This window comes from Aliiroseovarius sp., assembly GCF_030148435.1.
Lineage (GTDB): Bacteria > Pseudomonadota > Alphaproteobacteria > Rhodobacterales > Rhodobacteraceae > JASBTN01.
The window spans coordinates 1-51,940 of the sequence record NZ_JASBTN010000056.1 but is presented as its reverse complement, the minus strand read 5'-3'; the positions used below and the strand labels follow the sequence as shown (position 1 = coordinate 51,940).

Here is a 51,940-nt window from a genome sequence, read left to right as displayed (position 1 = left end):
GTGGGCACCCCGTCTTCCACCCTCTTTCGCGAGCTGAACTTTTCGCCCTGCGCCGATTACGGGTTGCTGGAAGCCGCCGTGGCCGCCGCGCGCACCCGTGACTGTGGCGTACACGTGGGCGGGATCTATTCCTCGGACACTTTCTATGACGAACGGTCCGACCTGACCGACCAGATGACCCGCCACGGCGTGCTGGGGGTCGAGATGGAGGCGGCCGAGCTATACACGCTCGCCGCGCGCCACGGCGCTCGTGCTCTGGGAATCATGACCGTGTCGGACCACCTGCAGACCGGCGAGGCGCTGCCTGCCGACCAGCGGGAACAGAGTTTCGGCGACATGGTCGAGATTGCCCTGGAAGCGGCCTTCGCATGAAGATGCGGCGGTTGGGGCGGGACGGCCCCGAGGTATCTGCCATCGCGCTGGGATGCATGAGTTTCGCGGGGTTCTACGGCAAGACCACCCGGGAAGAGAGCTTTGCCACACTGGATGCGGCGCGCGAGGCGGGGATTACCTTCCTCGACACCGCCGAGCTTTACGGAAAAGGGCTGTCCGAGCAGATTATCGGCGACTGGATGGCCGACCGCGGCCACCGGTTTCAGATCGCCACCAAGGGCGGCATCGTTCTGGGCGGCGCGCGGGGGGAAAACAACAACTCCGAACCGCACCTGCGCCGCGCTTTGGAAGGCTCGTTGACCCGGCTGGGCGTGGACCGGGTGGCGCTTTATTACGTACACCGCCGCGACTGGTCGATCCCGATCGAAGAGGTGACGGAGACCCTGGAGGGCTTTCGCGAAGAGGGGCTGATCGGCGGCTTCGGCTATTCCGAGATCGCACCCAACAGCCTGCGCCGCGCCGCCAGCGTGGCGCCGGTGATGGCAGTGCAGAATGAGTATTCGCTCTGGACGCGCCAGCCCGACCTGGGGCTGATCCGTGCCTGCAAGGAGCTTGGCACGACATTCGTGCCGTTTTCACCGCTGGGGCGTGGCATCTTTTCCGACACGCCCATGCCGAACGGCCGGGCCGAGGCCCTGCCCTTCCTGCATGCCAACCCGCGTTTCGTCGAGCCGAACCTCTCGGCCAATCAGGCGGTGATCCAGCGCTTCCGCCAGTTCTGCCGCGCAAGGGGCTGGTCCGTGCCCGCCGCCGCGCTTGCCTGGGTGCTGGACCAGGGCGACCACCTGGTGCCGATCCCGGCCACCCGCACGGCGGACCACCTGCGCGACTGGGCCGACGCGTCCGAGATCGCGTTTACCAACGACGACCGCGCCGAGATCGACCGGATCATGCCGCCCGGCTGGGCCCATGGCGACCGCTATTCGGACGCGCAGATCGTCGGGATCGAGCGTTACTGCTGATCGTGCGCCTCACCCCCGCCCGTGGCTGCGATCATAAAGGTTGCGCCCGGCCGGGGCCCAGCCTTCGGGCGCGCGGGCGGGTTTGAATACCTCGACCAGCAGCGGATGGCAGGCCGCGGTGTCGGAGCTGTGTTCTGACCCGCAATCCCCGCCCGGACAGGCGGACAGCCCGCCCAGCAGGTCAATCTCGGCGAAGAACTCAAGGTAGTCGCCGGGGCGCACCGGGCTTGCCTTCATGAAATACTGCCCGGTATCGCGGGTAAACCCGGTGCACATGAAAACATTCAACACGTCATGCACATGGGGTTCGGCCTCGCGCAGGCTCAGCCCGGTGTGATCGGCCAGCGCCCGGGTCAGGTTGGAATGACAGCAATGGTGATACTGCCCGCCCGCCAGAAGATTGTGCGTATAGGGGTCGCAGCGCGTGCCGATCACGTCATGGACCGAGCCGCCGAACGTGTCGAACCCATACCAGTCAAGCGTATCGGTGGTCACTGTCGCCATCGGACGCAGGGTCGGAAAGCTCGTCCACATGCGGTCCCCGGTGGACAGATGGGTGCCATGCAGCGCCCGGGTCTTACCGGAATAGAAACGTTCGGTCAGATCGGCGGCGTTCCACAGGTTCAGGTCGCCCACCTGCGGACCTTCGACCGAGGAGATGCGAAAGAAATGCCCGGCAGGCACCTCGAAGCAGCGCGCGTCACGGGCGGGGATCAGGGTCTCGCCAAGTTTCACGGCCCCTTCCCGTACGACAGCGTATGTGGCCAGATCCGGGACCGGGAGCGTTTCGGGCGGGTAACAGACCACCGGCTTGATCGCGCGGCGGGCCTCGGCGTCCTGGGGCGCGGCGTGGGCGGGGGTGTCGGGTTTCATGGGCTCTCCTCGGCGGACCGGATCAGGCCCTGACAGGAACACGATGGCGCGCCGTGAAGCAAGCCCTAGCGCATTACGAAAGGATCGGGAATCGGATCGTCCGAGGTGCGCAGCCAGACGGCCTTGACCCGGGTGTAGTCCAGCGCGGCCTCGATCCCGCCTTCGCGGCCATGCCCGGACAGCCCGTGCCCGCCGAAGGGCGCAATCGGGCTGACGGCGCGGTAGGTATTGACCCAGACGATACCCGCACGAATGGCGCGGATCATGCGGTGGGCGCGGGTCAGGTTTCGGGTGAACAGACCCGAGGCAAGGCCGAATTGCGTATTGTTGGCAATCTCGATGGCCTCGGCCTCGTCCTTGAAACTGACCACGGACAGGACCGGACCGAAGAACTCGTTCGACAGGCTGGCCGCGTCAGGCACACCGTCGCAATCCAGGATCGTGGGCGGGAAATAAAAGCCGTCGCGCTCCAGCCGTTTGCCGCCGGTGATCAACCGCGCGCCCTGCGCCACCGATTGGGCCACCAGCCGTTCGGCCGTGTCGCATTGGCGCGCGGTGCAGAGCGGGCCGACCTCGGTCGCCATGTCGCCGGGCGCGCCGATCACCACTGCCTCGGCCTTTTCGCTGAGCCGGGCGAGGAAGGCGTCCTTGATCCCCTCGTGCACCACAAGGCGCGAGCCCGCGACGCAGCTCTGCCCGCTGGCGGCGAAAATGCCCGACACCTGCGCGTTCACCGCGCTGTCCAGGTCAGCGTCGTCGAACACGATGAAGGGCGATTTACCGCCGAGTTCCAGCGAGGTGGAGGCCAGGTTCTCCGCCGAGTTGCGCAGGATATGGCGCGCGGTCTCCGGCCCGCCGGTAAAGGCGACATGGGCCACTTTCGGATGTGCGGTCAGGGTCGCGCCGACCTCCGGCCCCCCGGTGATCACGTTCAACACGCCGGGCGGGAAGCCGGCCTTGTCGAACAGGCGGGCGAACTCCAGCATCGGCGCGGGCCCGTCCTCGGACGCTTTCAGAACCACCGTGCAGCCCGCCGCCAGCGCCGGGCCGATCTTCACCGCCGACAGGAACAGCTGCGAGTTCCAGGGCACCACGGCGGCGACCACGCCGATCGGTTCGCGGCGCAGCCAGACCTCCACGTCGGGCTTGTCGATGGGCAGATGCGCGCCCTCGATCTTGTCGGCCAGACCGGCGTAGTAGCGGTAGTATTCGGCGACATAGGCGATCTGGGCGGAGGTTTCGCGAATGATCTTGCCGGTGTCACGGGTTTCGAGCTGGGCCAGGTGCTGCGCGTTTTCAGCGATCAGATCGGCAAGCCGCAGAAGCAGCTTGCCCCGCGCCGTGGCGGTCATCAGCGCCCAGTCGGGGGCGAAAAACGCACGTTCCGCCGCCGCGACCGCCCGGTCCACATCCGCCGGCGTGGCGGCCGGCATCTGCGCCCAGGCGGCACCGGTGGCGGGGTCGAGACTGTCGAACCCGTTCACCGCATCCGCAAAGCCGCCATCAATATAGTGCTGAAAACGCTGCATCTTTCCCTCCCCTGCCCGGTTTACGCAAAAGCGGGCATGACCTCGTTTATGAACCGCTCCAGCGAGGCCTTCTTGCGTTCGAAACTCATCGAACTGTCGATCCAGAACGAGTATTCATCATAGCCCAGCGCTTCGTAACCCTTCAGCCGTTCGATCACCGTGTCCGGCGTGCCGATGACCAGGTCACGCTCCATCGCCTCGGGCGAGTAGAAGGGATGCGCGGCGATCTCTTCCTCGGTCAGCGGTTCGATCAGCCCCTGGGTGATCTCGCGCTTGTTCATGAACCAGGCGCCGAAATAGCAGTAGAAGCGGTTCAGCTCCTCGGCCCCTCGTTTCACGTCCGCCGTATCCTCAGCCACGTAAGTGTGCTGAAGCAGCATGATCTTCGGGCGGGGCTGGTCCGGGAATTTGCCGCAGGCGGCGTTGAACTTGCCCATGAGGTCGGTGACTTCCTCGTCCCCCTTCCACAGCGGCGTGACCTGCACGTTGCAGCCCTGCGCGACGGCAAACTCGTGACTGTTGGGGTCGCGGGCGGCAACCCAGATCGGCGGGCCGCCATCCTGCACCGGTTGCGGCGCCGAGGTGGTCTTGGGGAACTGGTGGAATTCTCCCTCATGGGCGTAATCGCCCTGCCACAGGGCCTTCATGGCAGGCACAAGTTCACGCAGACGCTGGCCTGCTTCCCAGGCATCCATGCCTGGCATCAGCCGTTCATATTCGAACTCATAGGCCCCGCGCGCGATACCCAGTTCCAACCGGCCCTCGGTGATGATGTCGGTCATCGCCGCCTCACCTGCCAGGCGGATCGGGTGCCAAAACGGCGCAATCACCGTGCCCGTACCCAGACGTACGTTCTTTGTGTGGCGGGCCAGGTCCACGAGATTCAGCATCGGGTTCGGCGCGATGGTGAAATTCATCCCGTGGTGTTCGCCGGTCCAGACCGCGTGCATCCCGCCCCGGTCGGCGATCTTGCACAGCTCGACAAACTCGTCATAGAGCCGCTTCTGATCCTCGGCGGCGGAAATGCGCTCCATATGCGCAAAAAGCGAGAACTTCATGCCTCAACTCCCTGATGTCACGCGGGCGATCCTGCCGGTGACTTGATTGCCAAAATACACCCCGAAATTCCCCATCCGGCTTTCCGTCGCGAACCGTTCGAGCATGGTGCAGATTACGGGATCGGCGATGCCCATCAGGGTCGACTTGGTGAGCTCGGTGAACAGGCCCTCACTGGCGGCATCGCCACCGGCCTGGCACAGGAACGAGATGTGCTGCGTTTCGCGCGCGTCGTCTTCGTAGACGGAATAGATGAAGCCGGGTTCGGCGTCGGTGCCGCTTTCGGTGATCAGCCGGGCCAGCGCGGCAGAGGCGCCTTCCTTGCCGACATCGGTTTCCGGCAGGGTCAGGCGGCCTTCGCCGTCGTCCAGCAGCAGCACCTTGCCGCCATGTTCGATCAGGGCCGAGATGCGTAGATGGGTACTGCGGCTCAGCGCCTCGGCCTCGGCGGCCGGGGTGACATAGGCGCCGCGCGCATAGCCCAGACCGGGGTGGGTCGTGTTGTCGAAGGCTTCCACCTTGCCAATCAGGATCAGGTGGTCGCCTGCATCAACCGTGTTGAACATGGAACAGTCGAACCAGGCGGATACCCCGTCGAATACCGGCGATCCATGTGGGCCGGGGCGCCAGTCCACCGCGGCGAAACGGTCCTCGACAGGTCGGGCGAAGGTGTTTGAGACATCCTTCTGCGTTTCCGCCAGGATGTTGACCGCAAAGCCTTCGGCCTGGGATAGCGCCTGGTAGTTGCGCGAGCTGTTGGCCAGGCAGACCAGCACCAGCGGCGGGTCGAGCGAGACCGAGGTGAAGGAGTTGGCGGTGAAGCCCAGCGGATTGCCATCGGCGTCATGGGCCGTGACCACGGTCACGCCGGTCATGAAGGCCCCGAAGGCATCGCGCAAGGCGCGGGGATCGATCTGGGTCATGGGGTCGCTCCTTCCGTGTCGCAGGTCAGCCAGTCGCGCAGCGCCGCGTTGACTGCATCCGGGGCCGTCAGGTTCACCATATGGCGGTGGCCTGCAATCACCAAAGCCCGGCCTCGCGGGGCGGCTTCGGCGATGGCCCGGGCCATGCCGGGGGTGGAGTTCGGGTCGCCGTCGCCGGTGATGGTCCAGAACGGACAGGTGATCGCGCCGATCCGGCCGGCATAGGTCGCATCCCCGCGCGCGAAGGCCCCGTAGGCGGTGGCATAACCGTGTGGATTCACCTCCGCCAACCAGCGGGCTACATCCGCGCGGGCGGTCCGGTCGGCGGGGCTGTCGGAAAACCAGCGGCTCAGCGGTGTGTCGGGGTCGATCCCGCCCTGCCGGATTTCTCCGGCACGGGCAACCACCGCCGCGCGGGCCTCGGCGCTGCGCCGATAGACCGGGTTCAGAAGGGCCGCGCGGGTAACGCATTCCGGGTGTGTGGCCGCAAACCCCAGGGTGATCAGCGCACCCATGGAATGGCCTGCCAGGCTGACCTTCTCCAGCCCCAGCGCGACCAAGGCGCGGGCCAGCCAGGCGACGTATTCCGGCAGCTCCGCGCCCTCGGACAGGGGGCTTGACCCACCGTGACCCGGCATGTCCAGCGCAATGACGCGATGGGTTCCGGCCAACGCCTCGACTTGCGGCCCCCAGGCCGCCGACTGCAGCCCGACCCCGTGGATCAGCACCACCGGTGCGCCCCGCCCCGCCTCGCGAAAGGACAGGATGCCTCCGTCAGACAGAGGCAGGGTTGTCGAGGTCATGGCCCAGCTCCTTGAGGTCCTGGTAGCGGTCGCCGATCCGGTGATGCGGCCGCCCGCCGACCGAGGCGCCCAGCGCGATGACGATCTCATCCGGCCCCGGCGCGTCGGCCACGGACAGCTGGATCGTCAGGTAATGGCTGCGCCGCCCGCCGTCGTTCTTGTCCATCAGCGGAATCTGCAAAGGTGCGTTTGCGGGGCCGCGCGTATTGGTAAAGGCAAGGTAGGACTTCGCTCCCACCGCCTCGCGGTAGTGGTTGCCGAAGCGCAGGGTATGGATCAGTGCCGAGGCATGTTCGACCTCACCATTCACGCCGACAATGGCGGATTTGCCGTAACCCTCGACCGTATCCCCGCCCCCGGCTGCGTCCAGGACCATGCCGGTCAGCAGCTCTCCCAAATGGGGCGCGCAGTCGTGGATTTCGGGGCGCAGATCCTCGACGAAGCCCCGGCCCGCCCAGGGGTTTTTGATCACCGCGATGGCGGCAATCATCTTCAGCGGTGTTTCGGCCCGCTTGCCGCCCTCGATCAGGGTATCTTCGACATGAAGCAGCGTCTTGCGGATTTCGGCGGGCATGGCGGCACCTGTGTTGCGATTCTCTAATCGTAATATGGTATACCATCTTACGTTATGTCAATCCGCTTGCTCCTGACCTGCCCCGGTTGCTATCAACACCACATGACCGACGGTGCCCTATCGAAAATCGAACAGCCACCAACAACCCTGCGTGACATCGTGCAGGACCGCATGCGCAATGCGATCATCGAGGGGCATTTCAAGCCGGGTGAACGGCTTGTCGAACGGCCTCTGTGCGAACAGCTGGGGGTGAGCCGCACCGTGATACGAGAGACGATCCGCTACCTCGAGGCCGAAGGGCTGGTGGACATCCTGCCCGGTCACGGCCCGATCGTGGCTACGATGAGCTGGGACGACGCGCGACAGATCTACGCGATCCGCCGCATGCTGGAGACCGCCGCGGCCCGCACCTGTGCCGAACGGATCACCCCGGAACGCGCGGATCGGCTGCAACAGGCGCTGGACCGGCTGCAACAGGCGCTGACCATGGAATCGACCGGAGCACTGTTTCAGGCCACCTCGGGTTTCTATGCCGAGATTTTCGAGGGCGCCGGGCATAGGATCGCCTGGGAGATCGTGCAGCGCCTGAACGGACGCATCAGCCGCTTGCGACGCATGACCCTGTCGACCACCGACCGGGAACAACCCGGTGGGGCGCATATGCAGGCTATCTGCGATGCGATCCGGTCAGGCGACGCGGAGGCCGCCGAAGCCGCCGTGGCCCGCCATCTGGACGACGCCACGCAGATTGCCGAACGTCTGCTGGCAGGCGAGGAAACGCCCGCCTGATCCGGCGAACGGTGTAGATGGCGCACCAAAGCGTCGCGTCAGTTTCCCTCGGCTCCACCCTCCTCCACCAGCCCGCTGACATAGAGCGCGACCGCGTTGATTTCCAGCTCGGTCAGGTTCTTGGCGATCGAATGCATGATTGCGTTGTCATTGGTGCGGGAACGGTTCTCGAAGGCCATCAGCTGTTCGACGACGTAATGCCTGTGCTGTCCGGCCAGACGCGGCAGGTTCTCGTCCCCGGCGGCGAACTCGCCATGGCAGTCGGCGCAGGGTGGGATCTGCGTGTATTCGTTGCCCTCGTGGTAGATGTAGGAACCGACCGCCTCCAAGGCGCGTTTCGATGTCCGCACCCGGTGCTTTTCGGCCGGCTGGGCGCTGTAGAACTCCGCCAGCGCCACGATTTGAGCATCGGTCAGCGCCGCAGCCATGGCATTCATGATGTCGCTCACCCGGCTGCCGTCCCGGAAGTTGCGCAACTGCTTTTCCAGGTAGTCCCGGTTCTGGGCCGCCAGACGCGGATACATGCGGCTCGACGCATCCCCCGTGTCGCCGTGACAATGCGAACAGGTGTCCCGCATCAGCGCACTGAGGTCCACGCCGCCCTGCGCCCGGGCAGTTGTGGCTGAGATCAGAACCGCCAGCAGGATTGCCACCTTGTGCATATTTGAACTCCAGCCAGTTTGGAATGCGAGGAAATTTAGCAAAACCCATAGGGAAAGAGACCGTTCAAATTGCCGCACCGACGGAAGGCAACGGGACGAAACGCGTCTCATTGAAATCCAAAAGAGGGGACAAAGTTGAGACTCCATCCAACCCGGCGCACATTCAACCAACTGGGATAAAACGAGAGTTTCATGTTTAGTGGCGGAGACGAAGGGATTCGAACCCTCGAAACGCGTTAACGTTTACTCCCTTAGCAGGGGAGCGCCTTCGACCACTCGGCCACGTCTCCGTTGGCCGGTATATGTGCCACGGATCAGAGAAACAAGGCCGAAAATCAAGGCTTAGCGTAATTTTCACACTATGTGTCCAGACTTCCAAATCGGCCCGAACCGGACGTGACCGGGACTGCGCTCGGGCGAAAAACGGGCTTGTATTCCGCCTCTGCCTCCCGGGCGGCGCAGCGCGTTTACTGTTACTCCTGGAAGAGGGTTTGCGTGGCCCCGCGATCCTGTCGTCATTGTCCAGATACGGAAGCGTCGGGAGGAGAACGCACAAACGACGATTGGCGTCACCATGCGCTCCTTCATTCGGCTCCGACATCCTCCTCCTGTTGCGAGGAAGGTCCGACCTTTTCCACCCCGGCCGTGTCGCGAGGATTCCGTAACCTGCGTTTATCGGTTTCGATGTACCCCCGCGTCATCGGCACAGCGTCCAGCCGGTGCGCGAGCTGGATCTGGAACACAACGAGGCGGTTGTACCGGAAGCCCGCTTCGCAGGACGCAAGATAGAATTCCCACATCCGGCAAAAGCGTTCGTCATAGAGCGTCGCCGCCTCTGCCCGCCGCGCGAGGAACCGTTCGCGCCAGGCTCTCAGCGTTTCGGCATAGTGCAGGCGGAGCACTTCGAGATCCGTGACGATGAGCCCGGCCCGCTCGATCGCCGGCACAATTTCCGAAAGCGACGGTACGTAGCCGCCCGGAAAGATGTATTTCGTGATCCATGGATCAGGCGCACGCGGCCCCCGGCTACTGCCGATCGTGTGCAGCAGGGCCACGCCGTCATTTTCAAGCAGTTCCGCGAGTCTGGTGAAAAATTCGACGTAGTGCCCTGCGCCGACATGTTCGAACATGCCGACCGAGACGATCCGATCATAGCGGCCTTTCTGGTGCCGGTAATCGCGCAACTCGAACCGGGCGCGGTCGGCCAGGCCTTCGCGCGCGGCGCGCTCGGAGGCGTGGCGCTGCTGGTCCACGGAAAGGGTCACGCCCGTCACTTCGGCGCCCGAGGCGCGGGCCAGATACATCCCCAGCCCGCCCCAGCCCGACCCGATGTCGAGCACCCTGTGGCCGGGCTCCAGCCGCAGCTTGGCAGCGATATGGCGCATCTTCTGCACCTGAGCGGCCTCGAGGCTGTCACCGGGATCCTCAAAATAGGCGCAGGAATACTGACGTTCGCGATCAAGGAAGAGATCATAAAGCCCGTCGCCCAGATCGTAATGATGGGCCACGTTGCGACGCGCCCGGCCGACCGGGTTGTGCATCATGAAAGACCTGACCGCCATCCTCAGGCGATTGTTTGCCCACCACAACCAATGCTTCGGGGTGCCTTCGAAATTCTCCAGGCACAGGGCGAGAAATGAAAAGAGGTCGCCCCGCTCCATCCTGAGCGTGCCGTCCATCCAGGCCTCACCGACAGCGAGGTCGGGATTGGCCACGACCCGGCGCAAGGTCGGCCAGTCGCGGATGGCGATTGCGATCACGGGCGCCCCGTCGCCATACGTCCTGGCTTCGCCATCGGGCAGATGGATCTGAAGAGTCCCGCGTCGGATCAACTTGCGCAGAGCGTGGTCCAGAAGCCGGAGCGCAACAGGCGCGCGGTGGCCCGGCGACGTGAAGCGTCCTATTGTCAGCTGGGTCATGTTGTTCCTCCCAAGATGATTTTCCCCTCTTCCACGCCGTGATCGCCGTGATCGCCGTGGCGGCACCAGACACAATCGCAATCCGTATGGCTGCAACTCGGGTCGGCCAGCATTTTGCGGTAACGGCGGCGGGCGAGCGGCAGCATCAGCCGCCGGAAGGTCGTCAGGTCATAGGCGCGGCGGAGCACGTCGCCCGCGTCACCCCGTGCCAACCTGCGGCAGGCAAGCCGCATCCCGAACTCTCCGCCAAGGCCGAACATCCATCGGTTGACGATGCCCGCCTTGAGCGATGGGCCCAGCTCCGATTGCCACCGCGCGGTATAGTCGCCGCCGTCGAGCAGGCATTCCGCCGCCAGGACGCCCGACCGGATCGCATGGCGCATCCCGAACCCGGCAAGCGCGTCCTGAAACCCCGCGTGCTCGCCGATGACCGGGTGTCCGCCCTGGGTAGCACTGCGCGGCCACCGGTAGGCGCCGTACCCTCCGAAGGCGCGCGGGTTTCGCATCTCCAGTCCCGCTTGGGCGCGAAAGAAGCCCTCGGCCGACTCGACATGCCGCGCCTGATCGCGAAAGCCCGTGAACATGCAGCTTGCCACCGTACCGCGCCCGCCCTGCACCAAAAGATAGGCATAGCCGCCCGGCGCGACCTTGTGGCCAAGCGCCAGCCAGGCCCCGTCGCGCATGTCGGTGTCAAAGATATGTCCGGCGGCGATGACCCCGGCCTCGCGCGGCCCCGCGGCCAGGATGCCCGCGCCGTCGAAGGCGCGCACCCGGTCGCCAAAACGGACCTCGACGCCAGCGGCGAGGGCCTGGGCCAGAAGCGCGCGGTCGAGCGTGCCCTCGCCCGAACCCCGGCGCAGGAGGTAGAAGAGCGGCCTTCCTCCTCGAACGTCGTGCCGTCGCCCGGCAGGGTCAAAGACCGTGCCCCTGTCGATGGGATGGTGGTCGAAGTCGCTGGCGATCCCGGCCCTGGTCAATTCATCCAGAACGTCTGTTTCGGCGCTCCAGTTCTCCAGCCCCTGGAAATCGTCGTGGAACCGATGCCCCACACGATCCTTCCACTCGCGCACGACGACCCTGGCACCACTACGCGCCAGAACGATCGCGCAGGCCAGGCCGGCTGGCCCTGCGCCGACAATGGTTATCTGGCCGAAGTCTCGCATCGCAACCTCGTTCAGTTTGGCGGTCAAACCCGGACCTTCGGCGTCAGAACTGCCGCCGCCGGAGCGGCGAACCTGCGGGAACGCGAACAACTGCGCGTCCAACGCCTTTTTGCGCAGGGGACATTTCGAAGGCCACGGCGGCCAGCAAACCCGTGGCCGCAACTGCCAAGATGGTCAGAATACCGAACATTTCGTGTCTCCTTCCTGTTTTGAAGCTGTCTGAACACCCCTGATAGAAAGACGCTCGCCGCGCGCTTTCATTACAAGTTGCGCAGGGGTTCCGGCTCCGTCCGAGCCGGCCAAGGGGGATGTCCACGCGGGGATTGGCGATGGTTTCGCGGTCACGGCATGGCGTTGCCGCGTGAAAGGAAGACGCGGCCAGCGGCTGATCGTTGCCCGCCATCCATCAGGCGGCGCTCAGGAACAATCCTCGAAACCGTCGCGGCAGCAGGGTCCGCAATGCGTCAACAACGTATCCGCCAATGCCGCACGGGCGCGATGCAGCCGGACATTGAGCGTACCGGGTTTGATCCCCAGCTCCGCTGCCACAGTCGCACGGTCGGTCTCGTCGATGTCGATGCGTTGGATCAGGCTGGCATCGGACGGGCGCAATTCCGTGACCAGCCCTTTGACGCATTTGCAGATCAGGTCCATGCCGTCGATCGGATCTTCGGCGACCGCTGCCGACTTCGCTTCCAGCGAAACCGCATCCTTCAGGCGATTGTGCCTGCCCGCCTTCCGGTAGTGGTCATTGAGCGTCGAGCGCAACACCGCGTAGAGCCAGGCGTCCATCCGCCCGACCTCGCGCAACTGCTCCTTTCGCGCAAGAACCCGGATGCAGAACTCCTGCAGCACATCCTCCGCGTCAGACCGGTTCCCCAGCCGCTTGATCAGGAAGCCCAGAAACGCGCTCCGGTTCGTGGAAAGCGCCGTTTCGAGGCCGACATCTTCAGGGGCGTGGTCGTCACGCGCCCCGCTTTTGGACCCGCACATGATCGCCGTCCTTTCTTCGCATGGTTGCGAGCCTGCTCAGGCAAACAGGACCGGACATTCGCGCGCGCATTTGTTTCGCGCAATGATGTAAATCAAATGCAGGGTGCCAAGACCGGCCAGCAGGCAGAAGAACGAGATATAGGCATAGCGCAGGAACAGGATATCGACGACGACCACCGCGACGACGGTCAGCGCGAACCAGCGCATGTGATAATAGGTCGAGATCGCCGGTGGTGCGATGATCAGGAAAAGGTAGATCACGTAGGTCATCCAGCGCGGCATCAGATAGTCGAGGATCATCGTGCCCTCGTAGGCCAGCGAGTCCCGGTTGACAGTGACCTGAACCCAGTCGGGATTGACAAGATGCGGCACGTAAAGCGCCAGCCCGAAGGCCAGTCCCGCCACCGACATCGCCTCCATCCAGGGGCGGCGCCGGCTGTCTGGCGGCTCCAGTACCCAGGATGCCAGCGGAATCCAGAACGGCCACATGAACCAGGTAAAGAAGATGAACCCCAAAGCGCCGAAAAGCGTCGTGACCGGATCGCCGGTGTTCACACCCCACCAGACGTTGCCTTCCATGAACTGCTGAAGCCCGGCAAAGACCGGCATCAGCGCCACCGGCAGGTATCGACGGTTGATCGTCCACGCGCGCGTGACGGCATAGCCACCCCCGATGACCAGTAAGGTGCTGGCAGTAAAACTGACGGTTTGTGAAAGGCACATACAGAAAGGCCTCACGTTGGGTGTACATGTGGCAGCCCGCTGTTGTCAGCAGGCCGTCCGGCGATTGGCGATCGCCTCTTCGGGTTTGTTATCGGCTTTACCGACGGTAATGACAAAATGGGCGGCGAGTCAATTTCGAGGGGTTCTGAACCACCTGCCGACATCCAGTCGGCGGGCCAGTGGTTCGAACCCTTCAGAGGGTTGCCAGCTTTTCGTTAAATATCAACTCGGTACAGGACCGCTCGAAAGACGCATTGCTGGGGCTTGCCCTTTGTTTGTCAGCAATCCATGCCTGCAAGTCGCGGCGCGTGTAAAGCGCGCTGCGCGGGGTGAACGACGATCACCCGTCTTCGCCCATTGCAAGGTCCTCACCCGGAAGAGTGACGCTCAGCGCCGGGAACGGAATGTCGGCCCCCAGGCCAGTGGCCGCAGAACTGGTTGCCAACCCAACCAGCACACCCAGAGGGTTCACGAATTCGAAGTCGAGGTTTTGAACCTCCATCGTGACCGTGGGCACATAGGGGCCGCCCAGAAAGCCCAGGTTGTTGTCGTAGGTATAGATAAACCGCAGGTTGGCGGCGGTAGCGGAATTGGGGAATGTCCCCTGGACGATGGTCCAGATTTCGTTCGCGGTGGCGTTTGTCGTGCTGCCAGCGCAGCTGATGGTCCCGGGATTTGCGCAGATACCGGCCCCGGCGCTGCATTTCGTGCCGTAGCTGGCCGCGGGAACGACGGTTGACGTTCCCCGGTCGTTGGTGGTCGGAACGCCGGAACATGCCGGGGGGCGCACGGTTGCGACCCGGGCCGCAACCTGCATGCCCTTTTCCATGGACACGTAGTGGAAGGCCATACGGCCGAAATCGATTAGCCCCAGGAAGATTAACAGGTAGAGAGGGATGAGCAGGCCGAGTTCGACAAGCGTGGTACCGCTCTCGCACTGGCGCAGCTGCCTGACCAGGTTCCACAAACGGGTATGTGGCACGATCTGTTTCACAGGCCGTATACCCGGCTTTGATCGGAAATCGACGTTGTGACCGTGCCCAGCGCGCCCCCCGCGAAGGCAACGACACCTGCAAAGGGAAAGGTCACGGTCAGGCTTGCCGTGACCTGGGCCACCGGTGCCGGGGACACGCGGAACGTTCCGGCAACGCAAGTCAGCGAGGGCGTGACCGCGTTCACGGTGATACCCGACGGCAGGAAGGAGGCACCGTCGATCCGGTTGCGCACAATTGATTCCAGAGTGGGCTGATAGGCAGCAAGCGAGCCCCCCGAGCAGACGCTTTCGGGAGCAATTCGCGCGAGGTATCGCGACGCATCCCTGACGCCTGCGTTCACGCTCTGATAGGCCCACATCAACCGCCCCCCTTCGATCACGACCGCAAAGACCAGCAGAATCAGCGGCAACAGGATTGTGAACTCGACCAGGGCCGCCCCGCTGTCATTGCGGAACATTCGACGCAGGCTTGTGTAAATCCGTGCAAGACCCGACATCGGCGTCACCTGTAGAGCTGAATGTGTTCGGTCAGGAAACCCGCACCGCCGCCGGCAGCCCCGCTGCCAGCGCCGCCCAGCACCTCGACAAAGATGTCCTTGGACACGGAATCGGCCGGTTGCAGGATGAACACCCGGACCCACTCATCGACGCTGACCCCGGTTGCAGACCCTTTGATTTCGTTTGCCGCGCAGTCCACGCCGGCCGCAATAATGACCCGGCGTTCGGGATCGGGGGTACGGTTTGCGGCGTTGCAAATGGCCGCGCCCGTTTCCTGCTTGCCGGACATTTCGGCGATATCCCCATCCGTCGAGTTGGCAATCTCGTCATTGTAGATCTGCCAGCGGGTCGTCGGGTAGGGCGGGAACCATCCCGGCGCGGTGCCGTAGTTCGTGGCAACATAATCGGCGTAACCTGCCGCGAAATCCCCGGTTCCAAACCGGCCTCCCGGACAATCGTCCGTGGCAAAGCAATCGTCAGGCGGTAGCCCGATGGTATATTCCGGCTCCGTTGAAGCCGCTTGATCGATTTTGCACTGCGGAGTTTTCCCACCGCCCTGGGTGGAGACCTCGTAGCCGCTGATGGTGTTCGGAGCCGGGCCGAAGGCCGGGTGGTCCCGATAGCTGTTCAGCACGCCCTCATAGATATCAAACCGCGTGTTGATCGCTGCGGCCATCCGCCCAACCGCCTGCCCTGGGCGCGTATCCAGCCCTTCTTCGCGGAAGCACACGGTTCTGGGGGACTGGGCGGCGAGCACGCACCATTCCTGGGCGGAGGCGCTGAACCCGGCGCAGTTGCCATTCGGGTCGATAGCGGAGAGTCCGCCCGGTGGCTCCAGAAAGCCGAAATTGCCCGGGCCCCATTGGCCGCTGCCGCCTCCGGCGCGCAAACGGATCACGTTGCCGGCTTCGGCCGCCGGGTTGAAGCCGGGGGGTACGCAGAACATCATGCTGGAAATATCACAAGCAATGCGGGTGAACCCCGCGATCGCACTGGCCCCTACCTCGTCGATATCCGGGGGCGTCTCACCACTCAGGCTGAAGAACGCGGCTCCGAACACCCAGGGCACGGTTTGCTCGGTCACATCGACCCGAACATAGCCAGCCTGAAGGGGGTCCGCAGTAACTGCTGTTGTGGGATCGGCATCGCTGGCGGGCAGGGTCGACAGAAAGGTCAGCGTATAGTCCGTGACCCCGGCAAGCGTGTTGTCTCCTTCGCCAAAGGTTTGCCGATCTGAGATCATGCTGGCCGCTGCAGCAGTCGCGCGGGTGATGGAATCGGCCTTGCCGTCGAGTTCACCCGCCGCCGCCAGCGCGACATTGTCCGCATAGGACTGCAGTTCGGTCTGGGTGATGTTGATGCGCCCCATGTCGAAGGATATGGCGACCAGTCCCAGCAGGACGACCAGCGAAACCGCGAAGAACACCATGATCGCGCCGCTCTCGTCGCGTTTGAGCTTGGCGGCGGTTTGCTTAAGGATGGCAAGCCGTTTTACTGCGAAGCGAAGCATATGAACCTCCAGCCGATACATCCGCCCGCAGGCGCGCCAATTGATGAACGCGCCCGGGAAACTGGTCGTGGTATGGTCCAGAATGGGTCTTCGCGCGCCATGATGTCATCGCCGGAACCGGGAAGGATTGCGCGCGGTGGTTGAGGATTTCCCCGTGGCTACGGTGAAGTGCCGTTGGGAAACCTGTTGCCCCGCAAGTTGGCCGTCGCGGTTTGGCGTGGCGACCGGCCTTCGCTTGAAGTTCGCTACCATGCGTTGAACTGATGCCTGACTATCGGGCAGACCACTTCAGTGGGGGAGGACCAGGTGTGACACTTGAGCCTAAACCGGGCCTTTTACGCTGACGTCAACCATCAGCGCCGCTATTCCGTGGCTGGCGCACCGCCCTGGAAATCGTTCTCGTTCACATAGTCGCAGGGGGTGTCCTGCATTTCGAGGTGGAGCCCCTCGCCGGTAAAGGGATGGGCGCGGGCCAGATCCTCATCGACCTCGATGCCCAGGCCCGGCGTGGTGGGGGCGAGGATGAAGCCCTCCTCCCAGGTGATCGAATTCTTGATTAGCGCGAGGTGGAAATCGCCGCCCTTCTGGATGGTTTCGGCCATCAGCAGGTTCGGGATATTGGCGGCAAGCTGGATGTTGGCGGCCCATTCGATGGGGCCTGCGTAAAGGTGCGGCGCCATCTGGGCATTGTAGACTTCGGCCATGGCGGCGATCTTCTTTGTCTCGAGGATGCCGCCGGATCGTCCCAGCGCCGGTTGCAGGATCGTGGCGGCGCCCTGACGCAGCACCGGGGCGAATTCGGCCTTGGTGGTCAGCCGTTCGCCGGTGGCAACCGGGATCGAGGTGGCGCGGGCGACCTTGGCCATTTCCGCGATATTGTCGGGTGGGACGGGTTCCTCGAACCACAGAGGCGAATAGGGTTCCAGGGCTTTCGCCAAGCGGATTGCCCCGCCGGTGGAAAACTGGCCGTGGGTGCCGAACAGCAAGTCCGCGCGATCCCCAACCGCCGCGCGGATCACCTTGCAGAAGGCCGCCGAACGGGAAATGTCGCGCATCGCCGGCATGTGACCGCCGCGCGCGGTGTAGGGACCGGCGGGATCGAATTTCACCGCGGTGAAACCCTCGGCGACCATGGCCGCAGCGCAGTCTGCGGCGAGGTCCGGCGAGGTCCAGAAATCCGCCATCGACTGATGAGGCAGCGGATAGAGATAGGTATAGGAGCGGATGCGTTCATTCATCAGCCCGCCCATCAGCGCATAGACAGGCCGGTCATGCGCCTTGCCCAGGATGTCCCAGCAGGCGATCTCAAGCCCCGAAAAGGCGCCCATGACAGTCAGGTCGGGGCGCTGGGTAAAGCCGGAGCTGTAGGCGCGGCGGAACATACGCTCGATGTTTTCCGGGTTTTCGCCCTGCATGTGCCGTTCAAAGACGTCCGAAATGACCGCCCGCATGGCGTCGGGCCCGACCGAGGCGGCATAGACCTCGCCCCAGCCGGTGATCCCGCAGGCGGTCGTCACCTTGACGAAGATCCAGTACCGCCCACCCCATCCGGGGGCAGGCGGGGCGGTGACGATGATGTCGAGGTCTTGCAGTTTCATGTGCTAGGCTCCGGCTGGAAAGGCAGTTCATGAAAGACGAGATCAGCATACGGTCTCTTGCCGCGCAAGACCTTGAGGTGCTGCTGGCCGTCGGGCCGGGCGTTTTTGATCATGCGATCCGGCCCGAGCAGGCGCGCGCATTTCTGGCCGATCCCGGGCACGAGCTGGTTCTGGCCTTCGCGGGCAGCCGTGCCGTCGGCCTGTGCTCGGCGACGGTCCTGTTGCACCCGGACAAACCGCCGGCGTTGTTCATCAACGAGGTCGGCACGCACCGGGACTTCCGCCGCCGGGGTGTCGCCAGGCGGATGATATCGCAGATGATTTCGATTGCGCGGGCCCGCGGCTGTCACGGCGTCTGGTTGGGGGCTGGGAGCGACAACGCCGCCGCCCTGGCCCTGTATCGCGGCATGGCCGAGCAGAAGCTTCATGGCGTCTTTTTCGGCTGGGATGGTGCGCTGGATGAGGACATGGACGACGATTGAACGTGCCGGTCCACCATACGCTGCACCATGGGGGCGAAATGGGCGAAATCGGGTGTTTCCATGTCGGCGCGCTTGCCGGCCTCGTCCAGGTAACGCACGGCGATGATTTCCTTGAGGTTGGGGTTCTTCCGGAACTCCGCAACCTCGTTATCGCTCATCGGTCCGCCCTGCAGTTCCAGCGTATGCACGGAAGCGGGTGACAGGCGTTTGAAATACGCAGGCTTGGTTGCGCAGAGATACCGTTTCGCCGCCACGTGATATTTTACGCAATCGGTGATCACCGGCGGGAAGAACGGGGCCAGAACCGCCTCACCCGCGTCCTCGTGGTGGCGGTCCTCGGTGTCCTCCGGGTGGTAGGTGCCGAACTCCGAGGTAAAGTGGCCGATGTCATGCAGAAGCGCGCCGACGATGATCTCCTCGGACTGGCCGTTCTGTTCGGCGATCGTGGCGCCTTGCAGCATGTGCTCGGCCATGGTGACGGGTTCGCCCAGGTATTCCTCGCCACCGCGACGGGCGAAGATATCAGCGATGAAGGCAACGATATTGTCGGCGCTAAGCCGGGAGAAATCGGGTTTCATTGCGCGGCCTCCAGGGCGGCGAGGGTCGACAGCACCCCGTCCATGTCGGAATAGCATCCCTGCAACCAGCGTGAGCCCTCGCCCGAGTAGCCCTTGCGCGCGTGCAGCACACGGGTGTTGTCGAAGATGATCGCCTCACCCGGCTCCATCTTGAACGTCACCTCCATCGCCTCGTCGTCGATGATGTCCGACAGGCGGCGGAAGGCGCGGTAGTAGGTCTCCATCCGGTCGAAGGGCACGTCGGTCAGCGGCGCCCAGGATCGCGAGTTGAAACGGATCGCCTTCAGCATGCCTTCGGGCGAAAGCTCGATCATCGGGCGCTGCGAGCTGAGCGCCACGCCGGCGCTGCCACTATAGGCAAAGCGCGCGGAATGACCGGCCAGCGCGGCAAAGCCTTCCGGGTCTTCGGCCAGCAGGCGCCGGGCACAGGCGAACCCGTCGACCAGCATGTTCTCGCCCCCCTCGGCAGAGTTGTCGAGACAGGCAAGGACCTGCACGGAAGGCACCGGGTCGCGGTAGGGGTTGTCGGTATGGGCCTGCAGCCCCAGACCGGTAAAGGCGAGGTTGACCGGGTTCACCTCGGTGCGGACTTCGAAATGGCGGCCATAGTTGGTCTCGCGCACGTAGCCGAAAAGACTGACAATCTCGAACAGTTCCCCGGCCCTGGCCTGCATGCCGGTGACTTTGGCGAACCCGTATCTGCGGATGCCCGCGAGCCAGTCGCGCAGCCTGGTCTTGTCTGACTTCAACTCCGGCAAGGAACCTGTGGGGATGTCGCCGTTCAGGTCCGACCGCCAGGCGGTCGCCCCGGCGGGCAGGCGGCCAATTGCGCTATCCTGTGGGCGGTCATAGGCGTTGGCCGCAAGCCAGGCCAGGGGGAAGGTCACGGTCTTGCCTTCTGGGTCGAAGGTCACGTCGATCGTGTCGCCGTTGGCCCTGGCCGCCGAGATCGTCAGGTCCGTCGGGATGTCCGCCATGGTGATCAGGCGCTGGTTGTTGCCCGGATCGCGGGTGTCCGCGTCCAGCGCATTGTCGCGCAGCCAGATGGCGTGAAAACGGGTGGGGCCGGAGGGGCCGCACAGGGTGAGCACGTCGCCTGCGGGCGTGATGGAGACCTGGGTTTTCGAGGCGGTCATGTTCGCGTGTTTCCTTGGTGGAGCTGTTTGTCTCGACAGTGTGCCAAGCAGCGTCCATAAACTCCAATTAGGCTATCGCTACCTGAGAGGCAGCTTTCGTAATGCAAAACGCGGGCTTCGATCAACTGCCGTTGGAATGGATCCGCGCCTTTGAAACGGCGGCGCGGCTGGGGTCGTTCACTGCCGCGGCCACGGAAACGGGCCTGACCCAATCGGCCATCAGCCAGCGCATCGCGCATCTGGAAAACCGTCTGGGCGCCCGGCTTTTTGCCCGCGAGGCGCGGCGCATATCGCTGACCGCCGAGGGGGAAGCCTGGCTGCCCCATGTGCAGGCGGCGCTTGCGGGGCTGCGCGACAGTTCCGAGGCGCTGTTCGGCGTGGCCAAGAACCGCATGACCCTGTCGGCCAGCGCCTCGATCATCGAGCTCTGGCTGGTGCCGCGCCTGGCCCGCCTGACAGCCGAGATCGGTGTGCAGGTCAAGCTGCGCACGATGGTTGTGTCCAGCGACGAGGCCAAGGACGATACCGCGATCCGTGTGCGATACGGCAGCGGCGACTGGCCGGTGGCGTACAAACGCCCGCTCTATGACGAAGCCTTCGGATTGGTGGCCACGCCGGAGCTGCTGACGCAGGGGCCCCTCGCAACCCTGCCGCGTCTGGCGGTGGCAGGGCCGCGCCCCGGTTGGGGGCCGTGGTGCGAGCAGACCGGGATGCCCACCACGCCCCTGCCCGAGCTGCGCTTCGACACGTTTTCCCTTGGCCTGGCGGCGGCGCGGGCCGGGCTGGGTGTGCTGATCGCCTCGCTGCCCCTGGTCGGGGAGGATCTGGCGCGCGGCACTTTGGTGCGGGCTTCGCGCCACGTCTTGCCGCATCACGAGACCTACTGGCTGCTTGGCGCCCGCGAACGCATGTCGCGCAGACAGTGGGAGCGGCTGGGCGACTGCCTGACCGGTCCCGCCGGGATCAGTCGAACAGGATGACATTGCGCCGGGCCGAACCGGATTTGGTATCGGCAATCGCCTCGTTGATCTGGTCGAGTGTCCAGCGCCCCGACACCAGCTCGTCCAGCTTCAGACGTCCTTGCTCGTACAGGTCCACCATCCAGGGGATGTCGCGTGAAATCACCACATCGCCCATCTTGGACCCGACCATGCCCTGACCCATGGCGGCCAGGATGACCGGCTCGTAGCTCGACGTGTCCCCCGAATGCGGCATGCCCACCATGATGACCTTGCCGCCCGGCGCCAGGTATCGCGGCGCACTGTCATAGGCCGGGATCGCGCCCACTGTGACCAGCACAGCATCGGCCCCGCGCCCGGTGATCCGGTGCACCTCTTTCCAGGGGGATTTGCCGGTGGCCAGCACCCCGTCGGTGGCCCCGAATTCCCTTGCCGCCTCCAGCTTCTCTTCGCTCATGTCCACGGCGATGATGCGCCGGGCCCCGGCGATGCGCGCGCCCTGGATGGCGTTCAGGCCGACGCCGCCCGCGCCGATCACCACCACGTCCTGACCGGGCCGCAGACGGGCCGAGTTCACCACCGCGCCCACGCCGGTAATCACCCCGCAGGCCAGCAGCGCGGCCGCGTCCATCGGCATCTCGGGCGAGATCTTTACGACCTGGCTGGCCTCCACCACCACCTTTTGCGCGAAGGCCCCGCAGGCCATCGCCTGGTGCAGCGTGCCGCCTTCGGCCGTGGTGATCGGCCCCTTGTCGCCGTCATAGGGGGTCTCGCAGGTGACAGGGCTGCCCGAGGAACAGGACGCGCAGCTCTGGCAGGCACGGATCAGGGTGACGACAACCGTGTCGCCGACCCTGATGCCCTTCGCGTGGTCGCCTACCGCTGTCACCTTTCCTGCGGCCTCATGGCCATAGACAGCGGGCAACGCACCGCCCCAGGCCCCATCGGCGTAGGAGATGTCGCTGTGGCATATGGCGACGGCGTCCAGCGTCACCTCCACTTCGCTGCCCACGGGCGCGCGCAGGGTGATCTCCTTGATGACAAGAGGTTGGCCAAACTCGTGGCATACGGCGGCTTTGATTTTCTGCATGGTCGGTCCCTGTTGTTTCCGCCCACGATGCGAGCGCATTCAGCGCCCGGCAAGTGCGTTTTCGACAGGGATGTCGCTATCAGGCCAGTTCCGTTACGGCATCCGCCAGAGCCTCGGGGCAGGCGAAGAAGGGCGAATGGCCGCAATCGAGGTCACGGGTACTATCCCAGCCCGCGCTCATCGCCACCTGGTATTCCGGTGGGATCGTCGCGTCCCGGGTGCAGCGGACATAGCTGCGCGGAACCCTGTGGCTGCCCAGGATCGGCGTGTTGGCGGGTAGCGTCGGTTCGCGGCAGAGATGCTGGCGTGCATAGTCCACCGTGCCCGCCGGGCAGTCCTGGTAAAGCAGGTCAAGGGTGCGCTCGGGTTTGAAGGTGAACCAACTGCCATCCCCGGAAATGTCCAGCGCGCCCTCGAGCGGCTGATAGGGCCCGGCGCGGCGCATCTCGACCAGGGTCATGCCGGGTGCGGGTACATAGGCGCAGACATAGATCAGGCGGGCGATCCTTTCCGGTGCCAGGCAGGCGGCCTGGGTGATCGGGAATCCGCCCATCGAATGGCCGATCACCGTGACCGGCCCACCTCCCATGGTGTCGATGGCACCGAGGATGGCCTCCGCGTAGCGCATCAAGGTGGCCTCGGCGATGGGTGTTCCATCCGCCCCATGGGTGGGCAGGTCGATGGCGCGGGCGCCATGGCCACGGGCTTCCAGAGCCGGGATGAGGTCGCGCCAGCACCAGGCACCGTGGCATGATCCGTGCACCAGCAGGAACTCAGACATGGGCAATGTCCCGCAGGAATTCCGAGACCAGCGCGCCATAGGCCTTTGGCGCCTCGACCGGCGACATGTGGCCGGTGTTGCGGATCAGCTCGAACCGGGCGCCCCTGATCAGCCCCGCGGTCTCGCGCACGAGGTCGGCCGGGGTGGAACCGTCCTCGCTGCCCGCCGTGACAAGCGTGGGCAGGGTCAGCCGGGCGGTGCTTTCGTAGAGGTCGGTTTCGGACACGGCGGCACAGCAGCCCAGGTAGCCTTCGAGCGGCGTGGCACGCATCCGTGCGCGGGCCTCGTCCAGCAGCTCGGGCGCGTCGCGGCGGGTCCGGCGCGAGAACCAGCGCTCCATGTTGGGGTCCACCACGGCCTCGATCCCGCCCTTGCGGATGGCCGCCATGCGGTCCGCCCAGACGCCCGGCGTGGCGATCTTGGCGGCCGTCGACGACAGCACCATGCCGCGCACCAGGTCCAGCCGTTCGGCAGCCAGGCCCTGGGCGATCATGCCGCCGATGGACAGGCCGAGAAAGACGCAGTCCTTTACCCCCAACCGATCCAGGGCCCGGCCCGCATCCGCCACGAGATCGCCCATCGGGTAGGGCCCGTCCGGGCAGGGCGACAGGCCGTGGCCGCGCATGTCCAGCGTGATGATGCGCAAGTTTTCCGGCAACTGCGGCAGCAACCTGTCCCAGGCGCGGGAGTTCGACCCCAGCGCATGGGCCAGCACCAGCGCGGGGGCACCGTCGGGTCCGTGGCTTTCGACGTTCAAAGCAAGCGTGCCCAGATCGGGTGGGGCGTCGTGCATGTGGGTCTTTCTCACTCCCGCAACTGGAAATGCGCCATGATCTGGCCGTGGTCCGAGGCAAGCTTGTTGTAAGGCGCCTCGGGGTGGGAGCCATCGGTGATGTGATCGTTCAGCACCGAGAAATAGGTCATATCCGCCACGCGGCCTTCATTCTCCGGGTGGAAATGGCGGCTCAGCAGGATCTGGTCAATGCTCTCGTAGACCCCGCCGAAGCTGGAGGTATAGACCATGTCGCGCAGGGACTTGCGCACGAAGAGCTTTTCGGCAGACCGCAGGCGCACGGCCTCGACTGCCTCGGTGATGGCCTTGTTCTGATCCGCCGAATAGCGGTCGATCCGGGCCTCGGCGTCATGGCGCAGCATCCAGGCGTAGTTCTTGAAGGGCACCTCGCCGCAGATGATCTCCGAGCTCACCGCATGTTCGCCATCGTTGAAGTCGCCAAGGGCCACCACCGGGTTGCCCTTGCGGATCTCCTCGACGATCAGCTTGCGCAGTACCCAGGCCTCGGCCATGCGCCGGACGGCCGAGCGCAGGCTGCCAAGCGCCCGGCCCACCGGGTCATAGCGGGTCAGGTCCTCTTCCGGGGCAAACTCCGCGCCTTTCGGCGTGATGAACTCGCCCAGCTTGGACTTCAGGTGGCAGTTGAACAGCGTCACCACCTGGCCATCCACGGGGATGCGCACCTTGAGGATCGGGCGCGACAGGCGGGTCAGCGTGTAGGAGCCCGCCTCGCCTTCAAGTCCGCGCAAGGCCGGAAAGGGAATGGTTACGGGCTCGGCCAGATCCTGGACAACCTCCGGTTCCCCCACGAAGCCCAGGCGCGACAGCACGGCAAGGCCCGGGCGGCGTTCGCCCGGCCCGGCATCGGCCACGTTGGGGGCAAACGCCAGGGCGGCATTGTCCCAGGGATCAACCCCGAGTTTGCGGAAAATGACTTTGCGGTGATACCGCTTGCCCTCGTCCGGGATGGTCGCCTTGTTGTGGGCATGGGCCCGGCGGCTGGCCTCGGCCACCACATCCCTCAGCGCCTCTTCCTCGAAGATCTCCTGAAACCCCACCACATCGGCGTCCAGCGCCAGCAGTTGCTCGGCCATCCAGTCCTTCTTCCAGGCGTATTCCTCGGGCGTGTATTCCTGAAAGCGATAGTATTCCCTGTCGGGGCCGATCAGGTTCTTGACGTTGAAACTGGCAATCGTGAACTCGGTCATTTCGCGAACCTTTCAAGCGCATGGACAAAAACGTCGGCATCGACATTGCCGCCGGAGGCAATCACCGTCACCACATCGCCCTCGACCCGGTCGCGATGGAACAGGGCCGCGGCCAGGGCGACGGCGGCACCGGGTTCAATGACGATCTTGAGGCGGGTAAAGGCGAGCGCCATGGCCTTCAGGCATTCGTCTTCCGTAACCACCAGCCCGGGGCCGCAATGCAGGTCGATCACGGGCCATGTCAGATCGCCGGGCTGCGGGGTAATGATCGCATCGCAGAGCGAGCCGGACAGGCGGGCATTGCGCTGGACCTCGCCGACGGCCTGCGAACGGGCCACGTCGTCAAACCCTTCCGGTTCCACCGGACGCACGTGCATCCCCGGCGCCTCGGCGGCAAGGGCCAGCGCGACGCCGGAGATCAGCCCGCCCCCGCCACAGGGCACCAGCACGTCGCCGTCGGCATAACCTTGTTCAGCCGCCTGGGTGGCGATTTCCAGCCCGACGGTGCCCTGTCCCGCGATCACCAGCGGCTCGTCGAACGGTTTGACCAGCGTCAGTTCCCGTTCCGCCGCCAGCCGCGCGCCCAGGGCATCGCGGTCCTCGTTCGCGCGGTCATACAGAACCACCTCGGCGCCCAGGGCGCGGGTGTTGCCGATCTTCAGCCGGGGCGCGTCCGAGGGCATGACGATGACCGCCGCCACGCTGTGTTCGGCGGCGGCAAGCGCCACACCCTGGGCATGGTTGCCGGAGGAAAAGGCGATGACGCCGCGCGCACGGGTTTCGTCATCCAGCGCGGCGATGGCATTGCGCGCGCCGCGATATTTGAAGCTGCCGGTGTGCTGCAGGCCTTCGGGTTTGACGAAGAGCCGCCGCCCGGCGATCTCGTCCAGAAAGGGCGAGGACATCAGGGGCGTGACGCGGGCATGGCCGCGCAGCCGCTTCTGAGCGGCCCGGATCATGTCGATATTCATCGCATCTCCTCCAGCCAGGCCCGGATCACGGTCAGCGCCTCGGCTTCGTCCAGAAAGGGAACGTGGCCCCGGCCCGGCACACGGGCATAGCCCATGGCGGGGTGACGGCGGCGCATCTCGGCCACGGTGGCGTCGGACAACAGGTCCGAGTTGGCGCCATGCACCAGCGCGGTGGGCAGGCCCGCGAGCGCGTCGAACAGCGGCCAGAGGTCGGGCACCGGCTGCGCGCCCGCCTCGATCACCGCATCGCGCAGGGCGGGGTCATATCGGTTCTTCAGCCGGTCGCCTTCCTGTACAAACAGGTGGTGCACCTCGTCCAGCCAACGGCTCAACGGCACATTGTCGAACCCCTCCATGAGGGTGGCGCGCGCTTTGGCGGCGGCTTCGAAGCTCGTCACGTTGGGCTGGCGACCGAGGTAGCCCATGATCGTGTCCAACCCGTCGTTGTCGATCACCGGACCGATGTCATTCAGGCAGACGCCCAGCAGGCGCTCGGGCACGGTCGCGCCCAGGCCCATCGCTATCAGCCCGCCGCGCGAGGTGCCGAGGATGGCGGCCCGGTCCAGCCCCAGATGGTCCATCAGCTGCAGCACGTCCATCGCCTCGACCTGGATCGTGTAGGACTGGTGGGGCGCCCAGTCGCTGTGACCGCGTCCGCGATAGTCGGGCCGGATCAGGCGCACGCCTTCCAGATGGGGCGCGACGAAGTTGAAATCATCGCCGTTGCGGGTCAGCCCCGCCAGCGCGATGACCGGCAAGCCCTCGCCCTCGTCACGATAGGCGAGCGTCAGCCCGTCCGTGGATTGAAGCGTTTTCATTCGGTGCCCTTCGCAATGTCGGGAATGCCGGTGAGGTCGGTCAGGATATGGGCCGGGCGGTGGTCCATGCGGTCTACTGGCAGGCCCATACGGTTGACCCAGACGGTGGTAAAGCCGAAGCCGGAGGCCCCGGCCGCGTCCCAGCCGTTCGAGCTGACGAAAAGCACTTCGTCGCGGGTACAGCCGAAACGCTCCTCGACCAGCTGATAGACCACGTCGGCGGGCTTGTAGATGCCCACGCTTTCGACCGAGAGGCAGTCGTCCAGCAGGGCCTGAAGACCCGCCGAGTTCACCGCGCCTGCCAGCATGTCCGGCGAGCCGTTGGACAGGATCGCGGTGTTCAGCCCCGCGTGTTTGAGGGCGGTGAGCATGGCGGGGACTTCCGGATAGGCGGAGAGCTCCCAGTAGAGCTGCAGGAGGCGCTCGCGCAGGTCGGGATCGGTCAGCCCCTGCGCCTCCAGCGCCCAGTCGAGCCCGTTCTGCGTCACGCTCCAGAAATCCCTGTGCTCGCCGGTAATGGCGCGCAGCCAGGTGTATTCGAGCTGCTTTGCGCGCCAGTCGGCGGCGAGTTTCGGCCAGCTGTCGGCCAGGGCCTCGTTGCCGGGTTCCCGGGCGGCCTCGCGCGCGGCGGCGCTGACGTCGAACAGCGTACCATAGGCGTCGAAAATGCAGGTGGTAATGGTCATGCACGTCTCTCCCTTGTGGCGGAGGGTGGCACAGGTCGACCGGTTGGGAAAGGGGTAGAAATGCGCCCCGGTCAGCTGAACGGAATCAGATTGATCACCCACCAGCCGCCCAGGAAAAACGCCGCGAGGGATGCAAACCAGGCGGTTGCGGCAACACGCCATTGGCGGCGCGAAAGCGTGGGGCGCGGGGCGGGTTCGACGCGGTTGGCGATCAGGGCAAAGCCGCCCGCCAGCGCCAGCAAGGTCAACAGCACGGAATGCACGGTAACGGAAAATCCAAGCAGGGCCGCCGACATGGAGGCCGCCGCCAGGGATCCGAAACGCGGTGCCCGGGCCTGGATCAGCAGCCGCACACAACGCCCGCCGTCCAGCGGCCAGATCGGCAGCAGGTTCACGAAGTTCAGCGCCCCGATGGCCAGGGCGAATTGCAGGAAGAACTCGGAGACCAGCGGGCTGGTGGACGCCAGCGCCGGGGCCAGGGCGAAGCTCAAGACCATCGGGGCCAGCGACACGCCGGGGCCCATCAGGGCGATGAAGAAGGCGTCGGCATCGGTGGTGGGGGGCCGGTCCGAGATACGCGCGCCGTTCCAGAACGGGATCAGGCGAAAGCGGGCGTCATGGTGCCCGACCATGCGGTGCGCGACGACATGGCCGAATTCATGCAGCAGGAAGGCGAGCAACAGCGCGAAGCTGAACAGAGGGTCCATGACCACGGCCATCGCGACAAAACAGGCAAAGCCCAGCACCACGCCCGCGCCGTTGAATCCCTGCAGCACCAGCGGCGGACCGGAGACCAGCGCCGGGCGCACCATCAGCACGGTGGCCAGCATCAGCGTGCCTGCCAGGATCAGGAATGTCATGGCGCCTTTCCCCCATAGGTCCATCCGGACGGATCACCCGCGTGTCCGTCCGGGTTCTTCCGGCATGGCGCGGATCGGGGATTCGGGCAAGGGTTCGTTGGGAATAAGACTGTTGACGGTTGGGTGACGGGGCGTCCTCAACTGCGGGGCCATTTGGGGGCCAGCCCCCAAACCCCCGGGATACTTGTGGCAAGATAAAGAGGGGTGTCGGGTCTGCAGGGTCAGCGCGGAGGTGGCTCCGGAAGTGCCAAACCAGCACGTCTCCGTGCGATTGCGCGAAGAAACAAGCTGGCGGCGCAGAAGGGGGCGGACGGGCAGAGCATGTCGAGCAGGATGGCCGGGGCGCTCTGCCCGGGCCGGGTTACAGGTTCTCGGACTGCGGCATGCCCAGCACGTGGAAGCCACTGTCGACGGTGATGATCTCGCCCGAGGTGCAGGCGCCGTAGTCCGACGCCAGATAGACCGCGGTGCCACCGATCGCCTCCAAAGTGGCGTTGGCACGCAGCGGCGCGTTGGCCTCGGTATGGCGGAAGGTCTTGCGCGCCCCACCGATGGCCGCCCCGGCCAGCGTCTTCATCGGACCGGGAGAGATCGCGTTCACGCGAATCCCGTCGGGGCCGAGGTCATTGGCGAGGTAGCGCACGGAGCTTTCCAGCGCGGCCTTGGCCACGCCCATGACGTTGTAGTAGGGCGTCACCCGGTTCGAGCCACCATAGGTCATGGTCATGATCGTGCCGCCATCCGTCATCAGCGGTGCAATGCGGCGCGCGACCTCGATCAGTGAATAGCACGAGATGTCCAGCGAGTTCTTGAAGTTCTCGCGCGAGGTGTCGACGAAACGGCCGGTCAGCTCGTTCTTGTCGCTGTACGCAATCGCATGGACCAGGAAATCGACCCGGTCCCAGTGGCTGGCCAGATCGGCAAAGCCCGCGTCCAGGGCGGCGTCATCCGTCACGTCCATATCGACCAGAATGTCCGACCCAACGCTTTCGGCCAGCGGTTTCACCCGCTGCCCGAAGGCGTCGCCCTGATAGCTGAAGGCAAGCTCCGCGCCTTCGTTCGCCATGGCCTGGGCAATGCCCCATGCAATCGAACGTTGGTTCGCGACGCCCATGATCAGCCCGCGTTTGCCTTGCATCAATCCTGCCATGACGGATTACCCCTTGTACCTGCTCAGGATCATCGACCCATTGGTGCCGCCAAAGCCGAAGCTGTTGGTCATCACGCTGTCCAGTCCTGCATTTTCAACCAGTTCAGTCGCAATTTCTTCCGGCCTCAGGGCCGGGTCCAGTTCCTCGACATTGATCGAGGGGGTGATGAAATCGTCTTTCAGCATCAACAGGCAATAAACGGCCTCTTGTGCGCCGGTCGCGCCCTGGCTGTGGCCGGTCATGGATTTGGTCGAGCTGATCGGCGGCGTCTGGCCCTCGCCGAATACACGGCGCACGGCTTCGACTTCGCCGACATCACCGACCGGGGTCGAGGTGCCGTGGGCGTTGATATAGCCGACCTTGCGGCCTTCGGGCAGGGTGGACAGTGCCAGGCGCATGGCGCGTTCGCCGCCTTCGCCCGAGGGTGCAACCAGATCGGCGCCGTCCGAGGTGGCTCCATAGCCGGTCACTTCGGCATAGATGGTCGCGCCACGGGCCAGCGCGTGCTCCAGGTCTTCCAGCACCACGATGGCGCCGCCGCCGCCGATCACGAAACCGTCGCGGTTGGCGTCGAAGGCGCGCGAGGCTTTCTCGGGCGTGTCATTGTACTTGGACGACATCGCGCCCATGGCATCGAACAGGCAGGACAGCGTCCAGTCCAGCTCCTCGCCGCCACCGGCGAACATGATGTCCTGCTTGCCCATCATGATCTGCTCCGCCGCATTGCCAATGCAGTGCAGCGAGGTCGAACAGGCCGAGGTGATCGAATAGTTGATGCCCTTGATCTGATAGGCGGTGGCCAGGTTGGCCGAGATGGTCGAGCCCATGCATTTGGGCACCGCGAACGGGCCAATGCGTTTGGTCGCACCCGATTTCAGCGCGGTCTGGTGGGCGGCGAACATCGCGCTGGTCGACGGACCACCCGAGCCCGCCACCAGCCCGGTGCGCGGGTTGATCACCTGATCCTCGCTCAGCCCGGCGTCTTCGATGGCCTGACCCATCGCGATAAAGGCATAGGCCGCGCCCGGCCCCATGAAGCGCAACGTGCGCTTGTCGACATGCTGGGTGATGTCGATATCCGGCTTGCCCGCGATCTGGCTGCGGAACCCGTGTTCCACCATGTCCTCGTTCGCAGTGATCCCGGATTTCCCGGCCTTGAGCGAGGCCAGAACCTCGTCTGCATTATTGCCAATGGCCGAGACGATCCCCAGCCCGGTAACGACGACACGACGCATGCGCGGTCTCCTTCAGATTTGCTTGAACCTGTGTAGGACAGGCCGGGAGTGGGGGCAAGGCGGGGTGTCTATTTGACCGCCACCTTCTCCCTGTCGGGCTCCGCGTCAGCCGTTTGCCTGACCATTCGCGTTGCGCGCTCTTTGCTTGGCCTCGAACTGATCCCAAACGTGAATCCGGCCTTTTTGTCGGGCATCCGCCAGCCACATCTTCTTGCGCGCTTCAGTGACTTCGAGGTGGCTGTATTTGCCACCGGAGAACTTGGGCCAGTCGATGGCCAACCCCGCCTTGACCATTTCGGCGGACAGATCACGACCATCTTCCAGATAACACCTGGCAACGGTGCGGCCATGGTCATCCCTGTCGGTGATTTCGGCGCGCACGTTTTGTCCTTTGCACAGGGCGACCAACTCCCATTTCGCCTTTTTGCCGAAAGGGTGGTTCATTTCCGGTGCGTCGATACCGAACAGCCGAATTTGGGTTTTCCGGATTTTGATCGTGTCGCCATCCACGACATATGCACGCCCGATCAGATGGGGTTTCGTGAGCGTGGGATTGGAGCTTGCGGCATCAAAAGGTTGCGGCTGTCGATGAGGCGGCCCGGTCGGGGTGGGGCGACGAGCTGGGCGCTGTGGCGGCTTCTGAAGCTTGATCCCCTTGCGGAGGACCAAGGCAACAATCAGAACGCCAACCAGTAACTCAACAACCATCTACTCAGGTTCCGTCGCGCCCCGTTGTGCCCGCCTCAGCTCTCGCTAAGCGCCACTTTCATGTCCTTGACTTCGTAGATCACCTCGCCGTCCGCCTCGACGATGCCGTCGGCGACGCCCATGGTCAGGCGGCGGGTCTGGATCGCCTTGGTGAAGTCGATCTTGTAGGTCAGCATCTTGCGGTCGGGGCGCACCATGCCCTTCAGTTTCACTTCGCCGACACCCAGCGCATAGCCGCGCCCCTGCCAGCCGCGCCAGCCCAGGTTGAAGCCGGTCAGTTGCCACAGCCCATCCAGACCCAGGCAGCCGGGCATGATCGGGTTGCCGGGAAAGTGGCAGTCGAAGAACCACAGATCGGGGGTAATGTCGAATTCGGCCAGCACATGGCCCTTGCCGTGGGCACCGCCGTCGGCCGAAATGTCGGTGATGCGGTCCATCATCAGCATCGGCGGTTCCGGCAGCTGAGCATTGCCGGGCCCGAACAGTTCGCCACGTGCGCATTTCAGAAGATCGTCCCGGTCGAAGCTCGTCGGATAGTCCGCCATATTGGTACTGCCCCATATCTTGTGTTGTGTCCCTTGCCTCCCCTCTATCACCGGCGGGAATGCGGGTGCAAGGGGCGCGGGGCCAAGCAGGCAAGGGGGCGGCACGGGGCGGGGCGGGCCAATGTGGCGCGCCTCTCTTGCCTGATCGGGGCGAAATGCCCTATATAATGCGTCAGGCTAGCGAACGGGATTCATTATGATCAGCGATGCGATGACAATTGGGGCGGAATGGCTGTCGGGTGCGGGACTGCGGCCGACCCGTCAACGTCTTGCGCTGGCCGCGCTGCTGGTGGGGGATGGCAAGCACCGCCATGTCACCGCCGAAAGCCTCTATGACGCCACCCGCGACGTCGGCGAAAAGGTCTCGCTGGCCACGGTCTACAACACGTTGCGCTCGTTTTCGGACGCGGGGCTTCTGCGCGAGATCACGGTAAACGGCGCCAAGAGCTATTTCGACACCAACGTGACCAACCACCCGCATTTCTTCTGGGAAGACACCGAGGAACTGATGGACGCCCCGGCAGAGGATCTGAAGATCGCCGCCCTGCCCGAGGCGCCGGAAGGGGCTGAGGTGTCGAAGGTCGACGTGGTGATCCGGCTGCGCCGGGTCTGAGGTCCGAACAGTCCGGTTTGACGCGCCCGTGGGAGACCGCGGGCGTTTTTTGTTTGGGCCGGGCGCGTCGCCGCTATTTGTGTTGCGAGTTCGGAAGGCTGCTTATCCCCGGTGTGCGCCGTCGGCGAGGGATTTCACGAAAGCCAGCACCTCTGCCACCGGTTTGCCCGCCGCGATCTGGCTGACGATGGCCGAGCCCACCACGGTCCCATCTGCGACTCCGGCGATTGCCTCGGCCTTTTCGGGCGTGTTCACGCCGAAGCCCACGATGACGGGAATGTCGGTGGCCGCCTTGATGCGGGCGACTTCCGGGGCCACGTCGGCGGCGGAGGCCTCGGCCGCGCCGGTGATGCCCGTGATCGAGACGTAATAGACAAAACCCGAGGTGTTTTGCAGCACCTTGGGCAGGCGCTTGTCATCCGTCGTGGGCGTGGCCAGGCGAATGAAGTTCAGCCCGGCGGCCTGCGCGGGGATGCAGAGCTCTTCATCCTCCTCCGGCGGAAGGTCCACCACGATCAGCCCGTCGATACCGGCGGCCTTCGCGTCCTCCAGGAACCTGTCCACGCCGCGATTGTAGATCGGGTTGTAATAGCCCATCAGCACGATCGGTGTCGCATCGTCGAACTTGCGGAACTCGGTGGCCATATCCAGCGTTTTCTGCAGGGTCATGCCACCTTCCAGCGCGCGCTGACCGGCCAGCTGAATGGTCGGCCCGTCCGCCATCGGGTCGGTAAAGGGAATACCCAGTTCGATGATGTCCACGCCGGCGCCCGGCAGGCCCTTCATCACCTCCAGCGAGGTCGCCTCGTCCGTGTCGCCGGCCATGATATAGGCCACGAAGGCCTTCTTGCCGTCGGCTTTCAGAGCGGCGAACTTGTCGTCAATGCGGGTGGTCGGGCGGGTCATCGGGGCGTCCTTCTGAGTGTATCCGCCCCGATGTGCCCAAAGCGGGCGGGAAAATCAATCCCGGTTACGCGGTGGCCGGGTCGCTCATGTAGTCTTCGCCATAGACATTCACCATCCAGGGTACGCCGAAACGGTCGCGGCAGATGCCGAAACCGGGGGACCAGAAGGTTTCGGCGAAGGGCATGATGACCTCGCCACCCTCGCTGAGCCCGGCAAAGACCCGCGCGGCCTCGTCGAAATCTGTCCAGCCGGTTTGGATATGCACAGAGGCGGGCGGTACGAAATCCGGCCCCGCATTGTCCGAGCCCATGATCTTGCGATCGCCGATGCACAGTTCGCCATGCATGACCTTGGTCAGCATCTCGGGCGGCATATTCTCGCTGCCCGGCATCTCGGAAAACCGCTGGAGAACGGTCACTTCGCCGCCCAGCACCTTGGCGTAACGGGCAAAGGCCTCCTCAAGGTTGCCGTCGAAAGTCAGGTAGGGGTTCAAATCCATTGTCGTCACCTCCTTGGGGTCAAGTCACGCGGGCCCGGCATCGGTCATGATCATCCAGCGAATGCCGAACCTGTCGGTCAACATGCCGAACAGCGGCGCGAAGAACATTGGCGAGAGCGCCATGCCGACCTCGCCCCCCTCAGCCAGCGCCGCCCAGACGCGCCAGGTCTCGGCCTCGCCAGGCAGGGACAGGGTAATGCTGCAGCCCTTCATCGGCCCCATCTCGTCGAACGGGTCGTCAGCGCCATAAATCCAGCCTTCGTCAATCGCCAATGCTGCGTGCATGACCGCATCATCCGGTGCGCCCGGCATCCCGGCGCGATCCGCATCGGGCATGTCGGCGAAGGTCATGATCTCGGGCGTGGTGCCGAAGATCCCGCCGTAATACATCATTGCGGCACGACACTGGTCCTTGAAGAAGAGGTAGGCAATCGGTTGCATGGCTTGGTCCTCCCTCGGGAAAGCCTACCACGCTTGCGCAAGTCGCCCCAAACCCATATGCACGGCGCGACCAGAGTTTCAGGAGGCCGTCATGGGTTTCAAAATGGGTATCGTGGGTTTGCCGAATGTGGGCAAATCGACCCTCTTCAACGCGCTGACCAAGACGGCCGCCGCGCAGGCCGCGAACTTTCCCTTCTGCACGATCGAGCCCAACGTGGGCGAGGTCGCGGTGCCGGACGACCGGCTGGACAAGCTGGCGGCCATCGCCAAGTCGAAGGAAATCATCCCGACCCGCATGACCTTCGTCGATATCGCGGGCCTGGTGAAAGGCGCGTCCAAGGGCGAAGGGCTGGGCAACCAGTTCCTGGCCAATATCCGCGAGGTGGACGCCATCGCCCATGTGCTGCGCTGCTTTGAGGACGGTGACGTCACCCATGTCGAAGGCCGCGTGAACCCGGTCGAGGACGCCGAGGTGATCGAGACCGAGCTGATGCTGGCCGACCTCGAGTCGATCGAGAAACGCCGCCAGAACCTGGTGCGCAAGCTCAAGGGCAACGACAAGGAAGCCCAGCAGCAGGACCGCCTGCTGGCCGCCGCGCAGGAGGCTTTGGAAAACGGCCAACCCGCCCGCACCGTCGCGGTGGACGAGGAGGACAGGAAAGCCTGGAAACTGCTCCAGCTTCTGACCACCAAGAAGATACTCTATGTCTGCAACGTGAACGAAGAAGACGCGGCCAAGGGCAACGAATACTCCGCCGCGGTCGAGAAGATGGCGGCCGAACAGGGCGCGGCCTCGGTGGTGATCTCGGCCAAGATCGAGGAAGAGATCAGCCAGCTCGACGCCGATGACATGGAGATGTTCCTGGAGGAACTGGGTCTGGAAGAGGCCGGGCTCGATCGCCTGATCCGCGCGGGTTACGAGCTTCTGCACCTGGAAACCTACTTCACTGTCGGCCCCAAGGAAGCCCGTGCCTGGACCATCCGCGAGGGCACCCGTGCCCCGCAGGCCGCCGGTGTCATCCACGGCGATTTCGAACGCGGCTTCATCCGCGCCGAAACCATCGCCTATGACGACTACATCGCCTGCAATGGTGAAAGTGGTGCCAAGGAAGCAGGCAAGATGCGCGCCGAAGGCAAGAGCTATGAGGTCAAGGACGGGGATGTGCTGCACTTCCTGTTCAACGCCTGACCATGCCTGGGCGTTGACGTCAGACAGCTATTCGCGCCGCGTCCCTTCGACGTTCGCCCGTTTTTTCGTGCCCATATTTCGTCTCCTTTGGTGCAATAATGCTTTCAAAGGAGCGACATCAAACCACGACAGGTTCATGGATGGTTTTTTGAGACCGGCCTTGATGCGGCTCGGACTGCGCGACGAACGTTACCAAATGCCCAAGCCAATCTGCCGCGCGTATCAGCAAGAATGCACCCGGTCGCCGTTTGGAAGGGGCCCGGGTAAAACCAGACTTATTGACGAGAAATTAGCAGAAAAGCGGGCCGGTATGCGCGCTTATGCTCCATAGACACTGTCAAGAAATTGGCGCCCACGGGAGGACTCGAACCCCCAACAGCCCGATTAGAAGTCGGATATTCTATCCAGTTGAATTACGTGGGCGCACTTCTGCTTTGTGTCTTCGAGACGAATGATTGTCAATCAGACACCTACCTGGCAAGCTTACCAGGTATTTTTCATTTAGAATATAATTGCTTGCCTGAAATTGGTAAGTAGTCGGGCCATATTATTGCCCTACCCAGGTAAGCTAAGGGGTCGCTGCATGTGCAGGAAGACCCGCAGAGCGCGGCCCCCTTCAACCGTCAAATTACCCCGGGGTCAGCGGGGTTCAACTGATCGCCCTAGCCACCATCCAGGCCGCTGGCGCGCCGATAATGAATCCGATAAGTGCTGAGATAACAACAGGTTGCGTCGTATCGTAGCCTGTGGTCAGCGCCACGACCATGAGGATACCGGCCAGCGAGGTGCCGATCATTGCATAGAGAATCAGGGCCAAACGGAACATGTGGGCCTCCTTGTCCGAATTGTACGCAGACACATAAATATTACATGTTCCAGATATATCCTTGATCCAAATCAGTCACCGCCCATCATTCGCCGCGAAATGACCAGCGCGACGGGAAAGCCCAGCGCCAATCCGACGGCCGCGAGGCCAAGCAGCGGCCAGAGACCGGTGACGCCACCGACCAGGGCGACGACGACCACCACGCTGGCGAGGGTGGATCCGATGATGCCTTGGAACAGAAGGGCGAGGCGGATCATGGCGGGCTCCGTTCGGTGGGATTGCGGCTTCTTTAACGTCTTTAACGATGCTCGGGGGCGAATTTGCAACTCTTTAAAGGGTCGCAGCCCGTGACTTTAACAATCCCGAAGGCACCGCCATGGCTCTGATCATCCCCACATCCCACCTGCGCGCCCGTCTGACCGAGGCACTGGACACGGCCATCGCCGAACGCGATTTCGTGCTCGTCACCCGCCACGGCAGGAAGGTCGCAGCGATCGTGTCGATGGGGCAGGTCGACCGGATCTGGGAGGACGAAAACCTCGACCTCTTCGGCCCGCTCAACCCCGAGACAGGCCGCCCGATGGGCGCCGCCTGGGTGAAGAAAACGGGGTGGACCCGGGAACGGGAGGCAGCGGGGGGAAAGGTGTCAGGGAAGGCGGCGACGCAAAAGAAGGTGGAAAGGAAGCGCAGGTGGTGGTTCCTCGGACGGAGAGAAAACCCTTAGGCACGCGCCGGTTCCCCCGGGGTCCGGGTGCGGGGACGTTTTCGGCGCGAATTGCGTCCTGCGCCCGGAAAGGGGCCGAAAAACCCGCCACAGCCCCCACCACAATCCGCCCCGTCCGCTCTATTGCCTTGACTTTGGCGGCCAAGGCGGGTGTATCGGCGCGTGACTTCTTTTACCCCCAATCGGGAGCCGACCATGCACGCCTTTCGCAGCCATACCTGCGCCGATCTGAACAAATCCAACGTGGGTGAAACCGTTCGCCTGTCGGGCTGGGTCCACCGTGTCCGCGACCATGGCGGCATCCTGTTCATCGACCTGCGCGACCATTACGGCATTACCCAGGTGCTCTGCGACCCGGACAGCCCGGTTTTTGCCGAGATGGAAAAGGTGCGGTCGGAATGGTGCATTCGCATCGACGGCAACGTGAAGGCGCGCGACCCCGAGCTGGTCAACGACAAGCTGCCCACCGGTGAAGTCGAGGTCTTCGTGCGTGACCTGGAAGTGCTGGGTGCTGCCGACGAACTGCCGCTGATGGTCTTTGGCGACCAGGAATACCCGGAAGAAACCCGCCTGAAATACCGTTTCCTCGACCTGCGTCGCGAGGTCATGCAGGAGAACATGAAGCTGCGCTCGGACGTGGTCATGTCGATGCGCAAACGCATGTGGGATCAGGGTTTTCGCGAATACCAGACGCCGATCATCACCGCCTCCAGCCCTGAAGGTGCGCGTGACTTCCTGGTGCCCTCGCGCCTGCATCCGGGCAAGTTCTACGCCCTGCCCCAGGCGCCGCAGCAGTTCAAGCAGCTGATGATGGTCGCGGGGTTCGACAAGTATTTCCAGATCGCCCCCTGCTTCCGCGACGAAGACCCGCGCGCGGACCGCTCGCCCACCGATTTCTACCAGCTCGACATGGAGATGAGCTTTGTCACCCAGCAGGACGTGTTCGACACGATCCAGCCGGTGCTGCGCGGCGTCTTTGAAGAGTTCGGCGGCGGCCGCAAAGTGGATCAGGACTGGGAGCAGATCTCCTATGCCGACGCGGCGCTGTGGTATGGCACCGACAAGCCGGACCTGCGCAACCCGATCAAGATGCAGGTGGTCAGCGAGCACTTCCGCGGCTCGGGTTTTGCCATTTTCGCCAAGCTGCTGGAGCAGGAGGGCACCGAAGTGCGCGCCATCCCCGCCCCCGGTGGCGGCGGGCGCAAGTTCTGCGACCGGATGAACAAATTCGCCCAGGGCGAAGGCCTGCCGGGCATGGGCTATATCTTCTGGCGCGAAAAGACCGCCGATGCGGTGGCGCAGGAGCTTGGCATCCCGGTCAAGGAAGCCCAGGCCAAGCTGAAATCCGGCGAGGTCGAAGGCGGCATGGAAGCCGCCGGGCCGCTGGCCAAGAACATCGGCCCCGAACGCACCGAGGCGATCCGCCAGCAACTGGGCCTGGGCCTGGGCGACGCGGCCTTCTTCCTGGGCGGCAAGCCCAAGGCGTTCGAAGGCGTTGCCGGCCGTGCCCGGACCGTCATCGGCAACGAGCTGGGCCTGACCGAACAGGACCGTTTCGCCTTTGCCTGGATCGTCGATTTCCCGATCTTCCAGAAGGACGAGGAAACCGGCGAGGTCGATTTCGACCACAACCCGTTCTCGATGCCCAAGGGTGGGATGGATATCCTGGAAAGCGATCCGATGTCGGCCACCGGGTATCAGTACGACCTGGCCTGCAACGGCTATGAGCTGGTCTCCGGCGCGATCCGGAACCACAAGCCGGAGATCATGTTCAAGGCCTTCGAAATCGCGGGTTACGGCGAGGACGAGGTGCGCAAGCGTTTCGGCGGCATGGTCAACGCCTTCCAGTATGGCGCGCCGCCGCACGGGGGCTGCGCCGCCGGTGTCGACCGCATCGTCATGCTGCTGGCCGATCAGGAGAACATTCGCGAAGTCATGATGTTCCCGATGAACCAGCGCGCCGAAGACCTGATGATGGCCGCGCCCTCGGAGCCCGCGAACGAACAGCTGCGCGAACTGCACCTGCGCGTCATTCCTCAGGAATAAAGCGTTTCGAGATCAAGTCGGCTCACGGCTTGATCCCAAGACGCCCACACTAGCAAGAAGATCCGGGCGTTGCGCCCCTGTCGCCGCAGCCGGTTGGCGCGGGACCGGGCCTGCGGCCGGGCGCGGGAATGGGTGGGCCGGTTTCACGGGCGCGGGCAGCAGTGCACCGCCCCTGTCGCTGCGGGGTCGGGATCACGCCGCGCCGGTCGGATAACCCTCCGCGGTGATTGCCGGACCGCTCCTGTCGTCCGCGACGCTCTCACCACGGTCGATGACCGTCAGCGCGACCGCGGTGGTCATCAACAGGGCACCCGTCAAAAGCACCGCCCAATCGATCACCACATTGCCATCCTGATCCGCCAGGAGACGCTTGCGCATGGAGTTCGAAATCATCGGGTTGCTCCTTCTGTTACCGATGCCACAGTGGACAGTGCCAGTCTTGACAGGAATTGGGGCGGAAATACGGAGAGCGATGGGAATTCCGGTGCCGCATCACCCCGGCCAGGCGGGCCGCCCGCCTCCCTTCAGGGTTCAGATCGAGCGGCGACGCTCCAGCCGTTCCTGCACGATGCCTGCGACCCGGGCAATATCCGTGCCGGTGCCCCGCCCCTTGGCGCGGGACCGGGCAAGGCGTATCGCGGCGGCCTCCAACCTGTCGTCATGGGCACACATGGCCACGCCGGACAGGAACTGCGCGATATAGTCCAGGGTGTGTCCGTCGGGGGCTTCGCGGATCACCTCGGCTATGTGGCTCAGGTCGTCCTGATAGGCGAACATATCCGGGTGCACGACCTCACGTGGCAGTTTGCGCGGACCGGTCGGCCCTTCGCCCGGCGGCAGGTGCATCAGCACGGCCTGTTGAAATTGCGCCAGACTTTCCAGGGGCTTGGGCAGGAAGCCGTCGGCCCCCGCGTCCATCGCCAGCGCCTCGCCGTCCATGTCACCGCTGATCCCCAAGAGCACCGGCACGCGGGGCTGGGCGCCGGACAGTTCATGGATCAGATCGGCGCCGGACCCGTCCGGCAGACCCATGTCCACAATGACGATCGACGGGCGGTAGACCGCCAGGTGGCGGTGTGCGGCGAGCAGGCTGTCAGCCCGTCGAATGCGCGCCCCGGAGCGCAGGCACAGAAGGCGAATCGCCTCGCTTGCAAACCGGCTGTCTTCGACCACCAGCACGGTCATGCCCTGAAGCGGCCGGTCGGCGGTACGCGGGCGGTTCAGGACATAGCGTTCAAGATCATCGCTCATGTCGTGTCTCCTTTCTGTCAAAGGAGTGAACATGCATTTACCTAATACCGCGTTAACATCGCCCACCGCCCCTTCAACGCACCGTCACGGCTTGCCCGGGGGGCCGCCACGCGGCATAAGCGGGCCAACCGAAGGAAGAGGAGACAGAGATGATCGGACGTCTGAACCACGTGGCCATTGCCGTGCCGGACCTGGAAGCCGCGTCGGCCCAATATGCCAATACCCTGGGGGCCGAGGTCGGCGCACCGCAGGACGAGCCCGATCACGGCGTCACGGTCGTCTTTATCACCCTGCCCAACACCAAGATCGAGCTGCTCTACCCGCTGGGTGAGAACTCGCCGATTGCCGGCTTTCTGGACAAGAACCCCTCGGGCGGGATTCACCACATCTGCTACGAGGTCGAGGACATCCTGGCCGCACGTGACAAGCTGAAGGCGGAAGGCGCCCGCGTGCTGGGCACCGGCGAGCCCAAGATCGGCGCCCATGGCAAGCCGGTGCTGTTCCTGCACCCGAAGGACTTCAACGGCACCCTGGTCGAGCTGGAACAGGTCTGATCCGATGTCAATCACAGCCGCGATGGTTCTCTATGCCGTAATCTGGTTCATGACCATGTTCGTGACCCTGCCGGTGCGCCTGCGCACCCAGGGCGACGAGGGCGAGGTGGTGCCGGGAACCCATGCCGGCGCCCCGGCCAATTTCAGGGTGAAGCGCACGATGCTGATCGTCACCGGGATCACGACGGTCCTGTGGGTGATCATCGCGGGCATCATCCTGTCGGGCTGGATCACGGTCGAGGATCTGGACTGGTTCGACCGCTACGAAGCCCCGGCGGAGCCGCTGTAAGGCGGCGACCGGGGGGGCGGACAGGGCGACAGGCCCGGCAGGTTGGCCCTTTTGTCCTGCCGGTCGGAGGTGCCGCGCTTTGGGCGCGGCGTCGCGGCGCTCCAGGGGCTTTGCCCCTCGGCCGTGCGGCCTCACCCCAGGATATTTTCGGGAAAGGTGAAAGGGGTGGCCACACCCAAAGCGTCAACGGTGCGCGGGCGCGCCCTGTCTGTTTTCGCCATTCAGACGGTGGAACAGGTGGGTAAAGGTGGCCGCTCCGATGACCGGGACCAGCAGGTTCACGAGCGGCACGGACAGGGGCACGGCCATCAGCGTGCCGGCGATCCAGATCTGGCCCGAATGGCGCGCCCGCAACCGGTTGGCGCCTTCGCGCCCGAGGCGGCGGATGGCGGCCATCTGGAAGTATTCGCGGCCCAGCAGGTAGCCATTGACCACCCAGAACAGAACCGGCGCCAGGGGGCCGACGAAGAAGAAAAGCACCAGGGCCACGAGGTTCACCCCGACCACAACGCCGAAAAAGCCGATGCTGTCGCGGATCGTCTCGCTCAGGGGGACCGACCCGATGGGCGCAAGGTGGGGGTAGTGCATGTCCTCGACCGCGGCGGCGACGTCATCGAGGAAGATGCCGGTAAAGGCGGCGGCCACGGGGACCATCAGCACCACGGAGAGGACCAGCATCAGGACGACCATCAGCCAGCTGGCCACGGTATCGATCCCGCCGACCTCGCCGACCCAGGGGAGTGCGAACGTGTCGGGCACCAGCCAGCCCGCAAGCCAGAACAGGGCCACGGTCACGGCGGCCAGAAGCCCCAGGGTCAGGCCCAGGCCCGTGAGCAGCACCCGGCGGAAACGCGGGTCGCCCATCTGGCCCAGCGCGGTGAAGAAATCGCCCAGCATCAGTCGGAAACCCAGCTGACCTTCGCCGCCAGGTCCGGGCGCGGGCGTTCGGGCGGGGCGACGGTTTCAGTGCCGATATGGATGAACCCCGCGATGCTTTCATGGTCGGCGAGATCCAGCGCTTCGGTGACGAAGCTCCGGTCGTGGCTGGGCCAGCCCGACAGCCAGTTCGCCCCCCAGCCGGCCGCCAGTGCGGCGTTCAGAAGGGCAAGGCAGGCCGCCCCGGCGGAATAGACCTGTTCGATCCGGGGCACTTTCGCGCTGTCGACCGGGGCGGAGATCACAGCAACGGCAAGGTCCGCATCGGCAAATTGCGCATGCGCCTTGGCGAGTTTGTCTTCGGGAATGCCCAGCGCCTCGGCGCGCGGCCCGACCAGGGCAGCCATCCTGGTCAGCGCGGCTTTCTCCAGCACGATGAAGCGCCAGGGCTCCAGCTTGCCGTGATCCGGCGTGCGCGCGGCAGCTTCGAGGAGCGGCATCAGCTGATCGCGCGTCGGCGCGGGGGCGGTCAGGGTCTTGGCAGGGCGCGAGCGGCGGGTCAGCAGGAAATCGAGCGCGGCTTGATTGGGTGCGGGCATTTGGTCCTCCGAAAGTCCGCTCACATGTCGGACCTGCGGCCGCCTGCGTCAACCGGGGAGGCCGAAAAACTCCACCAGCTCGCCGAGATAGCCGGAATACACAGCCAGCATGCGCGCCGAGGGCTGACGGGCGGCAAAGGTCGCGGCCAGCGGATCGGGGGCGGTGATGGCCGATCCCGCCATTTCCTCAAGCACCGCATGGCCGCAGAAGGGCACGCAGAGCTCGCTGTAGCCGCCCTCGTGGGCCATCATCACCCGGCCGCCGCAGACCTCGGCGGCAAGGTCAAGCACCATGCGGGTCATCTGGCGGAAGGTGGCGGCGGTGGCCAGCATGCGCGAGAGCGGGTCCAGCGCCACCGCGTCATAGCCACAGGCCACCACGATCACCTCGGGCTCAAACCCGCGCACGGCGGGGAGAACCAGCCGCTCCATCGCTTCGATATAGGTCGCATGGCCCGCGCCGGGGGGCAGCGGGATGTTCATGTTGGCTCCCTCGCCCGCGCCCTCGCCGCGCATTTCGGCATCACCCGTGTCGAGCGGGTAGTTGCGGTCCTGGTGCAGCGAGATGGTCAGCACGTCGGGGTCGGAGACAAAGACGGCCTCGGTGCCGTTGCCGTGGTGCACGTCCCAGTCGATGACGGCGACACGGTGCACCAGGCCCTCGGCCCGGGCAGCGCGGATGGCGATGGCGAGGTTGGCAAGCAGGCAGAAGCCGTTCGGAAAGTCGGGCAGGCAATGGTGGCCGGGCGGGCGTGACAGGGCGTAGGCGTTGCTCAGCTCGCCGCGCAGCACGCCGTCCAACGCGGCCACCGACAGCCCGGCAGAGAGAGCGGCGATTTCATAGCCGCCCTGGCCGAAGGGGGTGCGCAGGCCCAGTTCGCCGCCGCCATTGTCGGAGGCGGACTTGAAGTCGCTGAGGTAGGTCGCCGGATGCACCAGCGCGAGGGTTTCCAGCCGGGCGGCGGGGGCCGAGCGCAGGGCGAGTTCGGCCGACAGGCCGGTCACGTCGATGAGGTTCTTCAACCGCCGCTTGGTCTCGGGGTTTTCCGGCAGACCGCCCGCCGCCAGCGGCTGCACCAGACCGCCCACCGGCACGGTCCCCGCGTAGTTGCCGCCGGAATGCCAGAAGCATTTCTCGTCCCAGAAGAACCCTGTGGTCATATGCGCCTCCCTTCTGGCAGGCAGAGTGTCGCGCTGCCCTTGCCCTGTAAAGCGCAATTGCCCAGGGTGGCGGCCATGAAGAAAGGATCGCTGTCCCATCTGGCCCGCCCGGGCGCCGAGATCGCCCTGCGCGTCACCCCGAAAGCCGCGCGCAACCTGGTCGAGGAAACGCCCGCGGGGCTGCGCGTGCTGACCACCTCCGTGCCCGAGGGCGGCAAGGCCAACCAGGCGGTGACAAAACTGCTGGCCCAGGCGCTGGGGGTGGCGAAATCACGGTTGGTGCTGGTGCGGGGGGCGAGCAGCCGGGACAAGGTGTTCCGGCTGGATTGAAAGGCCCGGGCCATGCGCGACCGCCCATCGGCCGGCGGCGAGAAGCTCCGCAAACGGCCCGTTGGTTTTCCGCCTGCGGGTTCAGCCGTCCTGCCCTTCTTCGCCGATCTCGCCGGGCCGGGCGCGCTGATAGATGCCCTCGGGCAGGTCCAGGGCGACGGCAAGATCCTTGAGTTGGCTGATCGACAGGGTGATCTTGTGCACGCGATCCTCCTGCGGCTCCCATTGTTCAATAGTCACGCAGTCGTCGAAAGCGTTGATTACCACGTCTTCGCGCAGGTAGGCGCGGCGCTCGTCGACGAGGGTGATCACTGTGGCGTCAAAGTCGTGTTCTATGGTAAACATATCGCCAGCCTAGCGCGCAGCCCGGACTCTGGAAACCCCGCGGCTTCGCGCCTATGGTCGGGTCATCGTCAACCGGAGGCTTCATGCACCGCTTTGCTGTCATCCTGTTCGGCCTGATCCTGGCCGCCTGTACCCCCGAAGACCCCGGCGGCCAGCTGGCGCCGACAGAAACCCGGTTCAGCCCGGACGTGGCCATGCGCCTGTTCCCGAATGACCGGGGCATCGCCCGGTACGCCGACATTGTCGCACGCATGGAGCCGGTGATCGAACGCGAATGCCGCGCCCGCGCCCCGCGCAGCAAGTGCGACTACCGGATCTCGGTCGAAACCCATCCCGACGCACCCTCGAACGCCTTTCAGGGCGAGAACCGGCGCGGCCAGCCGACCATCTCCTTTACCCGAAAGCTGCTGGCCGAATTGCGCAACGACCACGAGATCGCCTTTATCCTGGCCCACGAGGCGGCCCATCACATCCGCGGCCACCTGCCGGTCAAGGTCGAGGCCATGCGCATCGGTTGGCTGGCCGGCGAAGTGGCCGCAACCGTGGCCGGGGCAAGCGAGGAGCAACGGCGTCAGGCGGCCACCCTGGGTGGGATGATCGCGATCAGCGGGTTCTCGAAGGAGTTCGAGCTGGAGGCGGATGCCCTGGGCGCGGTGATCACGGAAATCTCCGGCTATGATGCCTTGACGGGCGCGCAGTATTTCCGCCGGATGCGCGATCCGGGGCACAGATACCTTGGCACCCATCCGCCCAATGCACAGCGCCTTCAGACCGTGCGGCGCACGGTGGCGGGCATGTAGCGAGGCACCGCCAACCGGGCCGCAACTTGATCGGGATCAAGGCAAACCCGCTCGATTCGCCGTTTTCTTGGGAAAGCCAGAGGGGACAGCCGCCATGCCAATGAATTTCGGATACGACCATCACGCCAATCTTGTCGACCGCATGGCCGAAACCCTTGGCCTGGACCTGCGTCGCGAGGTGGAGAGGGCGCAGATCACCTATCAGCAGGTCGAAGGCGCGGTGACACGCTGCATGGACTGCCCCGACCCCGAGGGGTGCGAGCTGTGGATGGAAGGCCGCGCGAATGGCGCCACCCATGCGCCGGGCATCTGCCGCAACAAGGCGCTCTTGGAAAACCTGCGCGAATATGGATAAGTCCTCCGAACCGGAGGGCCAATGCAGCAGTTCGAAAACTTCCTGACCGACCGCGGGTCGAAATACGCGGTGTCCGGCGGGCCGGTCTCTTCGCGCGCCGAGATCAAGACCTTCCTGAAACAGCTCTGCCGCGACAAGCGCTATGCCAAGGCGACCCACAACACCTGGGCCGCGATCCTGCCCGATGACGGACCCGCGAAGGGCGATGATGGCGAGGCCGGCGCGGGTATGGTGATCCTGCGCATGCTGGAACGCGAAGGGCTGACCGGCCATGTGGTCGTCGTCAGCCGATGGTTCGGCGGCACCAAGCTGGGCGGGGACCGGTTTCGGCGCGTACAGGACGCGGTGGATCACTACATGGCGAATGCGGAGGGGCTGGATGGGGCTGCGTGACACCTTCCACCGCGAGTGGACCCGGTTCAAATGGCGCGCGATCTGGTCCTGGCGCGGCTGGCTGGACTGCTGGCGCAACGAGAAGTCGCTGATGCAGTGGGTCTGGGCCAACATCGCGTCGGCCGCGCTGGCAATGGTGCTGGACCTGACCGGCGGGGAACGCGCCCTGATCCTGGCGCTTGGTATCCTGATCCTGGCGGCCGAGCTGATGAACACGGCGGTGGAACGCACGGTAGATTATATCTCGACCGAAGAACACGATCTGGCCCGGCGGGCCAAGGACCTGGCCTCGGGCGCGGTGGCGATCACCGCGATCGCGGCGGGCGTGGCTTGGGTGGCGATCCTGATCGGGTAGAGGCCCCGGCGCCTCTCAGGTTTTCCGGGCCGGCCGGTCCCGTCAGGTTCCGTTGGCCTCTTCTTCCAGATGCAGCTTCATGTCCAGCAACACATGCTGCAACGCCAGGGTTTCACGCAGCAGGCGCTTGGCCTCGTTGATTGTGATCACCCCGTCCTCGATCGACTGCTGGTATTCGCCCATCAGCATCGCGAACCGCTGCGAAAGCGCGATCACGTCGGCGTTCACCCCGCCCTCGGGCGCATTTCGCTTTTCGCTGTCATAGGAGATCGTGATGCCGCGCAGCTCGGCCAGGGCCGAGGTCACATGCGGATAGCGCGCGACCTCTTCCAGCGCCGCCACCGCATTGACCGGCATGAAGCGATCGCCATGTTCCTCGGCTTCCGAATAATACCGGCCCAGGGTGGCCTTGGACTTGCCCGTCAGCGTGCAGGCGGCCTCAAGCCCGACATCCTTGACCAACGCTTCCGTATGTTTCTTCAGGTAACTCCCGACACTTGTCATTACTGTCCCCATTGTCCCCACAAGCCCCCTCAAATCGCCTTGAGGGGAATTCCACACCCCTTTTCCCATTAATCTCCTTGCAAGGGAATGGCTTTATGCAAGTGTCCCGGGCCACCGGGAAAAATGTCACGAATGACCGACGCCGCTGCGTCGGTTGTGGTGGGGGCCCGCAGTGCGTTTTGGCTGCGGGGCATGTCCGGGCAACCGACATGTGCAGGTGGATCGCCGCGTAAACGGTGTGAGGTCAGTTCCATCCCCAGGGCGCCTGGCGCCCACGGCCTCGAATTGCTTTCAGCCGCTCCCCTCCCCCCACCATCCCGTTGCATCGGCGCAGGAAATCCTGCCGGACCGCAACCGCCGCAACGTTCCACGAACCTGCGACCGGTTTGCCCGTTGCCCCGATCGCGCGCCCGCGCTAACTGAGGGCCATGGCCAAGCTCTACTTTCACTACTCGACCATGAACGCGGGGAAATCGACCCTGCTCCTGCAGGCGTCCTACAATTACCGCGAACGCGGCATGGATACCTACCTGATCACTGCCAAGCTGGACGATCGCGTCGGCAAAGGCCGGATCGGCAGTCGCATCGGCATCGGCGCGGAGGCCGATACGTTCCGGGCGGGGGATGACCTTTTCGCGCGGCTGGAAGCGCGCCTTGCCGAAGGGCCGTTGGCCTGTGTCTTCATCGACGAGGCGCAGTTCCTGACACCCGACCAGGTCTGGCAACTGGCCCGGGCGGTGGATGACCTGAGCGTGCCGGTCATGTGCTACGGGCTCAGGGTGGATTTCCAGGGCAAGCTGTTTCCGGGTTCCGCCACGCTCCTGGCGCTGGCCGACGAGATGCGCGAGGCGCGCACGATCTGCCATTGCGGGAAGAAGGCGACGATGGTGGCGCGCCAGGATGACCAGGGCCGCGTGCTGGTGGATGGCGCGCAGGTGCAGATCGGAGGCAACGAGAGCTATGTATCGCTCTGCCGCAGACATTGGCGCGAAGCGGTGGGAGACCTGCCCGCAAATTGAGCGCCTTCGGCGCACTTGTTCTCTCGGTGTCGGCTGCGCCGCCCCCTCGGATGGCCTCCGGCGGGGATATTTCCGGAAAGATGAAAAGAGTGTGGCCATTCATCTTTCCCGAAATATCCCGGGGGAGGCGCGCAAGCGCCGTGGGGGCAGCGCCCCCTATCACCGAAGAGGAGGCCGCCAGGCCGACGACGAGACATCAGGCGCGCCGCAGGCGCACCATTGGGTCACACCGGCGTCACCAGACGGCCGTCTCGGGCAAAGGTTTCCAGGTTCTCGACCGCCAGCATGCCCATCTCCGTGCGCGCCTGAAGCGTGGCGGTTCCGAGATGCGGCAGCAGGACCACATTCTCCATCGCCAGAAGCGCCTCCGGCACCTGCGGTTCGAACTCGTAGACGTCAAGCCCGGCACCGGCTAGTTCACCCGCCCCAAGCGCGGCGATCAGCGCGGCTTCGTCGACCACTTCGCCACGGGCGATATTGATGAAGAGCGCGTGTCTCTGCATGGCCCGGAAGGCCTCCGCCCCGATCAGGTGTGTTGTTTCCACCCCGCCCGGAGTGGCCACCACGACGATGTCGGCCACCGCGCAAAGCTCCTCGATCGATCCCAGTTGGCGCGCGGGCAGGTCCAGGTCTTTCGGCGACCGGTTGCAGAACACCACCTCCATGCCGAAACCGTAGTGGCAGCGATGGGCGATGGCCTGGCCGATCCGCCCCATGCCAATCACACCCAGGGTCTTGCCGGTGACATGCAGGCCGAGCATCTGTGTCGGGTGCCAGCCCTCCCACTTGCCGGCGCGCACCAGCCGTTCGCCTTCGCCGGCCCGCCGCGCGGTCATCAGGATCAGCGTCATCGCGGTATCCGCCGTGGCGTCGGTCACGGCGCCGGGGGTATTCGACACGGCAATGCCGTGGGCCTTTGCCGCGGCCACGTCGATGTGATTGTAGCCGACACCGAAGTTTGCCAGCACCCCGGCGCGCATGTCGCCCGCCTCGGCAAAGATCTCGGCGCTGAAATTGTCGCGCAGGGTCGGCAGCACGGCGTCATAATCGCGCAGGGCGGCGAGCATCTCGTCACGGCCCAGTGGCGTGGTTGCTTCGCGCAGGGTCACGTCGAAAGACGCACGGGCCCGGGCGAGCACGGCCTCGGGCAGCGGGCGGGAAATGAACAGCCGCATCAGCACATGCGCGCGCCGTCGGGCGCGTCCTTGTCCGGGCAGATCAGCACAACATTGTCCTCTAGGTCGTGCAGACCCAGGATCAGCACCTCGGACCGCATCGGACCGATCTGGCGCGGCGGAAAGTTCACCACGCCCAGTACCGATTTCCCGACCAGCTCTTGCGGGTCGTAATGCGCGGTGATCTGGGCCGAGCTTTTCTTCTCGCCGATCTCCGGTCCAAAATCGACCCAGAGCTTGATCGCCGGCTTGCGGGCCTCGGGGAAGGGTTCGGCGCGGGTCACGGTGCCCTTGCGGATATCGACCTTCAGGAAGTCATCGAAACTGATCTCGCTCATTTCGCAAGCTCCTTCGAGCGGTCGGCGGCGGCTTTCACTGCGCGCCGCAGGAGCGGCGGGAAGCCGGTTTCCTGATCCATCAGCACTTCGAGCGCGGCGGCGGTGGTGCCGCCGGGCGAGGTTACATTGACACGCAGCTGGCCCGCGTCCTCTCCGGCATTCTCGGCCAGGTGCCCGGCCCCGGCCACGGTGGCGCGGGCCAGTTGCACGGCAAGCGCCCGGGGCAGGCCCTCGGCCTCGCCGGCCGCCGCCAGGGTCTCGATCAGGTGGAACACATAGGCCGGGCCCGAGCCCGACACGGCAGTGACGGCATCCATCTGGTGTTCACCATCAAGCCGGACCACCTGCCCCACGGCGGACAGAAGCGCCTCGGCCAGGTCCAGGTGCGCCGCTGTCGCCTGCCCGTTGCCGGTGATCGCGGTGATCCCGCGCGCAACGGCGGCGGGCGTGTTGGGCATGGCGCGGATGATTGGGGTCTGATCGCCCAGCATCTTTTCGAAGGCGGAAACCGGTGTCCCTGCAGCGATGGAGACGAACAGGGTGGACCCATTGCCCAGCGCGGCCAGCACCGGCAGCGCGTCGCCCATCATCTGCGGTTTCACCGCGATCAGCACGATGGCCGGTTCTGTGGGCAGGTCGACGTTCAGGTTCAGCCCGTCGAGGCCTTGCAACCATTCGGACGGGTATGGATCCAGCACCCAGACCGAACTGGCCGCAAGCCCCTGCCCCAACCAGCCTTCCAGCATCGCCGAACCCATCTTGCCACAGCCCAGAAGCACCAGCCCGCGCGCCTTCAGATCTTCCATGTCCATGGAACCCTCCCTGTCGTCCTTGGCGCGACGTTAATCGCGGGGCGGCAGGGGGGCAATGGGCTAATCGGACAGGGGCGGACAACAAGGACCCTGCCGCGAGGCAGGGCCAGTCAGGGAGTGATGGCCGTCTTGTACGGCCGGATGTATCGGAACCGGTCAGGCCCGGCCGTAGGCCTCGTCGATGGCCACCTGCAGGGCGTCCTCGACCTCTCGGTCGGCCCAGCAGACCAGCTGGAAGGCCGGGTAGAAGCGTTCGGACGCCCCCACCGCCGAGCTGATCAGCCTGTCGATCTGCTCGGGCCCTGCGAACTGCCCGCCGGTCAGGACCAGCCCATAGCGATAGACCATCAGACGCTGCTCGTGCCAATAGGTGAAGGCGCCCGCCCAGATCTTGTCGTTGGTCGCGTTCAACGCCTCGTACAACTTCGGGAGCTTCTCTTCCGGCGGCTCCATTTCGAAGGTGCAGATCAGCCGCAGGGTCTCGTCATAGGGCGACCAGGCGAGGGTGATGGAATAGGTGCGCCACTGGCCCTCGACGGCCATGGCGATCTGGTCGTCCGCGACGCGGTCGAATTCCCAGGCGTGATGCTCGGCGATGTGTTCGACGATGTCGATCGGGTGAAGGTCATCGCTTTCGATATACTGCTCGGCTGCGGACATGTGGCGGTCCTTTCTGCTTTTCCAAGCCGCTCGGGGGGCAGATCCCAAGGTCTTGGTGCCTGTACTAGGTGCGGCGTTCTATGCGCCTAACCCCTACGACATATGGTGGGGCAAAGGTGATTCGCTGTAAAGGGAAACTTTGTTAACACCGCAAGTTGTCCACAGGAAATCCACAGTACTCCACAGGATTTCGACAGCGCTCCACAGGGTGCGCGAGTTATCAACAGGGGGAGGATTGCGGAGGAACGGCATGGCTCTGACCCCGGACGGGAGCAGAGTTGATCCAGCGCGCGGACAGCCAACCGCGCAGCAAAGGATCACGCCTCGCGCAGCACACCGGCGGCGGGGATTTTGCGCCCTTCGAACACCACGTCCCCGGGTGTGTGGTTGAACCAGAAACGTTCGGTCCCGGTATCGCGCAGGCGCAGGCCATCGGGCAGGTCCAGGGTCGCGATCCCGACCTCGGCGCAGGTCTTGCGCAACAGGCGCAACAGGGCGTCCTGGTCCAGCCATCCGCCCAGGTAGGACACCCGCCCCGCCCGCATCACAAGCGGCGCGCCGTCCGCGAGGCGCAGGGTGACGTCGGCGGTGCCTTCCAGTTCCTCGCGATAAAGCTGCACCGCCCCGCCGCCCTCCACGTCCAGCGGCATGTCCGGGCGCAGGCTTTCCACCCGCGAGACGGTTACATCCAGCCCGGGAATGGACGGCGCCAGAGGTACGGGCATCTGCATCTCAGCCGTGCGCGCTGCGGCACGTGGCCCCAGAACAACCCTTCCATCACAATTGGTTAGAGCGGATTTCAATTCGTCGGACACATGCATCAGACCCGGTGCCAAAACCAGCTTGTAGCCGGTGAAATCACGCGTTGAGGGCGGCAGGATGTCCAGTGACAGGCCCAGCTTGCGGCAGGCGCAGTA

63 protein-coding genes, 2 tRNA genes and 1 pseudogene are annotated in these 51,940 nt (G+C 64.8%); 17 read left to right on the top strand and 49 right to left on the bottom strand.

What is annotated here, in order from left to right; genetic code table 11:
• Together Q1V43_RS10520 and Q1V43_RS10515 are read left to right on the top strand one after the other, a co-directional pair.
• Positions 1 to 372 (top strand): annotated as a pseudogene (locus Q1V43_RS10520) (purine-nucleoside phosphorylase); the annotation flags it as partial.
• The gene (locus tag Q1V43_RS10515; RefSeq protein WP_300517498.1) at positions 369 to 1,355 is read left to right on the top strand and encodes an aldo/keto reductase; all 987 of its coding nucleotides are present in this window, start codon (positions 369 to 371) and stop codon (positions 1,353 to 1,355) included. The pseudogene Q1V43_RS10520 and the gene Q1V43_RS10515, both read left to right, overlap by 4 nt.
• A gap of 9 nt (positions 1,356 to 1,364) precedes the next feature.
• Here Q1V43_RS10515 and Q1V43_RS10510 read toward each other — a convergent pair whose 3' ends face one another.
• From Q1V43_RS10510 to Q1V43_RS10485, 6 genes are all read right to left on the bottom strand, one after another.
• Entirely contained in the window at positions 1,365 to 2,228 is an 864-nt protein-coding gene (locus tag Q1V43_RS10510) for a DUF1989 domain-containing protein (protein ID WP_300517496.1), read from the bottom strand.
• 65 nt (positions 2,229 to 2,293) lie between these two features.
• Positions 2,294 to 3,757, bottom strand: coding sequence for an aldehyde dehydrogenase (locus Q1V43_RS10505; protein WP_300517492.1), 1,464 nt, complete (start codon positions 3,755 to 3,757; stop codon positions 2,294 to 2,296).
• A 20-nt stretch (positions 3,758 to 3,777) separates the two neighbouring features.
• Positions 3,778 to 4,815 (bottom strand): LLM class flavin-dependent oxidoreductase, encoded by a 1,038-nt coding sequence (locus Q1V43_RS10500; RefSeq protein ID WP_300517490.1) that lies wholly within the window; start codon positions 4,813 to 4,815, stop codon positions 3,778 to 3,780.
• A gap of 3 nt (positions 4,816 to 4,818) precedes the next feature.
• Complete coding sequence (locus Q1V43_RS10495) at positions 4,819 to 5,736, bottom strand: flavin reductase family protein (protein ID WP_300517488.1); 918 nt, start codon at positions 5,734 to 5,736, stop codon at positions 4,819 to 4,821.
• Positions 5,733 to 6,539 carry an alpha/beta hydrolase gene (locus Q1V43_RS10490; protein WP_300517487.1) on the bottom strand — a complete coding sequence of 269 codons (807 nt, stop codon included), beginning with the start codon at positions 6,537 to 6,539 and terminating at the stop codon, positions 5,733 to 5,735. The genes Q1V43_RS10495 and Q1V43_RS10490 overlap by 4 nt, the downstream gene beginning before the upstream one ends.
• The gene (locus Q1V43_RS10485) at positions 6,511 to 7,113 is read right to left on the bottom strand and encodes an amino acid synthesis family protein (protein ID WP_300517484.1); all 603 of its coding nucleotides are present in this window, start codon (positions 7,111 to 7,113) and stop codon (positions 6,511 to 6,513) included. Before Q1V43_RS10485 ends, Q1V43_RS10490 begins: the two co-directional genes overlap by 29 nt.
• Positions 7,114 to 7,215: 102 nt before the next feature.
• Here Q1V43_RS10485 and Q1V43_RS10480 point away from each other — a divergent pair, with 102 nt between their 5' ends.
• Positions 7,216 to 7,902, top strand: a complete 687-nt coding sequence (locus Q1V43_RS10480; RefSeq protein WP_300517481.1) for a GntR family transcriptional regulator — start codon at positions 7,216 to 7,218, stop codon at positions 7,900 to 7,902.
• A 38-nt stretch (positions 7,903 to 7,940) separates the two neighbouring features.
• Here Q1V43_RS10480 and Q1V43_RS10475 read toward each other — a convergent pair whose 3' ends face one another.
• The 11 genes from Q1V43_RS10475 to Q1V43_RS10425 all read right to left on the bottom strand — a co-directional run bounded on the left by Q1V43_RS10475 (position 7,941) and on the right by Q1V43_RS10425 (position 17,962).
• Positions 7,941 to 8,564: a c-type cytochrome gene (locus Q1V43_RS10475; protein WP_300517478.1), complete on the bottom strand. Its 624-nt coding sequence runs from the start codon at positions 8,562 to 8,564 to the stop codon at positions 7,941 to 7,943.
• 200 nt (positions 8,565 to 8,764) lie between these two features.
• A tRNA-Ser gene (locus Q1V43_RS10470) sits at positions 8,765 to 8,854 on the bottom strand.
• 294 nt (positions 8,855 to 9,148) lie between these two features.
• Positions 9,149 to 10,483 carry a cyclopropane-fatty-acyl-phospholipid synthase family protein gene (locus Q1V43_RS10465; RefSeq protein WP_300517475.1) on the bottom strand — a complete coding sequence of 445 codons (1,335 nt, stop codon included), beginning with the start codon at positions 10,481 to 10,483 and terminating at the stop codon, positions 9,149 to 9,151.
• On the bottom strand, positions 10,480 to 11,673 hold the full coding sequence (locus Q1V43_RS10460; RefSeq protein ID WP_300517472.1) for an NAD(P)-binding protein: 1,194 nt from the start codon (positions 11,671 to 11,673) through the stop codon (positions 10,480 to 10,482). The genes Q1V43_RS10465 and Q1V43_RS10460 overlap by 4 nt, the downstream gene beginning before the upstream one ends.
• 16 nt (positions 11,674 to 11,689) lie before the next feature.
• Complete coding sequence (locus Q1V43_RS10455; protein WP_300517469.1) at positions 11,690 to 11,836, bottom strand: hypothetical protein; 147 nt, start codon at positions 11,834 to 11,836, stop codon at positions 11,690 to 11,692.
• Positions 11,837 to 12,063: 227 nt separating this feature from the next.
• Entirely contained in the window at positions 12,064 to 12,639 is a 576-nt protein-coding gene (locus Q1V43_RS10450) for an RNA polymerase sigma factor (RefSeq protein WP_300517466.1), read from the bottom strand.
• Positions 12,640 to 12,675: 36 nt separating this feature from the next.
• Entirely contained in the window at positions 12,676 to 13,362 is a 687-nt protein-coding gene (locus tag Q1V43_RS10445) for a DUF6629 family protein (protein WP_300517464.1), read from the bottom strand.
• A gap of 340 nt (positions 13,363 to 13,702) precedes the next feature.
• Positions 13,703 to 14,356 (bottom strand): TadE/TadG family type IV pilus assembly protein, encoded by a 654-nt coding sequence (locus tag Q1V43_RS10440; RefSeq protein ID WP_300517462.1) that lies wholly within the window; start codon positions 14,354 to 14,356, stop codon positions 13,703 to 13,705.
• Positions 14,353 to 14,814 carry a TadE/TadG family type IV pilus assembly protein gene (locus Q1V43_RS10435; protein WP_300517460.1) on the bottom strand — a complete coding sequence of 154 codons (462 nt, stop codon included), beginning with the start codon at positions 14,812 to 14,814 and terminating at the stop codon, positions 14,353 to 14,355. The genes Q1V43_RS10440 and Q1V43_RS10435 overlap by 4 nt, the downstream gene beginning before the upstream one ends.
• A 44-nt stretch (positions 14,815 to 14,858) precedes the next feature.
• Positions 14,859 to 16,364, bottom strand: coding sequence for a pilus assembly protein TadG-related protein (locus tag Q1V43_RS10430; RefSeq protein WP_300517458.1), 1,506 nt, complete (start codon positions 16,362 to 16,364; stop codon positions 14,859 to 14,861).
• A 362-nt stretch (positions 16,365 to 16,726) separates the two neighbouring features.
• Entirely contained in the window at positions 16,727 to 17,962 is a 1,236-nt protein-coding gene (locus Q1V43_RS10425) for a mandelate racemase/muconate lactonizing enzyme family protein (protein ID WP_300517455.1), read from the bottom strand.
• 29 nt (positions 17,963 to 17,991) lie between these two features.
• Here Q1V43_RS10425 and Q1V43_RS10420 point away from each other — a divergent pair, with 29 nt between their 5' ends.
• Positions 17,992 to 18,444 carry a GNAT family N-acetyltransferase gene (locus tag Q1V43_RS10420; protein ID WP_300517452.1) on the top strand — a complete coding sequence of 151 codons (453 nt, stop codon included), beginning with the start codon at positions 17,992 to 17,994 and terminating at the stop codon, positions 18,442 to 18,444.
• Here the strand turns inward: Q1V43_RS10420 and Q1V43_RS10415 are convergent.
• Both Q1V43_RS10415 and Q1V43_RS10410 read right to left on the bottom strand, forming a co-directional pair.
• Entirely contained in the window at positions 18,387 to 19,022 is a 636-nt protein-coding gene (locus tag Q1V43_RS10415; protein WP_300517449.1) for an HD domain-containing protein, read from the bottom strand. The two genes, Q1V43_RS10420 and Q1V43_RS10415, sit on opposite strands and share 58 nt — an antisense overlap.
• The gene (locus Q1V43_RS10410; RefSeq protein ID WP_300517446.1) at positions 19,019 to 20,158 is read right to left on the bottom strand and encodes a TauD/TfdA family dioxygenase; all 1,140 of its coding nucleotides are present in this window, start codon (positions 20,156 to 20,158) and stop codon (positions 19,019 to 19,021) included. The genes Q1V43_RS10415 and Q1V43_RS10410 overlap by 4 nt, the downstream gene beginning before the upstream one ends.
• Before the next feature lie 101 nt (positions 20,159 to 20,259).
• Here Q1V43_RS10410 and Q1V43_RS10405 point away from each other — a divergent pair, with 101 nt between their 5' ends.
• The gene (locus Q1V43_RS10405; protein WP_300517443.1) at positions 20,260 to 21,138 is read left to right on the top strand and encodes a LysR family transcriptional regulator; all 879 of its coding nucleotides are present in this window, start codon (positions 20,260 to 20,262) and stop codon (positions 21,136 to 21,138) included.
• On the opposite strand, the gene Q1V43_RS10400 is transcribed toward Q1V43_RS10405, so the two are convergent.
• The 12 genes from Q1V43_RS10400 to fabA form a co-directional block, all read right to left on the bottom strand.
• Positions 21,122 to 22,207 carry a Zn-dependent alcohol dehydrogenase gene (locus Q1V43_RS10400; RefSeq protein WP_300517441.1) on the bottom strand — a complete coding sequence of 362 codons (1,086 nt, stop codon included), beginning with the start codon at positions 22,205 to 22,207 and terminating at the stop codon, positions 21,122 to 21,124. The two genes, Q1V43_RS10405 and Q1V43_RS10400, sit on opposite strands and share 17 nt — an antisense overlap.
• A 79-nt stretch (positions 22,208 to 22,286) precedes the next feature.
• Positions 22,287 to 22,988 carry an alpha/beta fold hydrolase gene (locus Q1V43_RS10395; RefSeq protein ID WP_300517439.1) on the bottom strand — a complete coding sequence of 234 codons (702 nt, stop codon included), beginning with the start codon at positions 22,986 to 22,988 and terminating at the stop codon, positions 22,287 to 22,289.
• Positions 22,981 to 23,781: a 3-oxoadipate enol-lactonase gene (gene pcaD, locus Q1V43_RS10390; RefSeq protein WP_300517436.1), complete on the bottom strand. Its 801-nt coding sequence runs from the start codon at positions 23,779 to 23,781 to the stop codon at positions 22,981 to 22,983. The genes Q1V43_RS10395 and pcaD overlap by 8 nt, the downstream gene beginning before the upstream one ends.
• An 11-nt stretch (positions 23,782 to 23,792) precedes the next feature.
• The gene (locus Q1V43_RS10385; protein ID WP_300517433.1) at positions 23,793 to 24,989 is read right to left on the bottom strand and encodes an endonuclease/exonuclease/phosphatase family protein; all 1,197 of its coding nucleotides are present in this window, start codon (positions 24,987 to 24,989) and stop codon (positions 23,793 to 23,795) included.
• Positions 24,986 to 25,960, bottom strand: a complete 975-nt coding sequence (locus Q1V43_RS10380) for a threonine/serine dehydratase (RefSeq protein WP_300517430.1) — start codon at positions 25,958 to 25,960, stop codon at positions 24,986 to 24,988. The genes Q1V43_RS10385 and Q1V43_RS10380 overlap by 4 nt, the downstream gene beginning before the upstream one ends.
• Positions 25,957 to 26,778 (bottom strand): alpha/beta hydrolase, encoded by an 822-nt coding sequence (locus Q1V43_RS10375; protein ID WP_300517428.1) that lies wholly within the window; start codon positions 26,776 to 26,778, stop codon positions 25,957 to 25,959. The genes Q1V43_RS10380 and Q1V43_RS10375 overlap by 4 nt, the downstream gene beginning before the upstream one ends.
• Positions 26,775 to 27,464, bottom strand: a complete 690-nt coding sequence (locus Q1V43_RS10370) for a haloacid dehalogenase type II (protein WP_300517426.1) — start codon at positions 27,462 to 27,464, stop codon at positions 26,775 to 26,777. The genes Q1V43_RS10375 and Q1V43_RS10370 overlap by 4 nt, the downstream gene beginning before the upstream one ends.
• A 71-nt stretch (positions 27,465 to 27,535) precedes the next feature.
• Positions 27,536 to 28,324, bottom strand: coding sequence for a site-2 protease family protein (locus tag Q1V43_RS10365; protein ID WP_300517423.1), 789 nt, complete (start codon positions 28,322 to 28,324; stop codon positions 27,536 to 27,538).
• Between the two features lie 361 nt (positions 28,325 to 28,685).
• On the bottom strand, positions 28,686 to 29,474 hold the full coding sequence (locus tag Q1V43_RS10360; RefSeq protein WP_300517421.1) for an enoyl-ACP reductase: 789 nt from the start codon (positions 29,472 to 29,474) through the stop codon (positions 28,686 to 28,688).
• Positions 29,475 to 29,480: 6 nt separating this feature from the next.
• Positions 29,481 to 30,710: a beta-ketoacyl-ACP synthase I gene (gene fabB, locus Q1V43_RS10355; protein WP_300517418.1), complete on the bottom strand. Its 1,230-nt coding sequence runs from the start codon at positions 30,708 to 30,710 to the stop codon at positions 29,481 to 29,483.
• Between the two features lie 105 nt (positions 30,711 to 30,815).
• Positions 30,816 to 31,418, bottom strand: coding sequence for a thermonuclease family protein (locus tag Q1V43_RS10350; protein WP_300517415.1), 603 nt, complete (start codon positions 31,416 to 31,418; stop codon positions 30,816 to 30,818).
• A 35-nt stretch (positions 31,419 to 31,453) separates the two neighbouring features.
• Positions 31,454 to 31,963: a bifunctional 3-hydroxydecanoyl-ACP dehydratase/trans-2-decenoyl-ACP isomerase gene (fabA, locus tag Q1V43_RS10345; protein ID WP_300517412.1), complete on the bottom strand. Its 510-nt coding sequence runs from the start codon at positions 31,961 to 31,963 to the stop codon at positions 31,454 to 31,456.
• Between the two features lie 196 nt (positions 31,964 to 32,159).
• Here fabA and irr point away from each other — a divergent pair, with 196 nt between their 5' ends.
• Positions 32,160 to 32,576: a Fur family transcriptional regulator Irr gene (irr, locus tag Q1V43_RS10340; RefSeq protein WP_300517410.1), complete on the top strand. Its 417-nt coding sequence runs from the start codon at positions 32,160 to 32,162 to the stop codon at positions 32,574 to 32,576.
• 102 nt (positions 32,577 to 32,678) lie between these two features.
• Here the strand turns inward: irr and trpA are convergent, their stop codons facing one another.
• From trpA to Q1V43_RS10325, 3 genes are all read right to left on the bottom strand, one after another.
• The gene (gene trpA, locus Q1V43_RS10335) at positions 32,679 to 33,482 is read right to left on the bottom strand and encodes a tryptophan synthase subunit alpha (RefSeq protein WP_300517407.1); all 804 of its coding nucleotides are present in this window, start codon (positions 33,480 to 33,482) and stop codon (positions 32,679 to 32,681) included.
• 64 nt (positions 33,483 to 33,546) lie between these two features.
• Complete coding sequence (locus tag Q1V43_RS10330) at positions 33,547 to 33,981, bottom strand: VOC family protein (RefSeq protein ID WP_300517403.1); 435 nt, start codon at positions 33,979 to 33,981, stop codon at positions 33,547 to 33,549.
• Between the two features lie 24 nt (positions 33,982 to 34,005).
• Positions 34,006 to 34,422: a VOC family protein gene (locus tag Q1V43_RS10325; RefSeq protein WP_300517400.1), complete on the bottom strand. Its 417-nt coding sequence runs from the start codon at positions 34,420 to 34,422 to the stop codon at positions 34,006 to 34,008.
• Between the two features lie 91 nt (positions 34,423 to 34,513).
• On the opposite strand from Q1V43_RS10325, the gene ychF reads away from it, so the two are divergent.
• Complete coding sequence (gene ychF / locus Q1V43_RS10320; RefSeq protein ID WP_300517397.1) at positions 34,514 to 35,611, top strand: redox-regulated ATPase YchF; 1,098 nt, start codon at positions 34,514 to 34,516, stop codon at positions 35,609 to 35,611.
• 346 nt (positions 35,612 to 35,957) lie between these two features.
• Here the strand turns inward: ychF and Q1V43_RS10315 are convergent.
• From Q1V43_RS10315 to Q1V43_RS10305, 3 genes are all read right to left on the bottom strand, one after another.
• Positions 35,958 to 36,034, bottom strand: a tRNA-Arg gene (locus Q1V43_RS10315).
• Between the two features lie 226 nt (positions 36,035 to 36,260).
• The gene (locus Q1V43_RS10310; RefSeq protein ID WP_300517394.1) at positions 36,261 to 36,437 is read right to left on the bottom strand and encodes a CTP synthetase; all 177 of its coding nucleotides are present in this window, start codon (positions 36,435 to 36,437) and stop codon (positions 36,261 to 36,263) included.
• Positions 36,438 to 36,508: 71 nt separating this feature from the next.
• Positions 36,509 to 36,694, bottom strand: a complete 186-nt coding sequence (locus Q1V43_RS10305) for a CTP synthetase (RefSeq protein ID WP_300517391.1) — start codon at positions 36,692 to 36,694, stop codon at positions 36,509 to 36,511.
• Positions 36,695 to 36,813: 119 nt separating this feature from the next.
• Between Q1V43_RS10305 and Q1V43_RS10300 the strand changes: the two genes are divergently transcribed.
• Together Q1V43_RS10300 and aspS are read left to right on the top strand one after the other, a co-directional pair.
• The gene (locus tag Q1V43_RS10300) at positions 36,814 to 37,161 is read left to right on the top strand and encodes a type II toxin-antitoxin system Phd/YefM family antitoxin (protein ID WP_300517388.1); all 348 of its coding nucleotides are present in this window, start codon (positions 36,814 to 36,816) and stop codon (positions 37,159 to 37,161) included.
• A 195-nt stretch (positions 37,162 to 37,356) separates the two neighbouring features.
• Positions 37,357 to 39,207, top strand: coding sequence for an aspartate--tRNA ligase (gene aspS / locus Q1V43_RS10295; RefSeq protein ID WP_300517385.1), 1,851 nt, complete (start codon positions 37,357 to 37,359; stop codon positions 39,205 to 39,207).
• A gap of 192 nt (positions 39,208 to 39,399) precedes the next feature.
• Here aspS and Q1V43_RS10290 read toward each other — a convergent pair whose 3' ends face one another.
• Positions 39,400 to 39,600 (bottom strand): hypothetical protein, encoded by a 201-nt coding sequence (locus Q1V43_RS10290; RefSeq protein ID WP_300517382.1) that lies wholly within the window; start codon positions 39,598 to 39,600, stop codon positions 39,400 to 39,402.
• Positions 39,601 to 39,738: 138 nt separating this feature from the next.
• Positions 39,739 to 40,458 carry a response regulator gene (locus Q1V43_RS10285; RefSeq protein WP_300517379.1) on the bottom strand — a complete coding sequence of 240 codons (720 nt, stop codon included), beginning with the start codon at positions 40,456 to 40,458 and terminating at the stop codon, positions 39,739 to 39,741.
• A gap of 149 nt (positions 40,459 to 40,607) precedes the next feature.
• Here Q1V43_RS10285 and mce point away from each other — a divergent pair, with 149 nt between their 5' ends.
• Both mce and Q1V43_RS10275 read left to right on the top strand, forming a co-directional pair.
• On the top strand, positions 40,608 to 41,012 hold the full coding sequence (gene mce, locus Q1V43_RS10280) for a methylmalonyl-CoA epimerase (RefSeq protein WP_300517376.1): 405 nt from the start codon (positions 40,608 to 40,610) through the stop codon (positions 41,010 to 41,012).
• Between the two features lie 4 nt (positions 41,013 to 41,016).
• Entirely contained in the window at positions 41,017 to 41,301 is a 285-nt protein-coding gene (locus tag Q1V43_RS10275) for a DUF1467 family protein (protein WP_300517373.1), read from the top strand.
• 183 nt (positions 41,302 to 41,484) lie between these two features.
• Here the strand turns inward: Q1V43_RS10275 and Q1V43_RS10270 are convergent, their stop codons facing one another.
• From Q1V43_RS10270 to Q1V43_RS10260, 3 genes are read right to left on the bottom strand one after another with little or no spacing between them, the layout of a single operon-like run.
• Positions 41,485 to 42,198: an EI24 domain-containing protein gene (locus Q1V43_RS10270; RefSeq protein ID WP_300517370.1), complete on the bottom strand. Its 714-nt coding sequence runs from the start codon at positions 42,196 to 42,198 to the stop codon at positions 41,485 to 41,487.
• Positions 42,198 to 42,776, bottom strand: coding sequence for a nitroreductase family protein (locus tag Q1V43_RS10265; RefSeq protein WP_300517367.1), 579 nt, complete (start codon positions 42,774 to 42,776; stop codon positions 42,198 to 42,200). The genes Q1V43_RS10270 and Q1V43_RS10265 overlap by 1 nt, the downstream gene beginning before the upstream one ends.
• A gap of 48 nt (positions 42,777 to 42,824) precedes the next feature.
• Entirely contained in the window at positions 42,825 to 43,937 is a 1,113-nt protein-coding gene (locus Q1V43_RS10260; RefSeq protein WP_300517365.1) for a class II histone deacetylase, read from the bottom strand.
• Between the two features lie 75 nt (positions 43,938 to 44,012).
• Between Q1V43_RS10260 and Q1V43_RS10255 the strand changes: the two genes are divergently transcribed.
• Complete coding sequence (locus Q1V43_RS10255; protein ID WP_300517363.1) at positions 44,013 to 44,267, top strand: DUF167 domain-containing protein; 255 nt, start codon at positions 44,013 to 44,015, stop codon at positions 44,265 to 44,267.
• Between the two features lie 81 nt (positions 44,268 to 44,348).
• On the opposite strand, the gene Q1V43_RS10250 is transcribed toward Q1V43_RS10255, so the two are convergent.
• Positions 44,349 to 44,612, bottom strand: coding sequence for a hypothetical protein (locus tag Q1V43_RS10250; protein ID WP_300517361.1), 264 nt, complete (start codon positions 44,610 to 44,612; stop codon positions 44,349 to 44,351).
• 83 nt (positions 44,613 to 44,695) lie between these two features.
• Between Q1V43_RS10250 and Q1V43_RS10245 the strand changes: the two genes are divergently transcribed.
• From Q1V43_RS10245 to Q1V43_RS10230, 4 genes are all read left to right on the top strand, one after another.
• Positions 44,696 to 45,412 carry a M48 family metalloprotease gene (locus Q1V43_RS10245; protein WP_300517358.1) on the top strand — a complete coding sequence of 239 codons (717 nt, stop codon included), beginning with the start codon at positions 44,696 to 44,698 and terminating at the stop codon, positions 45,410 to 45,412.
• 94 nt (positions 45,413 to 45,506) lie between these two features.
• Positions 45,507 to 45,767, top strand: coding sequence for a DUF6455 family protein (locus tag Q1V43_RS10240; RefSeq protein WP_300517355.1), 261 nt, complete (start codon positions 45,507 to 45,509; stop codon positions 45,765 to 45,767).
• A 21-nt stretch (positions 45,768 to 45,788) separates the two neighbouring features.
• Positions 45,789 to 46,160: a YigZ family protein gene (locus tag Q1V43_RS10235; RefSeq protein WP_300517353.1), complete on the top strand. Its 372-nt coding sequence runs from the start codon at positions 45,789 to 45,791 to the stop codon at positions 46,158 to 46,160.
• Positions 46,147 to 46,515, top strand: coding sequence for a diacylglycerol kinase (locus tag Q1V43_RS10230; protein ID WP_300517350.1), 369 nt, complete (start codon positions 46,147 to 46,149; stop codon positions 46,513 to 46,515). The genes Q1V43_RS10235 and Q1V43_RS10230 overlap by 14 nt, the downstream gene beginning before the upstream one ends.
• A gap of 42 nt (positions 46,516 to 46,557) precedes the next feature.
• Here the strand turns inward: Q1V43_RS10230 and Q1V43_RS10225 are convergent, their stop codons facing one another.
• Positions 46,558 to 47,019, bottom strand: a complete 462-nt coding sequence (locus Q1V43_RS10225; protein WP_300517347.1) for a hypothetical protein — start codon at positions 47,017 to 47,019, stop codon at positions 46,558 to 46,560.
• Positions 47,020 to 47,447: 428 nt separating this feature from the next.
• On the opposite strand from Q1V43_RS10225, the gene Q1V43_RS10220 reads away from it, so the two are divergent.
• Complete coding sequence (locus tag Q1V43_RS10220) at positions 47,448 to 48,038, top strand: thymidine kinase (protein ID WP_300517344.1); 591 nt, start codon at positions 47,448 to 47,450, stop codon at positions 48,036 to 48,038.
• Positions 48,039 to 48,262: 224 nt separating this feature from the next.
• On the opposite strand, the gene Q1V43_RS10215 is transcribed toward Q1V43_RS10220, so the two are convergent.
• The 5 genes from Q1V43_RS10215 to Q1V43_RS10195 all read right to left on the bottom strand — a co-directional run.
• The gene (locus Q1V43_RS10215; RefSeq protein WP_300517342.1) at positions 48,263 to 49,213 is read right to left on the bottom strand and encodes a D-glycerate dehydrogenase; all 951 of its coding nucleotides are present in this window, start codon (positions 49,211 to 49,213) and stop codon (positions 48,263 to 48,265) included.
• On the bottom strand, positions 49,213 to 49,551 hold the full coding sequence (locus Q1V43_RS10210; RefSeq protein WP_300517339.1) for a tRNA-binding protein: 339 nt from the start codon (positions 49,549 to 49,551) through the stop codon (positions 49,213 to 49,215). The genes Q1V43_RS10215 and Q1V43_RS10210 overlap by 1 nt, the downstream gene beginning before the upstream one ends.
• On the bottom strand, positions 49,548 to 50,363 hold the full coding sequence (gene proC / locus Q1V43_RS10205) for a pyrroline-5-carboxylate reductase (RefSeq protein ID WP_300517336.1): 816 nt from the start codon (positions 50,361 to 50,363) through the stop codon (positions 49,548 to 49,550). The genes Q1V43_RS10210 and proC overlap by 4 nt, the downstream gene beginning before the upstream one ends.
• Before the next feature lie 156 nt (positions 50,364 to 50,519).
• Positions 50,520 to 51,023 carry a YbjN domain-containing protein gene (locus Q1V43_RS10200; RefSeq protein ID WP_300517333.1) on the bottom strand — a complete coding sequence of 168 codons (504 nt, stop codon included), beginning with the start codon at positions 51,021 to 51,023 and terminating at the stop codon, positions 50,520 to 50,522.
• A gap of 317 nt (positions 51,024 to 51,340) precedes the next feature.
• A partial coding sequence (locus tag Q1V43_RS10195; RefSeq protein ID WP_300517330.1) for a beta-galactosidase trimerization domain-containing protein occupies positions 51,341 to 51,940 on the bottom strand: 600 nt, incomplete at its 5' end.

Bases quoted from the DNA above. Each gene is read 5' to 3' on its own strand.
- Q1V43_RS10515 (WP_300517498.1), top strand. From the start codon at position 369: ATGAAGATGCGGCGGTTGGGGCGGGACGGCCCCGAGGTATCTGCCATC.
- Q1V43_RS10510 (WP_300517496.1), bottom strand. From the start codon at position 2,228: ATGAAACCCGACACCCCCGCCCACGCCGCGCCCCAGGACGCCGAGGCC.
- Q1V43_RS10505 (WP_300517492.1), bottom strand. From the start codon at position 3,757: ATGCAGCGTTTTCAGCACTATATTGATGGCGGCTTTGCGGATGCGGTG.
- Q1V43_RS10500 (WP_300517490.1), bottom strand. From the start codon at position 4,815: ATGAAGTTCTCGCTTTTTGCGCATATGGAGCGCATTTCCGCCGCCGAG.
- Q1V43_RS10495 (WP_300517488.1), bottom strand. From the start codon at position 5,736: ATGACCCAGATCGATCCCCGCGCCTTGCGCGATGCCTTCGGGGCCTTC.
- Q1V43_RS10490 (WP_300517487.1), bottom strand. From the start codon at position 6,539: ATGACCTCGACAACCCTGCCTCTGTCTGACGGAGGCATCCTGTCCTTT.
- Q1V43_RS10485 (WP_300517484.1), bottom strand. From the start codon at position 7,113: ATGCCCGCCGAAATCCGCAAGACGCTGCTTCATGTCGAAGATACCCTG.
- Q1V43_RS10480 (WP_300517481.1), top strand. From the start codon at position 7,216: ATGACCGACGGTGCCCTATCGAAAATCGAACAGCCACCAACAACCCTG.
- Q1V43_RS10475 (WP_300517478.1), bottom strand. From the start codon at position 8,564: ATGCACAAGGTGGCAATCCTGCTGGCGGTTCTGATCTCAGCCACAACT.
- Q1V43_RS10465 (WP_300517475.1), bottom strand. From the start codon at position 10,483: ATGACCCAGCTGACAATAGGACGCTTCACGTCGCCGGGCCACCGCGCG.
- Q1V43_RS10455 (WP_300517469.1), bottom strand. From the start codon at position 11,836: ATGTTCGGTATTCTGACCATCTTGGCAGTTGCGGCCACGGGTTTGCTG.
- Q1V43_RS10450 (WP_300517466.1), bottom strand. From the start codon at position 12,639: ATGTGCGGGTCCAAAAGCGGGGCGCGTGACGACCACGCCCCTGAAGAT.
- Q1V43_RS10445 (WP_300517464.1), bottom strand. From the start codon at position 13,362: ATGTGCCTTTCACAAACCGTCAGTTTTACTGCCAGCACCTTACTGGTC.
- Q1V43_RS10435 (WP_300517460.1), bottom strand. From the start codon at position 14,814: ATGTTCCGCAATGACAGCGGGGCGGCCCTGGTCGAGTTCACAATCCTG.
- Q1V43_RS10430 (WP_300517458.1), bottom strand. From the start codon at position 16,364: ATGCTTCGCTTCGCAGTAAAACGGCTTGCCATCCTTAAGCAAACCGCC.
- Q1V43_RS10425 (WP_300517455.1), bottom strand. From the start codon at position 17,962: ATGAAACTGCAAGACCTCGACATCATCGTCACCGCCCCGCCTGCCCCC.
- Q1V43_RS10420 (WP_300517452.1), top strand. From the start codon at position 17,992: ATGAAAGACGAGATCAGCATACGGTCTCTTGCCGCGCAAGACCTTGAG.
- Q1V43_RS10415 (WP_300517449.1), bottom strand. From the start codon at position 19,022: ATGAAACCCGATTTCTCCCGGCTTAGCGCCGACAATATCGTTGCCTTC.
- Q1V43_RS10410 (WP_300517446.1), bottom strand. From the start codon at position 20,158: ATGACCGCCTCGAAAACCCAGGTCTCCATCACGCCCGCAGGCGACGTG.
- Q1V43_RS10405 (WP_300517443.1), top strand. From the start codon at position 20,260: ATGCAAAACGCGGGCTTCGATCAACTGCCGTTGGAATGGATCCGCGCC.
- Q1V43_RS10400 (WP_300517441.1), bottom strand. From the start codon at position 22,207: ATGCAGAAAATCAAAGCCGCCGTATGCCACGAGTTTGGCCAACCTCTT.
- Q1V43_RS10395 (WP_300517439.1), bottom strand. From the start codon at position 22,988: ATGTCTGAGTTCCTGCTGGTGCACGGATCATGCCACGGTGCCTGGTGC.
- pcaD (WP_300517436.1), bottom strand. From the start codon at position 23,781: ATGCACGACGCCCCACCCGATCTGGGCACGCTTGCTTTGAACGTCGAA.
- Q1V43_RS10385 (WP_300517433.1), bottom strand. From the start codon at position 24,989: ATGACCGAGTTCACGATTGCCAGTTTCAACGTCAAGAACCTGATCGGC.
- Q1V43_RS10380 (WP_300517430.1), bottom strand. From the start codon at position 25,960: ATGAATATCGACATGATCCGGGCCGCTCAGAAGCGGCTGCGCGGCCAT.
- Q1V43_RS10375 (WP_300517428.1), bottom strand. From the start codon at position 26,778: ATGAAAACGCTTCAATCCACGGACGGGCTGACGCTCGCCTATCGTGAC.
- Q1V43_RS10370 (WP_300517426.1), bottom strand. From the start codon at position 27,464: ATGACCATTACCACCTGCATTTTCGACGCCTATGGTACGCTGTTCGAC.
- Q1V43_RS10365 (WP_300517423.1), bottom strand. From the start codon at position 28,324: ATGACATTCCTGATCCTGGCAGGCACGCTGATGCTGGCCACCGTGCTG.
- Q1V43_RS10360 (WP_300517421.1), bottom strand. From the start codon at position 29,474: ATGGCAGGATTGATGCAAGGCAAACGCGGGCTGATCATGGGCGTCGCG.
- fabB (WP_300517418.1), bottom strand. From the start codon at position 30,710: ATGCGTCGTGTCGTCGTTACCGGGCTGGGGATCGTCTCGGCCATTGGC.
- Q1V43_RS10350 (WP_300517415.1), bottom strand. From the start codon at position 31,418: ATGGTTGTTGAGTTACTGGTTGGCGTTCTGATTGTTGCCTTGGTCCTC.
- fabA (WP_300517412.1), bottom strand. From the start codon at position 31,963: ATGGCGGACTATCCGACGAGCTTCGACCGGGACGATCTTCTGAAATGC.
- irr (WP_300517410.1), top strand. From the start codon at position 32,160: ATGATCAGCGATGCGATGACAATTGGGGCGGAATGGCTGTCGGGTGCG.
- trpA (WP_300517407.1), bottom strand. From the start codon at position 33,482: ATGACCCGCCCGACCACCCGCATTGACGACAAGTTCGCCGCTCTGAAA.
- Q1V43_RS10330 (WP_300517403.1), bottom strand. From the start codon at position 33,981: ATGGATTTGAACCCCTACCTGACTTTCGACGGCAACCTTGAGGAGGCC.
- Q1V43_RS10325 (WP_300517400.1), bottom strand. From the start codon at position 34,422: ATGCAACCGATTGCCTACCTCTTCTTCAAGGACCAGTGTCGTGCCGCA.
- ychF (WP_300517397.1), top strand. From the start codon at position 34,514: ATGGGTTTCAAAATGGGTATCGTGGGTTTGCCGAATGTGGGCAAATCG.
- Q1V43_RS10310 (WP_300517394.1), bottom strand. From the start codon at position 36,437: ATGTTCCGTTTGGCCCTGATTCTCTATGCAATGATCGGCACCTCGCTG.
- Q1V43_RS10305 (WP_300517391.1), bottom strand. From the start codon at position 36,694: ATGATCCGCCTCGCCCTTCTGTTCCAAGGCATCATCGGATCCACCCTC.
- Q1V43_RS10300 (WP_300517388.1), top strand. From the start codon at position 36,814: ATGGCTCTGATCATCCCCACATCCCACCTGCGCGCCCGTCTGACCGAG.
- aspS (WP_300517385.1), top strand. From the start codon at position 37,357: ATGCACGCCTTTCGCAGCCATACCTGCGCCGATCTGAACAAATCCAAC.
- Q1V43_RS10290 (WP_300517382.1), bottom strand. From the start codon at position 39,600: ATGATTTCGAACTCCATGCGCAAGCGTCTCCTGGCGGATCAGGATGGC.
- Q1V43_RS10285 (WP_300517379.1), bottom strand. From the start codon at position 40,458: ATGAGCGATGATCTTGAACGCTATGTCCTGAACCGCCCGCGTACCGCC.
- mce (WP_300517376.1), top strand. From the start codon at position 40,608: ATGATCGGACGTCTGAACCACGTGGCCATTGCCGTGCCGGACCTGGAA.
- Q1V43_RS10275 (WP_300517373.1), top strand. From the start codon at position 41,017: ATGTCAATCACAGCCGCGATGGTTCTCTATGCCGTAATCTGGTTCATG.
- Q1V43_RS10270 (WP_300517370.1), bottom strand. From the start codon at position 42,198: ATGCTGGGCGATTTCTTCACCGCGCTGGGCCAGATGGGCGACCCGCGT.
- Q1V43_RS10265 (WP_300517367.1), bottom strand. From the start codon at position 42,776: ATGCCCGCACCCAATCAAGCCGCGCTCGATTTCCTGCTGACCCGCCGC.
- Q1V43_RS10260 (WP_300517365.1), bottom strand. From the start codon at position 43,937: ATGACCACAGGGTTCTTCTGGGACGAGAAATGCTTCTGGCATTCCGGC.
- Q1V43_RS10255 (WP_300517363.1), top strand. From the start codon at position 44,013: ATGAAGAAAGGATCGCTGTCCCATCTGGCCCGCCCGGGCGCCGAGATC.
- Q1V43_RS10250 (WP_300517361.1), bottom strand. From the start codon at position 44,612: ATGTTTACCATAGAACACGACTTTGACGCCACAGTGATCACCCTCGTC.
- Q1V43_RS10245 (WP_300517358.1), top strand. From the start codon at position 44,696: ATGCACCGCTTTGCTGTCATCCTGTTCGGCCTGATCCTGGCCGCCTGT.
- Q1V43_RS10240 (WP_300517355.1), top strand. From the start codon at position 45,507: ATGCCAATGAATTTCGGATACGACCATCACGCCAATCTTGTCGACCGC.
- Q1V43_RS10235 (WP_300517353.1), top strand. From the start codon at position 45,789: ATGCAGCAGTTCGAAAACTTCCTGACCGACCGCGGGTCGAAATACGCG.
- Q1V43_RS10230 (WP_300517350.1), top strand. From the start codon at position 46,147: ATGGGGCTGCGTGACACCTTCCACCGCGAGTGGACCCGGTTCAAATGG.
- Q1V43_RS10225 (WP_300517347.1), bottom strand. From the start codon at position 47,019: ATGACAAGTGTCGGGAGTTACCTGAAGAAACATACGGAAGCGTTGGTC.
- Q1V43_RS10220 (WP_300517344.1), top strand. From the start codon at position 47,448: ATGGCCAAGCTCTACTTTCACTACTCGACCATGAACGCGGGGAAATCG.
- Q1V43_RS10215 (WP_300517342.1), bottom strand. From the start codon at position 49,213: ATGCGGCTGTTCATTTCCCGCCCGCTGCCCGAGGCCGTGCTCGCCCGG.
- Q1V43_RS10210 (WP_300517339.1), bottom strand. From the start codon at position 49,551: ATGAGCGAGATCAGTTTCGATGACTTCCTGAAGGTCGATATCCGCAAG.
- proC (WP_300517336.1), bottom strand. From the start codon at position 50,363: ATGGACATGGAAGATCTGAAGGCGCGCGGGCTGGTGCTTCTGGGCTGT.
- Q1V43_RS10200 (WP_300517333.1), bottom strand. From the start codon at position 51,023: ATGTCCGCAGCCGAGCAGTATATCGAAAGCGATGACCTTCACCCGATC.